Source organism: Embleya sp. NPDC056575 (assembly GCF_042793325.1).
Taxonomy (GTDB): domain Bacteria; phylum Actinomycetota; class Actinomycetes; order Streptomycetales; family Streptomycetaceae; genus Embleya.
This window is the reverse complement of sequence record NZ_JBHTVA010000073.1, coordinates 1-51,978: the sequence shown is the minus strand read 5'-3', so window position 1 is coordinate 51,978 and position 51,978 is coordinate 1. Positions and strand designations below refer to the sequence as shown.

40 protein-coding genes are annotated in these 51,978 nt (G+C 71.6%); 11 read left to right on the top strand and 29 right to left on the bottom strand.

What is annotated here, in order from left to right:
* Positions 1 to 49 precede the first annotated feature (49 nt).
* The 4 genes from infB to rimP all read right to left on the bottom strand — a co-directional run bounded on the left by infB (position 50) and on the right by rimP (position 5,288).
* Complete coding sequence (gene infB / locus ACFRCG_RS39215) at positions 50 to 3,223, bottom strand: translation initiation factor IF-2 (protein ID WP_380040535.1); 3,174 nt, start codon at positions 3,221 to 3,223, stop codon at positions 50 to 52.
* Between the two features lie 98 nt (positions 3,224 to 3,321).
* Positions 3,322 to 3,690, bottom strand: coding sequence for a YlxR family protein (locus ACFRCG_RS39210; protein ID WP_380040539.1), 369 nt, complete (start codon positions 3,688 to 3,690; stop codon positions 3,322 to 3,324).
* Positions 3,691 to 3,698: 8 nt separating this feature from the next.
* Positions 3,699 to 4,721, bottom strand: coding sequence for a transcription termination factor NusA (gene nusA / locus ACFRCG_RS39205; protein ID WP_380040533.1), 1,023 nt, complete (start codon positions 4,719 to 4,721; stop codon positions 3,699 to 3,701).
* 3 nt (positions 4,722 to 4,724) lie between these two features.
* Positions 4,725 to 5,288 (bottom strand): ribosome maturation factor RimP, encoded by a 564-nt coding sequence (rimP, locus tag ACFRCG_RS39200; RefSeq protein WP_380040531.1) that lies wholly within the window; start codon positions 5,286 to 5,288, stop codon positions 4,725 to 4,727.
* Positions 5,289 to 5,520: 232 nt separating this feature from the next.
* On the opposite strand from rimP, the gene ACFRCG_RS39195 reads away from it, so the two are divergent.
* From ACFRCG_RS39195 to ACFRCG_RS39185, 3 genes are read left to right on the top strand one after another with little or no spacing between them, the layout of a single operon-like run.
* On the top strand, positions 5,521 to 5,991 hold the full coding sequence (locus ACFRCG_RS39195; protein WP_380040529.1) for a hypothetical protein: 471 nt from the start codon (positions 5,521 to 5,523) through the stop codon (positions 5,989 to 5,991).
* Entirely contained in the window at positions 5,988 to 6,473 is a 486-nt protein-coding gene (locus ACFRCG_RS39190) for a ferritin-like domain-containing protein (protein WP_380040527.1), read from the top strand. Before ACFRCG_RS39195 ends, ACFRCG_RS39190 begins: the two co-directional genes overlap by 4 nt.
* Positions 6,470 to 7,387 carry an aminoglycoside phosphotransferase family protein gene (locus tag ACFRCG_RS39185; RefSeq protein WP_380040525.1) on the top strand — a complete coding sequence of 306 codons (918 nt, stop codon included), beginning with the start codon at positions 6,470 to 6,472 and terminating at the stop codon, positions 7,385 to 7,387. The genes ACFRCG_RS39190 and ACFRCG_RS39185 overlap by 4 nt, the downstream gene beginning before the upstream one ends.
* A 64-nt stretch (positions 7,388 to 7,451) precedes the next feature.
* Here ACFRCG_RS39185 and ACFRCG_RS39180 read toward each other — a convergent pair whose 3' ends face one another.
* The 11 genes from ACFRCG_RS39180 to ACFRCG_RS39130 form a co-directional block, all read right to left on the bottom strand.
* Entirely contained in the window at positions 7,452 to 7,979 is a 528-nt protein-coding gene (locus tag ACFRCG_RS39180; RefSeq protein WP_380040523.1) for a GNAT family N-acetyltransferase, read from the bottom strand.
* A 64-nt stretch (positions 7,980 to 8,043) separates the two neighbouring features.
* Entirely contained in the window at positions 8,044 to 8,901 is an 858-nt protein-coding gene (locus ACFRCG_RS39175; RefSeq protein WP_380003078.1) for a GNAT family N-acetyltransferase, read from the bottom strand.
* Between the two features lie 102 nt (positions 8,902 to 9,003).
* Entirely contained in the window at positions 9,004 to 10,500 is a 1,497-nt protein-coding gene (locus tag ACFRCG_RS39170) for an alpha/beta hydrolase (protein WP_380040521.1), read from the bottom strand.
* Complete coding sequence (locus ACFRCG_RS39165; RefSeq protein ID WP_380040519.1) at positions 10,497 to 11,945, bottom strand: alpha/beta hydrolase; 1,449 nt, start codon at positions 11,943 to 11,945, stop codon at positions 10,497 to 10,499. Before ACFRCG_RS39165 ends, ACFRCG_RS39170 begins: the two co-directional genes overlap by 4 nt.
* 296 nt (positions 11,946 to 12,241) lie before the next feature.
* Complete coding sequence (gene ispG / locus ACFRCG_RS39160) at positions 12,242 to 13,399, bottom strand: flavodoxin-dependent (E)-4-hydroxy-3-methylbut-2-enyl-diphosphate synthase (RefSeq protein WP_380003075.1); 1,158 nt, start codon at positions 13,397 to 13,399, stop codon at positions 12,242 to 12,244.
* Between the two features lie 164 nt (positions 13,400 to 13,563).
* Positions 13,564 to 14,865 carry a M50 family metallopeptidase gene (locus ACFRCG_RS39155; protein WP_380040517.1) on the bottom strand — a complete coding sequence of 434 codons (1,302 nt, stop codon included), beginning with the start codon at positions 14,863 to 14,865 and terminating at the stop codon, positions 13,564 to 13,566.
* A complete protein-coding gene (gene dxr, locus ACFRCG_RS39150) occupies positions 14,862 to 16,124 on the bottom strand; it encodes a 1-deoxy-D-xylulose-5-phosphate reductoisomerase (RefSeq protein ID WP_380040515.1) in 1,263 nt (420 codons plus the stop codon). The genes ACFRCG_RS39155 and dxr overlap by 4 nt, the downstream gene beginning before the upstream one ends.
* 129 nt (positions 16,125 to 16,253) lie before the next feature.
* On the bottom strand, positions 16,254 to 18,179 hold the full coding sequence (locus tag ACFRCG_RS39145) for an acyl-CoA dehydrogenase family protein (RefSeq protein ID WP_380040513.1): 1,926 nt from the start codon (positions 18,177 to 18,179) through the stop codon (positions 16,254 to 16,256).
* Between the two features lie 249 nt (positions 18,180 to 18,428).
* Positions 18,429 to 19,871, bottom strand: coding sequence for an aldehyde dehydrogenase family protein (locus tag ACFRCG_RS39140; protein ID WP_380040511.1), 1,443 nt, complete (start codon positions 19,869 to 19,871; stop codon positions 18,429 to 18,431).
* Between the two features lie 108 nt (positions 19,872 to 19,979).
* On the bottom strand, positions 19,980 to 21,500 hold the full coding sequence (locus ACFRCG_RS39135; RefSeq protein WP_380040509.1) for a PucR family transcriptional regulator: 1,521 nt from the start codon (positions 21,498 to 21,500) through the stop codon (positions 19,980 to 19,982).
* 43 nt (positions 21,501 to 21,543) lie between these two features.
* Positions 21,544 to 23,796, bottom strand: coding sequence for a hypothetical protein (locus tag ACFRCG_RS39130; protein WP_380040507.1), 2,253 nt, complete (start codon positions 23,794 to 23,796; stop codon positions 21,544 to 21,546).
* A gap of 448 nt (positions 23,797 to 24,244) precedes the next feature.
* Between ACFRCG_RS39130 and gabT the strand changes: the two genes are divergently transcribed.
* Positions 24,245 to 25,600 carry a 4-aminobutyrate--2-oxoglutarate transaminase gene (gene gabT, locus ACFRCG_RS39125; protein ID WP_380040505.1) on the top strand — a complete coding sequence of 452 codons (1,356 nt, stop codon included), beginning with the start codon at positions 24,245 to 24,247 and terminating at the stop codon, positions 25,598 to 25,600.
* Between the two features lie 206 nt (positions 25,601 to 25,806).
* Here gabT and ACFRCG_RS39120 read toward each other — a convergent pair whose 3' ends face one another.
* Positions 25,807 to 26,253, bottom strand: a complete 447-nt coding sequence (locus ACFRCG_RS39120) for an STAS domain-containing protein (protein ID WP_380040503.1) — start codon at positions 26,251 to 26,253, stop codon at positions 25,807 to 25,809.
* Between the two features lie 523 nt (positions 26,254 to 26,776).
* Here ACFRCG_RS39120 and ACFRCG_RS39115 point away from each other — a divergent pair.
* Positions 26,777 to 27,424, top strand: a complete 648-nt coding sequence (locus ACFRCG_RS39115) for a phosphatase PAP2 family protein (RefSeq protein ID WP_380040501.1) — start codon at positions 26,777 to 26,779, stop codon at positions 27,422 to 27,424.
* A gap of 239 nt (positions 27,425 to 27,663) precedes the next feature.
* Positions 27,664 to 29,082, top strand: a complete 1,419-nt coding sequence (locus tag ACFRCG_RS39110; protein WP_380040499.1) for an APC family permease — start codon at positions 27,664 to 27,666, stop codon at positions 29,080 to 29,082.
* A gap of 100 nt (positions 29,083 to 29,182) precedes the next feature.
* Here ACFRCG_RS39110 and ACFRCG_RS39105 read toward each other — a convergent pair whose 3' ends face one another.
* The 8 genes from ACFRCG_RS39105 to ACFRCG_RS39070 form a co-directional block, all read right to left on the bottom strand.
* Entirely contained in the window at positions 29,183 to 29,977 is a 795-nt protein-coding gene (locus ACFRCG_RS39105) for a tyrosine-protein phosphatase (protein WP_380040497.1), read from the bottom strand.
* 105 nt (positions 29,978 to 30,082) lie between these two features.
* On the bottom strand, positions 30,083 to 31,042 hold the full coding sequence (locus tag ACFRCG_RS39100) for a metallophosphoesterase (protein ID WP_380040495.1): 960 nt from the start codon (positions 31,040 to 31,042) through the stop codon (positions 30,083 to 30,085).
* A gap of 164 nt (positions 31,043 to 31,206) precedes the next feature.
* Positions 31,207 to 32,709: a CoA-acylating methylmalonate-semialdehyde dehydrogenase gene (locus ACFRCG_RS39095; RefSeq protein ID WP_380003062.1), complete on the bottom strand. Its 1,503-nt coding sequence runs from the start codon at positions 32,707 to 32,709 to the stop codon at positions 31,207 to 31,209.
* Between the two features lie 237 nt (positions 32,710 to 32,946).
* Positions 32,947 to 34,377 carry an NAD(P)/FAD-dependent oxidoreductase gene (locus ACFRCG_RS39090; RefSeq protein ID WP_380040493.1) on the bottom strand — a complete coding sequence of 477 codons (1,431 nt, stop codon included), beginning with the start codon at positions 34,375 to 34,377 and terminating at the stop codon, positions 32,947 to 32,949.
* A gap of 105 nt (positions 34,378 to 34,482) precedes the next feature.
* Positions 34,483 to 35,283 carry an ABC transporter permease gene (locus tag ACFRCG_RS39085; protein WP_078977419.1) on the bottom strand — a complete coding sequence of 267 codons (801 nt, stop codon included), beginning with the start codon at positions 35,281 to 35,283 and terminating at the stop codon, positions 34,483 to 34,485.
* On the bottom strand, positions 35,283 to 36,224 hold the full coding sequence (locus ACFRCG_RS39080; RefSeq protein ID WP_380040491.1) for an ABC transporter permease: 942 nt from the start codon (positions 36,222 to 36,224) through the stop codon (positions 35,283 to 35,285). The genes ACFRCG_RS39085 and ACFRCG_RS39080 overlap by 1 nt, the downstream gene beginning before the upstream one ends.
* On the bottom strand, positions 36,221 to 37,372 hold the full coding sequence (locus ACFRCG_RS39075) for an ABC transporter ATP-binding protein (protein ID WP_380040489.1): 1,152 nt from the start codon (positions 37,370 to 37,372) through the stop codon (positions 36,221 to 36,223). Before ACFRCG_RS39075 ends, ACFRCG_RS39080 begins: the two co-directional genes overlap by 4 nt.
* Before the next feature lie 102 nt (positions 37,373 to 37,474).
* On the bottom strand, positions 37,475 to 38,971 hold the full coding sequence (locus tag ACFRCG_RS39070) for a gamma-aminobutyraldehyde dehydrogenase (RefSeq protein WP_380040537.1): 1,497 nt from the start codon (positions 38,969 to 38,971) through the stop codon (positions 37,475 to 37,477).
* A gap of 343 nt (positions 38,972 to 39,314) precedes the next feature.
* Between ACFRCG_RS39070 and ACFRCG_RS39065 the strand changes: the two genes are divergently transcribed.
* On the top strand, positions 39,315 to 40,928 hold the full coding sequence (locus ACFRCG_RS39065) for a PucR family transcriptional regulator (protein WP_380040487.1): 1,614 nt from the start codon (positions 39,315 to 39,317) through the stop codon (positions 40,926 to 40,928).
* 7 nt (positions 40,929 to 40,935) lie between these two features.
* On the opposite strand, the gene ACFRCG_RS39060 is transcribed toward ACFRCG_RS39065, so the two are convergent.
* Together ACFRCG_RS39060 and ACFRCG_RS39055 are read right to left on the bottom strand one after the other, a co-directional pair.
* Positions 40,936 to 42,846 (bottom strand): protein kinase, encoded by a 1,911-nt coding sequence (locus tag ACFRCG_RS39060; protein ID WP_380040485.1) that lies wholly within the window; start codon positions 42,844 to 42,846, stop codon positions 40,936 to 40,938.
* 76 nt (positions 42,847 to 42,922) lie between these two features.
* Positions 42,923 to 43,342, bottom strand: coding sequence for a hypothetical protein (locus ACFRCG_RS39055; RefSeq protein WP_380040483.1), 420 nt, complete (start codon positions 43,340 to 43,342; stop codon positions 42,923 to 42,925).
* Positions 43,343 to 43,382: 40 nt separating this feature from the next.
* On the opposite strand from ACFRCG_RS39055, the gene ACFRCG_RS39050 reads away from it, so the two are divergent.
* Positions 43,383 to 44,207, top strand: a complete 825-nt coding sequence (locus ACFRCG_RS39050; RefSeq protein ID WP_380040481.1) for a hypothetical protein — start codon at positions 43,383 to 43,385, stop codon at positions 44,205 to 44,207.
* 142 nt (positions 44,208 to 44,349) lie between these two features.
* Here ACFRCG_RS39050 and ACFRCG_RS39045 read toward each other — a convergent pair whose 3' ends face one another.
* Positions 44,350 to 45,579 carry a geranylgeranyl reductase family protein gene (locus ACFRCG_RS39045; protein ID WP_380040479.1) on the bottom strand — a complete coding sequence of 410 codons (1,230 nt, stop codon included), beginning with the start codon at positions 45,577 to 45,579 and terminating at the stop codon, positions 44,350 to 44,352.
* A gap of 128 nt (positions 45,580 to 45,707) precedes the next feature.
* Here ACFRCG_RS39045 and ACFRCG_RS39040 point away from each other — a divergent pair, with 128 nt between their 5' ends.
* Positions 45,708 to 46,907, top strand: coding sequence for a cation:proton antiporter (locus ACFRCG_RS39040; RefSeq protein WP_380040477.1), 1,200 nt, complete (start codon positions 45,708 to 45,710; stop codon positions 46,905 to 46,907).
* A 73-nt stretch (positions 46,908 to 46,980) separates the two neighbouring features.
* Here ACFRCG_RS39040 and ACFRCG_RS39035 read toward each other — a convergent pair whose 3' ends face one another.
* Both ACFRCG_RS39035 and ACFRCG_RS39030 read right to left on the bottom strand, forming a co-directional pair.
* A complete protein-coding gene (locus tag ACFRCG_RS39035; protein ID WP_380040475.1) occupies positions 46,981 to 48,198 on the bottom strand; it encodes a spermidine/putrescine ABC transporter substrate-binding protein in 1,218 nt (405 codons plus the stop codon).
* Between the two features lie 192 nt (positions 48,199 to 48,390).
* Positions 48,391 to 49,821 carry a gamma-aminobutyraldehyde dehydrogenase gene (locus ACFRCG_RS39030; RefSeq protein WP_380003051.1) on the bottom strand — a complete coding sequence of 477 codons (1,431 nt, stop codon included), beginning with the start codon at positions 49,819 to 49,821 and terminating at the stop codon, positions 48,391 to 48,393.
* A gap of 204 nt (positions 49,822 to 50,025) precedes the next feature.
* Here ACFRCG_RS39030 and ACFRCG_RS39025 point away from each other — a divergent pair, with 204 nt between their 5' ends.
* Together ACFRCG_RS39025 and ACFRCG_RS39020 are read left to right on the top strand one after the other, a co-directional pair.
* Positions 50,026 to 50,499, top strand: coding sequence for an Lrp/AsnC family transcriptional regulator (locus ACFRCG_RS39025; RefSeq protein ID WP_380040473.1), 474 nt, complete (start codon positions 50,026 to 50,028; stop codon positions 50,497 to 50,499).
* On the top strand, positions 50,496 to 51,881 hold the full coding sequence (locus ACFRCG_RS39020; RefSeq protein WP_380040471.1) for an aspartate aminotransferase family protein: 1,386 nt from the start codon (positions 50,496 to 50,498) through the stop codon (positions 51,879 to 51,881). Before ACFRCG_RS39025 ends, ACFRCG_RS39020 begins: the two co-directional genes overlap by 4 nt.
* Positions 51,882 to 51,978: the final 97 nt, after the last annotated feature.

Below are 51,978 nucleotides of genomic sequence, written 5' to 3'. Positions count from 1 at the left end.
CCCGCGACCACCGGATCGGCGGTCGCAGGCGCTCGAACGCCCTACCGGATCAGCCTCGCGGCTTCTCCCGCATCTCGAACGTCTCGATGATGTCCTCGACCTTGATGTCGTTGAACGAACCGAGGTTGATACCGCACTCGAAGCCCTCGCGGACCTCGGTGACGTCGTCCTTCTCGCGGCGCAGGCCCTCGACGTTGAGGTTGTCGGCGACCACGGCCCCCTGCCGGATGATCCGCGCCTTGGTGTTGCGCTTGATCGTCCCGCCGGTGACCATGCAGCCCGCGATGTTGCCGAGCTTGGAGGAGCGGAACACCGCGCGGATCTGCGCCGTGCCCAGCTGGACCTCTTCGAACTCGGGCTTGAGCATGCCCTTGAGCGCGGCCTCGATCTCCTCGATGGCCTGGTAGATCACCGAGTAGAAGCGGATGTCGACGCCCTCGCGGTCGGCCATCGTCCGCGCCCGGCCCTCCGGCCGGACGTTGAAGCCGATGATGATCGCGTCCGAGGCCATCGCCAGGGTGACGTTGGACTCGGTGATGGCACCGACGCCGCGGTCGATGATCCGCAGCTCGACCTCTTCGCCGACGTCCAGGTTGAGCAGCGCGTCCTCCAACGCCTCCACCGAACCGGAGCCGTCGCCCTTGAGGATGAGGTTGAGCTGCTGCATCTCGCCGGCCTTGAGGGCCTTGTCCAGGTCCTCCAGCGAGACCCGCTTCGACCGACGGGCCAGGACCGCGTTGCGCTCCCGGGCCGCCCGCTTCTCGGCGATCTGCCGCGCGGTGCGCTCTTCCTCGACCACGAGGAAGTTGTCACCGGCGCCGGGCACCGAGGTCAGGCCGAGCACCATGACCGGACGCGACGGCGTGGCCTCGGTGAGGTTGTTGCCGTTCTCGTCGATCATCGCGCGGACGCGGCCGTAGGCCTCGCCGACCACGATGGCGTCGCCGATGTGCAGCGTGCCGCGCTGGACCAGGACGGTGGCGACCGGGCCGCGGCCCTTGTCGAGGTGACCCTCGATCGCGATGCCCTGGGCCTCCTGGTGCGGGTTGGCGGTGAGCTCCAGCGCCGCGTCGGCGGTCAGCACGACCGCCTCGAGCAGGTCGTCGATGCCCATGCCCTGCTTCGCCGAGATGTCGACGAACATCGTGTCGCCGCCGTACTCCTCGGCCACGAGCCCGTACTCGGTGAGCTGGCCGCGCACCTTGGTCGGGTCCGCGCCCTCCTTGTCGATCTTGTTGACCGCCACCACGATCGGCACGCCCGCGGCCTGCGCGTGGTTGAGCGCCTCGATCGTCTGCGGCTTCACGCCGTCGTCCGCCGCGACCACGAGGATCGCGATGTCCGTCGACTTGGCGCCGCGGGCACGCATGGCGGTGAACGCCTCGTGACCGGGGGTGTCGATCAGGGTGATCTTGCGGTCGACGTCGTTGACCGTGGTCGCGACCTGGTAGGCACCGATGTGCTGGGTGATGCCACCGGCCTCGCCCGCGATCACGTTCGTCTTGCGGATCGCGTCGAGCAGGCGGGTCTTGCCGTGGTCGACGTGACCCATGACGGTGACGACCGGCGGACGCGCCTCCAGGTCGTCCTCGTCGCCCTCGTCCTCGCCCCATTCGAGGTCGAAGGACTCGAGCAGCTCGCGGTCCTCCTCCTCGGGGGAGACGATCTGGATCACGAAGTCGAGCTCGGCCCCGAGAGTCTGCAGCTCGTCGTCGCTCACCGACTGCGTCGCGGTCAGCATCGAGCCCAGGTTGAACATGATCTGGACCAGTGCCGCCGGGTTCGCGTTGATCTTCTCCGCGAAGTCGGTGAGCGAGGCACCGCGCGACATCCGGACGACGCGCCCGTTGCCGCGAGGAGCCATCACGCCACCGGCGGACGGAGCCTGCATCTGGTCGAACTCTTGACGACGCTGACGCTTCGACTTGCGCGCGCGGCCCGGACGCCCACCGGGACGACCGAACGCGCCCTGCGTGCCGCCGCGACCACCCGGGCCGCCACGACCGCCGCCGCCGGGACGACCGGCGAAGCCGCCGCCGCCACCGGGACGACCCGGAGCGCCGCCGCCGCCACCGCCGGGACGGGGACCGCCGAAGCCGCCACCGCCGCCACCGGGACGACCGCCACCGCCGCCGGCACCCGCCGGACGACCGCCGCCGCCACCGGGACCGGGACGACCGGGCGCACCGCCCGGACGGCCGGGACCACCCGGGCCACGCGCGGGCGCCGGACGGTTGGGCATCATGCCCGGGTTCGGACGCGGGCCACCGGGGCCCGCGCTACCACCCGGACGCGGACCCGCGGGACCACCCGAGCCACCCGGACGCGGGCCGGCGGCCGCAGGACCCTGCGGACGCGGCGGCATGCCGCCCGGGGTGGGGCGACCGCCGCCGGCGGCCTGCGGCCGCGGCATACCGGTGCTGCCCGAGGTGAAGGGGTTGTTGCCCGGACGCGGTCCGGCCGGACGCGCGCCACCCGGACGGGGGGCACCACCCTGACCGGGACCACCGGCACGCGGGCCACCGGCGGACGGTGCGCCGCCGGTACGCGGACCGGAGGAGCGCTCGCCGCGCTCGGGACGGTCACCGCGCTCGGGACGACCACCGGGGCCGCCCTGACCGGGACCACCCGGACGCGGACCCGGACGGCTGCCCGCCGCCGGACCCGAGGAGGCCGCGGCGGGACGGTCCGAACGCGGACCACGCTCGGCGGGACCGCGGTCGCCCTGGCCGCGCTCGGCCGGACCGCGCTCGGCGGGACGTGCGGCCGGACGCGGACCCGGAGCGGGCGCGCCGCCCGGACGCGGACCCGACTGTGCCGCGGGACGCTCCGCCTGACGCGGGGCGGCCGGAGTCGCCTCCGCGGCCGGCGCGGCCGGCACCACGGGCGGGGCGGTGCTGCCCTGGGGGGCCGGGCGCGGCGTCGGGCGCGGGCCCGGCGTCGGCGCACCCGCCGGGCGCGGGCCCGGAGCGGGGGCAGGGCGCGAGGCGCCCTGCGGGGAGGGGGCACCCTGCGACGCACCGGACGAGGCCGGCGGACGCGGGGCGCGGCGGGCGGGCCCGCCTTCCGTCTTGAGTGCTTCCGTCAATTTGCGAACAACCGGCGCCTCGATCGTCGAGGACGCCGAACGAACGAACTCACCGAGTTCTTGGAGCTTGGCCATGACGACCTTGCTCTCGACTCCGAACTCCTTGGCGAGTTCGTATACCCGGACCTTTGCCACGTCGCTCCTTCTGGTCCGGGGTTGGTCGTCCGCCGGACCGTCACTACCGCATGTCTGTACTCATCGCGTACTCATCGAGTGCTCATCGCAATCTCGACCTACTTCCGACTCGCGAGGTACCGCTTCGCTGGACCTGTCCGACCGACCTCTGACAACCCATCACCGCTCAAAAAAGCACGCAGTGGTGCCGAGTCCAGCGGCCCCGGCACGCGCAAAGCCCGAACGAACGCCTTGCGGCGCTCCGCCTGGGCCAGGCACTCCGGATCGGGGTGCAGATGCGCTCCCCGCCCGGGCATTCGGCCGCGGGGATCGGGGACACAAACGCCCTCGACCGCCACGACCCGCAATAGGTCGGCCTTGGCCGCACGCTGCCGACAACCTACGCACGTTCGGCACGGGGAAGCGGTGATTTCCCGCTCCTCCGACCTTGTACGAGGGCATGCTCGGGCACGCCTGCGACCAGACATGTTCAAGTCTACCGCTCCTCACCGCGACCTGGTTCGGTCGACCGGGTCCGGTCCTCCGAATCGGTGGTCTCGGTGTCCGGCCGGATGTCGATGCGCCATCCGGTCAATCGCGCGGCAAGTCGGGCATTCTGCCCTTCCTTGCCGATCGCCAGCGAGAGCTGGTAGTCGGGCACCGTCACCCGGGCGGAGCGCGCGGCGAGGTCCACGATCTCGACCTTGCTCACCCGCGCCGGCGACAGCGCGTTGGCCACCATCCGCGCGGGGTCGTCCGACCAGTCGACGATGTCGATCTTCTCGCCGTTCAACTCGGCCATCACGGCGCGCACGCGCGCGCCCATCGGCCCGATGCACGCGCCCTTGGGGTTGAGCCCGGCACGCGTGGAGTAGACGGCGATCTTGGAGCGGTGGCCGGCCTCGCGGGCGATCGCGGCGATCTCGACGCTGCCGTCGGCGATCTCCGGGACCTCCAGCGCGAACAGCCTCCGCACCAGGTTGGGGTGGGTGCGCGAGAGCGTGATGGACGGCCCCTTGGGCCCACGCCGCACCTGTACGACATAGCAGCGCAGGCGCATGCCGTGCGCGTACCGCTCGCCCGGCACCTGCTCCTGGGGCGGCAGGATCGCCTCGATGCGACCCAGGTCCACCAGGACGTTGCGGTTGTCCTTGCCCTGCTGGACCACACCGGCGACGATCTCGCCCTCACGGCCGGCGAACTCGCCGAACGTGATCTCCTCCTCGGCGTCGCGCAGCCGCTGCAGGATCACCTGCTTGGCGGTGGTCGCCGCGATCCGGCCGAAGTCGTCCGGGGTGTCGTCGAACTCGCGCACGCGCTGACCGGCCTCGTCGGTCTCGGTCGCCCATACGGTGACGTGACCGCTTGCCCGGTCCAGCTCCACGCGCGCCTTGGGCAGGCTGCCCTCGGTGCGGTGGTAGGCGATCAACAGGGCCGACTCGATGGCCTCGACCAGGAGGTCGAACTTGATCTCTTTTTCGCGCTCGAGCCCGCGCAGGGCGCTCATGTCGATGTCCACGTCCTACGCCTCCTCGTCCATGGTGTCGTCCGCGTCGGTGTCGTGCTCGGCACCGGTGTCGTCGTCCTCGTCGTCTTCTTCGGTCTCGGCGGTGCTCGCCGAGTCCTTGCCCTTGCGGTTGAACTCGACCTGTACGACGGCCTTGGCCACCTCGTCCCAGGTCAACCGTCGCGGCGTGCCGTCGACGTCCAGTTCCACACCCTCCGCGTCGCTCGCGCCGATCCGGCCGGTCACCGTGCCGCCGTCGTGCAGTTGCACCAAGACCAGCCGATCGGCCGCGCGGCGCCAGTGCCGCTCCAGCGTCAGCGGGCGGTCCACGCCGGGGGTGGTGACTTCCAGCAGGTAGGGCAGCGAACCGAGCACGTCGCTCGGGTCGAGCACGTCGGAGACCGCGCGGCTGACCTCGGCGACCTTGTCCAGGTCGACGCCGCCGTCCGCGGCCACCATCACGCGCAGCACACGCCGTTTGCCGGCGGGAGTGAGGGAAACTTCCTCGAGATCCACGCCCAGGGTCGATACCACCGGCTCCAGCAACTCCCGCAGCCGGTCCAACGTGGTGGTGCTCATCCGGGTGACTCCTCGGCTGCGTGTGCTGTTGTCTCAGGTGCGTCGACCGCCGGAGGGCGGGTCGGGGGAGGACAACAGTATCCGGTCCGGGAGCCATCTCGCGCACGTCCGCCCGGCGTACACGGGTTGTCCGCCGGATGTCCGGCGGGCTCCACAGGCCCGGCCATGCGGTAGCGTCCGACACGGCCGGAGGCGGCACGGACATCACGGACGAGGTTCAGGAGCGGGACGCATGCGCGACGCGGGGCCGACGCGACGGGCCGTCCTCGGCGCCGTGACCGCAGCGACGATCGCCGCCGCGGTCGCCGGTTGCGACGACGGCGGGGGTTCGGACCAAGGGCGGCGCAAGGCCGACGACGCGGCGCGCGACCGGGCGTACGCGGCGACCGGGGCGCTGTTGGCGCACTACGACGCGGTGGCCGCGCGGCACGCCCCGTTGGCCGAGCGGATCCGGCCGCTGTCGGTCGAGTTGCGGCAACACCTGACCGCCTTCGCCGGTCGCGCGACACACCCCGCGCCGCCCCCCGGGGCCGCGCCCGACGACCTCGCCGCGGCGACCACCACGATCGCCGACCGGGCGCAGCAGGCCTCGGACGAGCGACTGGTCGACCTGGACCGGGTCTCCCCCGATCTCGCCCGCCGACTGGCGGCCACCTCGGCGTGTCTGGCGGGACACGCCCAACTGCTTCGGAGCGCATCGTGAGTACGCCGCGTCCGACCCCGTCGGGGGCCGCCGCCGTCGAGGTGAAGGCGCTGCGCGACGCGCTGGACGCGGAGCACGCGGCGGTCTACGGATACGGCATCGCGGGCGGGCGGCTGACCGGCGCCGCCCGGACCCAGGCGCGGACCGCGCTGGACGCGCATCGGGCCCGGCGGGACACGATCACCCGGCTGATCGCCGACCGGGGCGCGACCGCGCCGCCGGCGGCGCCCGCGTACACGGTGCCCTTCGCGGTGGCCACGCCGGCGGACGCGACCCGGCTCGCGGTGTACCTGGAGGACGGGGTCGCGCTGCACCTCGGCGCGCTGGTGGCCGCGGCCGGGGCGCCGCTGCGGGCGGAGGCGGCGGGCTGGTTGCGCGAGGCCGCGGTGTGGGGGGTGCGCTGGCGGGGGGCGAGTACACCCTTCCCGGGGGTGCCCGAGGAGGGTGGTTCGGGGACGGCGACGGCGGGGGGCCGCACGTGAACGATCGGGTCGAGCTACCGGAACGGCTGACGCGGACCGCGCTGCGCTGGTGCGGCGAGGAGGCCGCGCGCGGGTGGCTCGCGGGGCTGCCGGACGCGGTCGCGGAGTACGCGGCGCGCTGGGGGCTGACCGTGGAGCGGCCGATCATTCCCGGCGGCGCGCTGAGCTTGACCCTCCTGGTCCGCCGGGCGGACGACACGCCGGCCACGCTCAAGCTGGGCTTCGTGGATCGCTACACCGCGCACGAGCCGACCGCGCTCGCGCTGTGGGACGGCGCCGGCGCGGTGCGGTTGCTGGAGGCGGATCCGGCGCGCGGCGCGCTGTTGCTGGAGCGGCTGCGGCCGGACGTCTCGCTGCGCTCGTTGGCGGAGGATCGGGCGATGCTGGAGGCCGCGGAGGTGGTCCGCCGGTTGTGGGTGGCCCCGCCCGCCGACTGCCCGATCGAGCCGGTCGCGGAGCGAGCCGGGCACTGGGGCGAATCGATCCCGCGGCGCTACGCAGACCTGGCCGGGCCGTGCCCGAGGGCGCTGGTCGACGAGGCGGTGGAGCTGTGCGCCGAACTGGCCGCGTCGCAGCCGGAGGTGGTGGTGCTGCACACCGACTGCCACCACGGCAACGTGCTCGCGGGCACCCGGGCGAAGTGGCTGGCCATCGATCCGCGGCCGATGCTCGGCGAGCGGGCCTTCGACCTGGGGCCGCTGGTCCGGGACCGGATGGCCACGGTGGTCGCCGAGCCGCGTCCGCAGGCGCTGGTGCGGCGGCGGGTGACGTGGTTGGCGAACGCGCTGGACCTGGACGCCGAGCGGGTGCGCGGATGGGCGCTGGTGCAGGCGTTGGCGCTGGGCCTGTGGTGCCTGTCGGTGGACGACCCGGCCGGCGAGGACCTGCTGTCGGTCGCGGAGTGGCTGTCCTGAGCCGCGCTTCGGCGACCGGCGCGCGGCGGCGCCGTCGGGCGCCGCGGGATCGGGCGCGGCGACCTCACGCGAAGGGCAGGATCGCGCCCATCACGGTGTAGGGCCGGTTGTTGCCCGGGAACAGCACCGGGCGGGCCAGGTCGACGAAGCCCAGGCCGCGATAGAGCCGGCGCGCCGGGGTCTGCTCGTCGATCGCGGAGAGCAGGATGTGCGAGCGGTCCTGGCCCCGGCACAGCAGGCCGATCAGCGTGCGGCCGATGCCGTGCCCCTGCCAGTGCGGCAACACGTGCAACTCGCCGACCACGAACGACTCGTCCAGCCAGGCCCGATGGCCCTCCCGGGCCAGGTGCGGCTCGATCACCAGGCTCCACCACTGGTCGGTGAGGTTCGGATAGCCGTAGCCGAAGCCGACCAGGCGACCTGCGCCGTCGAACGCGCCGAGCGAGCGCACCCCGGCGAAGGTCGCGTGGCGGCGCATTATCCGCTGCCGGATCGCGATCTCGTCGTCGGCGAGCCCGAACGCGTGGGCCTGTACCTCGACCGCCTCGTCCGCGTACGCGGCGAGGTCGACGACCCGGCACGTCCACTCCATCAGCACACGCACTCCATCGGGACGAGCCGCCGGCGCCGCATCGGAACAACACGCTCGTGCCGCATCAGAACAACACACTCATGAAGGCGCCGGTCTCGGCGAAGCCGACCCGCCGATAGGCCGCGCGGGCGGGTCCGTTGTAGCTGTTCACGTACAGGCTGGCCACCGGCGCGACCTCGGCGAGCGCGTGCCGCAGCACCGCCGCCATGCCGATCTCGGACAGCCCCTCACCGCGCCGCTCCGGGGCCACCCACACACCCTGGATCTGGCACGCGTGCCGGGTGACCGCGCCGATCTCCGCCTTGAACACCACCCTGCCGTCCTCGATCCGGGCGAACGCACGGCCGCCGGCGATGAGTTCGGACACCCGTGCGCGATACAGCGTGCCACCGTCGCCGATCAGGGGCGAGACTCCGACCTCCTCGGTGAACATCGACACGCACGCGGGCATCACCAGATCCAGCTCGTCCGGCCGCACCCGGCGCACCAGCGGATCCGCAGGCACCTCGGTCGAGGGCCGGCCGGCGACCATCAGCGGCTGCACAGGGCGTACGTCGCGGGCGGGTCCCCAGGCGGGTTCGAGCAGCCGCCACAGACCGGCCGCCGCCTCGGCGGGGCCGACGATCGACGAGCAGCGCCGCCCCTGGCGCCGGGCACGTTCGGCGAAGGACCGTATCGCGTCGGGCCCGGCCTCGACCGGGACCAGGTTCGCCCCCGCGTAGCACAGCGAGGTGAGCAGGCCGCCCTCGTAGTAGCCCCACAGCTCGCCGCCCAGGCGCCACGGATCGACACCGGCGAGCCGGACCCGGGACGCGACGAAGACGTTGGTGACCGGGTCGCGGTCGAGCAGCGCCTGGACGGCGGACAGGTCGGTCCCGTCCAGGACCTTGGTGGAAACCGAGCTCAGCACGTGCCTCACCATGCCATCGGGCGGACCTTGGGGAAATGCCGGTTGTTGCGGCACCACCCTATGCAGGTCCAGGCCGTATGTGCCGCCCGGGAGGTACGGGGATCGGCGGGCGCATCAGCGCGGCAGCCTCGGCACCCCCGGTCGGCGCGTCACGGGGCCCTCCGGCGCGGCGGCGTCGCACTCGATGTCGTTCGCGGGCAGGGTCCCGTCGACGAGGTACCCCGTGGCCCGGTCGTCCACGCACGGGCCGTCGACGAGGTAGTGCCCGTGGTTGCCGTTGCCGCGCACGGTCAACAGCCGCGAGGAGGGCAGCGCGTCGTGCATGCGCAGCGCCCCCTCGTAGGGCGTGGCCGGGTCGCCCACGGACTGGATCAGCAGCACACCGGGCAGTCCCGCCCCGTCGATCCGGGTCGGCGGCGCGGTGTTGGTCTGCAGGTACAGGCACGCCCCGGGCGAGGCGATCGCCGCGCCGAGCGCCCCGTCGCGGGCCCGGAGTCGGACCATGTCCGCCTCGAAGACCCGCTCGTCGGCCGGGAAGGGGGCGTCCGCGCAGGAAACGGTCTGGAACACCGACTCGAAGTTGACCTCCTCGCCGGTCGCGGCCCGCCGGGACGCGACCAGCGCCGCCGGGTCGCCGGACGCGTAGTCGGCGAGCGCGCCGGCCAGCCGGGGCCAGTCGCGATCGGTGTAGAGCGAGCCGATGGTGAACTGGTCGAGTTCGACGCCGCCGAAGACGCCGTCGGCGGGCTCTGCCACGAGGCGGGCGCGCAGCACGTCCCAGCCGGCCAGCACCCGGGCCGCGCTCGTGCCCAGGTGGTAGCGGTCGTCGCGGTCGGCGGCCCAGGCCGCCCAGTCGCGCTGACGCGCGGAGAAGGCGCGGGCCTGGAGGAAGCCGGTCCCGTACCAGACCTCGGTCGGGTCCACCACGCTGTCCAGGAGCATCCGGTGCACCCGCCGAGGGAACAGTTGCCCGTACACCGCGCCCAGGTAGGTCCCGTACGAGTAGCCCAGGAAGCTCAGCCGCTCCGCGCCGAACGCGGCCCGGACCAGGTCGAGATCGCGGGCGATGTCGCGGGTGGTCAGGTGCGGCAGCAGGTCGGGCGCGGAGGCCCGGCAACCGTCGGCGAACGCGCGGGTCGCGGCCAGGTGGGCGGCGCGACCGGCGGGCACGGCCGGATCGGGCCTGGGCCCGCGGCCGAAGGTGACCGGGTCGGTGCAGACGACCCGCGTGCTGGTGCCGCGCCCGCGCAGGTCGAAGCCGATCAGGTCGTAGGCCCGGCGCAGCCGCTCGGGCAGGCCGCCGGCCAGCGCGGCCATCGAGCCGACGGAGGAGGCGCCGGGGCCGCCGAAGTTGACCACCAGGACGCCCTGATACTCGGCCCGGCTCCCGGTGGCCGGCACCCGGGAGACGCCGACCCGGATCCGGGCGCCGTCGGGGCGGGTGTGGTCGAGCGGCGCGCCGATGCTGCCGCAGCGCTCGCCCGGCGCGGTGCCCGTCGGGCAGTCGCCCCACGTGATCGGCTCGGTGCCCGCGCGGGCCGGTGCGGGGGCGGCGGTGAGCGCGGCGGCGGTGAGCGCGCCGGCCAGGAGGGCGCGGACGGCGCGGGTCACGATTCCTCACAGGTGGTGTCGCGGCCCGCCGGGAGCGTGCCGTCGGTCAGGTAGGCCGCGGCGGCGGCCATGACGCAGTCGTTGGGCTGGAACGCGAGGATCCCGTGGTCGCCTTCGCCGAGCACGGTGATCAGGCGTGAGGAGGGCAGCGCGTCGTGCAGCGCGTTCGCCCCGGCGGGCGGGGTCGCCGGATCGCGGGTGCCCTGGATGAGCAGCACCGGCGGCAGGTCGTGGCCGTCGATGCGCGTCGGGGTCCGGGCCGGTACCGGCCAGAACGCACAGGGCGCGTTCAGCCAGGTGTTGGACCAGGCGGTGAGCGGGGCGGTGGCGTCCACGGCGCGCGCGTCGCGATCCCACACCGCCCAGTCGCGCGGCCACGGCCCGTCGTGGCACTCGACGGCGGTGTAGATCGCGGTGCCGTTGGCGTCCTGCACGGTGGGCGGCGTGTACAGCGCGCCGAGCGGGGCCGGGTCGCCGCGGTCCCAGGCGCGCAGGGCGTCGGCGAAGCCGGGCCAGTGCTGCGAGTTGTACAGGGTCCGGGTGGCGAGGTCGTAGAGCTCGGCGGGGCCGACCGCGTCGGCGAGGGGGCGGTTACGGGCGGCGGCGAGCACACGCGTGAAGATCGGGTCCAGGTCGGGGCCCGAGGCGTGGAGGAAGTCGCGCCAACGGCCCTGGAAGGCGATGTCCTGACGCAGGTTGGAGCCGTACCAGACCTGGTCGGGGCGCGGGTCGACGATGCTGTCCAGGATCATCCGGTCGACCCGCTCGGGGAACAACTGCCCGTAGACCGCGCCCAGATAGGTCCCGTAGGACCAGCCGATGAAGGAGAGTTTCGGCCGGCCGAGCGCGGCTCGGACCAGGTCCAGGTCGCGGGCGTTCTCCAGGGTGCCCAGGTGTGGGAGGAGGTGGCCGGCGCGCTCGGCGCAGCCGCCGGCATAGGTGCGGGCGCGCTCGACCAGCCGTTCCTCGTCCCGCGCCGTGGCGGGCACCGGGTCGGGCCTGGGCGCCCGGTCGAAGCTCGCGTCGACACACGAGATCGGGTCGCTGTGGTGGTTGCCGCGGGGGTCGACGCCGACGATGTCGTAGCTCTGCCGCACCCGTTCGGGCAGGGCGCGGCGGACCAGCCCGGCCAACCACATCCCGCCGCCGCCCGGTCCGCCGGGGTTGACCACGATCGTGCCGCGCCGGGCCCGCCCGCCGGTCGCCGCCGCGAGCGACAGGCCCAGCGTGGTGGTGGGCCCGTCGGGGCGCGCGTGGTCGACGGGCACGGCCAGCGTGCCGCAGCGCAGCCCCGGTTCGGCGACATCGTCGGGGCAGCCGCCCCATACGACGCCGGGCGTGCTCCCGACGGCCGGGTGCGCCGTGTCGGGACCACTCGCGGGTCCCGCGGCGGTGCCCGCGATCATGGCGGCGACGGCCACTACGGCCACGACGATGCGTCCCACGCGCGACGCCCCTCCCCCGGGGGCGACGCCCCGATCATGTGTCTCGATGATCGGGGTCGATTACCTGGGGTCGGGGCGCATCAACGATATGTCACTCGCGTGGGCGAGCCGATTGATCCGGTCGGGCTCGAACCGGGGTGGACCCCACCGGATCGGGATGGACCGGGGCGGAGCGGCCTGAACCGGGGTGGATCCGCGTGGACCCGCCTCGGTCGAGCCGACCGCGGCCGGCTGGCACACCGGCCGAAATCCGCCCCCGGCGACGCCCCGCCCGGCAACCGGCTCGGGCGACCGGCTCAGGCGATGTCGACGATCGGCTCGCCGCTGATCACACCGTCGGCCTGCATCTGCTCGGCCAGCTTGAGCGCCTCGTCGATCAGCGTCTCGACGATCTTCGACTCGGGCACGGTCTTGATCACCTCGCCCTTGACGAAGATCTGCCCCTTGCCGTTGCCCGACGCCACGCCGAGGTCCGCCTCGCGGGCCTCGCCGGGGCCGTTGACGACGCAGCCCATGACGGCCACCCGCAGCGGCACCTTGAGCCCGTCCAGGCCCGCGGTGACCTCCTCCGCGAGCTTGTACACATCGACCTGGGCCCGGCCGCAGGACGGGCAGGAGACGATCTCCAGGCCGCGTTGGCGCAGTCCGAGCGACTCCAGGATCTGGTTGCCGACCTTGATCTCCTCGACCGGCGGGGCGGAGAGGGAGACCCGGATGGTGTCGCCGATGCCCTGCGACAGCAGCGCGCCGAACGCGACCGCGGACTTGATCGTGCCCTGGAAGGCGGGCCCGGCCTCGGTGACGCCCAGGTGCAGCGGGTATTCGCAGCGCTCGGCGAGCAGCCGGTAGGCCTCGATCATCACGACCGGGTCGTTGTGCTTGACCGAGATCTTGATGTCGCGGAAGTCGTGCTCCTCGAACAACGAGCACTCCCACAGCGCGGACTCCACCAGCGCCTCGGGGGTGGCCCTGCCGTGCTTGGCGAGCAGTCGCTTGTCCAGCGATCCGGCGTTGACGCCGATCCGGATCGGGGTGCCGGCCGCGGAGGCCGCCTTGGCGATCTCGGCGATCTTGTCGTCGAACTGCTTGATGTTGCCCGGGTTCACCCGCACCGCGGCACAACCGGCGTCGATCGCGGCGAAGACGTACTTCGGCTGGAAGTGGATGTCCGCGATCACCGGGATCTGCGACTTGCGCGCGATCGCGGGCAGCGCGTCGGCGTCGTCCTGCGAGGGGACCGCGACCCGGACGATCTGACAGCCGGACGCGGTCAGCTCGGCGATCTGCTGAAGCGTGGCGTTGACGTCGGAGGTCAAGGTGGTGGTCATGGACTGCACCGACACCGGGGCGTCTCCGCCGACGGCCACGTTGCCGACCATGATCTGCCGTGACTTGCGGCGCGGCGTGAGGGGCCGGGCAGGTACGGACGGCATTCCGAGCTGGATCGCGGTCATGTTCGCTTGAGTCCCGTGGGTTCGGCGGGTAGGTCGTCGTCAACGCTACGCCACCGTCCACCGGTACGGACGCGCCCGTACCCCTGTGCCGTCCCACCTGTTGCCTGATCGACACACGGTGGGCCGGCCCGGTCGGGATACGGGCGCGTTCTCGACGCGAGAGCCTAGGTGACCTTCACGGGGTTGATCAGGTCGGCGATCAACACCAGGACGGTGAAGGCGATGAAGATCGAGGCCACGACGTAGGCGACCGGCATCAGCCGGGCCACGTCGAACGGGCCCGGGTCCGGCCGCTTGCGCAGGCTCGCGATCCGGCGCCGGATCGACTCCCACCACGCACCGATCACATGGCCGCCGTCGAGCGGGAGCAGCGGCAGCATGTTGAACAGGAACAGGGACACGTTGAAGCCGGCGATGATGAAGATCATCAGGCCGACCCGCTGGGACGGGGGCACGTCCAGCGCGGCGACCTCGCCGCCGACCCGGGCCGCGCCGACCACGCCGACCGGGGAGTCCTGATCGCGCTTGTCGCCCTGGAAGGCCGCGCCCCACAGGGCGGGGACCTTCTGCGGGATGCGCAGCAGGCCGTGGAAGGCGTTCTTGACGATGTCACCGGTGAATTCGACGGACTCGGCGGCGCTCTGGCGCTGGATCCCGGTCGCGGGACTGATGCCCAGGAAGCCGGTGGTGACGTACTGATTGGGCACGGCCCGCCCGTCGCCGTCGATCTTGATCATCTTGTTCTGTTCGAGCACCGGCTTGAGGGTCAGCTTTTGGCCCTTGCGGTCGACCACGAGGGTGACCTCGCCGGACGACTTGCGGATCAGGCCCTGGAGCTTGTCGTAGTCGCCGATCTTCTGCCCGTTGAACGAGACGATGCGGTCGCCCGGCAGCAGACCAGCCGCCTTGCCCGGTGCCGCCTTGGCGCCCTCGGGGCACTTGTCGGTCTTCGCGTCGGCGCTGACCACACACTCGGAGACGGTGCTCACCGTCGAGGTGGTCTTGTTGATCCCGAAGCCCATCAGGTACACCGCGAGCAGAGCGATGGCCAGGACCAGGTTCATGAACGGGCCCGCGAGCATGATGATCGTGCGCTGCCACGGCTTGCGCTGGTAGAACATCCGGTCCTCGTCGCCGGGACCGACCTCCTCGTAGGACGCCTCCCGGGCGTCCTCGATCATGCTGCGCCACGGCGAGGTGCTGCGGGCCTGGACCTTGCCCGACGCGTCCGGCGGGAACATCCCGATCAGCCGGCAGTAGCCGCCGGCCGGGATCGCCTTGAGGCCGTATTCGGTCTCGCCGATCTTCTTCGACCACAACGTCTTGCCGAAGCCGACCATGTACTGCGGCACCCGGACACCGAACATCTTGCCCGTGACCAGGTGGCCCGCCTCGTGCCAGGCGATGGAGAACAGCAGGCCCACGACAAAGACGACGATGCCGAGGATCGTCATGAACAGGGTCAACGGGGTTCTCCTCCGTGGGCGATGATCTCGCGTGCCCGTCGGCGCGCCCAGTCCTCCGCGTCGAGGACGTCCTCCAGTGTCAACCGGTTGCCGTCCCCACGTACATCATGCTCGCTCACCACGGCGGCGACCGTGTCGGTGATGCCGTTGAACCCCAGGTGTCCCGCGACGAACGCGTCCACACACTCCTCGTTGGCCGCGTTGAACACCGCGGGCGCGGTGCCGCCGGCGCGGCCCGCGGCGCACGCCAGCTCGACCGCCGGGAAGGCCTCGTGGTCGAGCGGGAAGAACTCCCAGGTGGCCGCCTTGGTCCAGTCGCAGCCGGCCGCCGCGTCGGGCACCCGGTCGGGCCAGGACAGGCCGAGCGCGATCGGCAGCCGCATGTCGGGTGGGGACGCCTGGGCCAGCGTCGAGCCGTCGGTGAACTCCACCATCGAGTGCACGATCGACTGCGGGTGGACCACCACCTCGATCCGCTCGAAGGGGATGTCGTAGAGCAGGTGCGCCTCGATCACCTCCAGCCCCTTGTTGACCAGGGTCGCGGAGTTGATCGTGATCACCGGGCCCATGTCCCAGGTGGGGTGTGCCGCGGCCTGCGCGGGGGTGACGTCGACCAGGTCGGCGCGGGTGCGACCGCGGAACGGGCCGCCGCTGGCGGTGACCACGAGCCGCTTGACCTGATCGGCCCGGCCCCCGCGCAGCGCCTGGATCAGCGCGGAGTGCTCGGAGTCGACCGGGACGATCTGGCCGGGCTTGGCGATCGCCTTGACCAGCGGGCCGCCGACGATCAGCGACTCCTTGTTGGCCAGCGCGAGGGTGCGTCCCGCGGTCAGCGCGGCCAGGGTGGGGGCCAGGCCGATCGAGCCGGTGATGCCGTTGAGCACCACGTCGCACGGGTGTTCGGCGAGTTCGGTGGCGGCGGTGGGGCCGGCCAGGATGCGCGGCAGCTTGTACTGCCCCTTGGCGTAGCCGCGGCGCTGCGCCTCGGCGTAGAAGGCCAGTTGCAGGTCCTGCGCGGCGGACGCCTTGGCCACCGCGACCACCTCGACCCCGAGTTCGAGCGCCTGCCGGGCCAGTTCGTCGACCCGGCCGCCGCCGGCGGACAGGCCGACGATGCGGAACAGCTCGGGGTGGGCGCGCACCACGTCGATGGTCTGGGTACCGATCGATCCGGTGGAACCGAGCAGGACGACGTCCCGTCGGCCGGGCGGCTGGTCGGGGGCGGCGAAGGGCGCGTACGGATCGGCCAGGGAGTCCATCCCTCCATTGTGGCCCGCGCCGACGGGGCGCCGAGCACAGGTCGGCCGATTGCCCGCGGTGACCGCCCCGGACGGCGCGAGTCGGCGCGTGGGGCCTGCGGTACCCGCCCGCCGGCCCCCGCGCGTGGCTCAGCCGACGGGTCGGTGCACGTTCTCCGCGCGGGACGGTCCCGGCGTCGCGTCGGCGATCCAGGGGCCCTCGGTGGAGACGTCGAGCACACCCTGCTCCAGCCACAGGTAGCGGCCCGCCAGCACACCCTCGACGACTCGCACGTCCAGCGTGTCGGTGTTGGTCCACAACCGGCCGAACAACTCGTCCACCCGGATCTGCGCCTGCCGGCAGAACAGGTCGGCCAGCTCGTACGCGGCCCGGCCCTGCTCGGCGTCGCGACGGCGCAGCATGTCGGCCCGCACGCACACCGCGCTCATCGCGAACAGCTCGGCGCCGATGTCGACGATCCGGCCCAGGAAGCCCTGCTTGCGCTCCATCGCGCCCTGCCAGCGGGCCATGCCGTAGAAGGTCGAGCGGGCCAGCCGGCGCGAGGTGCGCTCGACGAAGCGCAGGTGCGCGGCCAGGCTCGGCAGCCCGGCGGGGGCGAACTCGCGGTAGGACGTGGGCACCTGCCCCTTGCCGGCGACCAGTTTGGGCAGCCACTTGGCGTAGAAGACGCCCGCGTCGGCGGCGGCTTTGCCCTTGGCCTTGAGGTCCGCGTCGGGGTCGATGATGTCGCCCGCCACGGCCAGGTGGGCGTCCACCGCCTCGCGGGCGATCAGCAGGTGCATGATCTCGGTGGAGCCCTCGAAGATCCGGTTGATCCGCATGTCGCGCAACATCTGCTCGGCCGGCACTCCGCGTTCGCCGCGGGCGCGCAGCGAGGCGGCGGTCTCGTAGCCGCGTCCGCCGCGGATCTGCACCAGTTCGTCGCTGACCAGCCAGCCCACCTCGGAGGAGTACAGCTTGGCCAGCGCCGCCTCGATCCGGATGTCGCGCCGGTCCTCGTCGGCCATTCGGGCGGTCAGCTCCAGGACCGCCTCCAGCGCGAAGGCGTTGGCCGCGATGTAGGCGATCTTGCCCGCGACCGCCTCGTGCGCGGCGATCGGGCGGCCCCACTGCTCGCGCTCGCCCGCCCATTCGCGCGCGACCTTCAGCGACCACTTGGCGGCGCCGGCGCACATCGCGGGCAGCGAGAGCCGGCCGGTGTTGAGCGTGGTCAGCGCGATCTTCAGGCCCGCGCCCTCGGCGCCGATCCGGTTCGCCGCGGGCACCCGGACCCGGTGGAAGCGGGTCACGCCGTTCTCGATGCCGCGCAGGCCCATGAAGGCGTTGCGGTTCTCCACGGTGATCCCGGGGCTGTCGGCGTCCACGACGAAGGCGGTGATCCCGCCGCGCCGGCCCTCGGCCTTGGGCACCCGGGCCATCACCACCAGGAGTTTGGCGACCACGCCGTTCGTGGTCCACAACTTCACCCCGTCGAGGATGTACGCGTCGCCGTCCTCGGTGGGCACCGCGGAGGTGGCCAGGCGGGCCGGGTCGGAGCCGACGTCGGGCTCGGTGAGCAGGAACGCGCTGACCTCGCGCACGCAGCGCGGCAGGAACTCGCGCTTTTGGTCGTCGGTGCCGAACAGCTTGACCGGCTGCGGCACCCCGATCGACTGGTGCGCGGACAGCAGCGCGCCGAGCGCGGCGTTGACCGAACCGACCAGGACCAGCGCCTTGTTGTAGTACAGCTGGCTCAGGCCGAGGCCGCCGTACTCGGTGTCGACCTTCATCCCGAGGGCGCCGATCTCGGCGAGGCCCTTGATCACGTCGTCGGGAATTCGCGCGTCGCGCTCGATCACGGTCGCGTCCACCCGGGTGGTCAGGAACTCGCGCAGCACCGCGAGGAAGTCCTCCCCCCGACGGATCTCCTCCGCGTCCGCCTCGGGATGCGGGTGGACCAGGTCGAGCCGAAATCGGCCGAGGAACAACTCCTTGGCGAAACTGGGCTTGTCCCAGTCCTGCTGTCGCGCTTCCTCGGCGACCTCGCGCGCTTCGCGTTCGCTGACAGGGGGCATGGCGGACTCCTCGCGGACTCGCAGCGGAACCGACGTTGTTACCGACCGGTGTTACCTGCCCGTGCACGTCCACTGAATGCCGGGTAACGGGGTTTTGTCCAGAGCTATGCCACCGCCGACGTCAAGACATGCGCGCGTTGATCCGAGGCGTGCGCCGCGTCGATCCCGGACATCCGCCGCGTTGATCCCGGGCATACGAAAGGGCCCGGCGGCACCACCCCAGGTGGCCGGGCCCTTCGTCGGTGGGGCCTACAGGTCGAGGCCGGTGAGGACCATCACGCGCTCGTACGTGAAGTCGGTCATCGCGTAGGTGACGCCCTCGCGGCCGACGCCGGAGTTCTTGGCGCCGCCGTACGGCATCTGGTCGGCGCGGTAGGACGGGGCGTCGCCGATGATCACGCCGCCCACCTCCAGTTCGCGCTGGGCCCGGAACGCGGTCTGGATGTCGTGCGTGAACACGCCGGCCTGGAGGCCGAACTCGGAGTCGTTGACCGCGGCGAAGGCGGCGTCGGTGCCGTCCACCCGGGTCAGCGTGAGCACCGGGCCGAAGACCTCCTCGCAGGCGATGGTGACGCCCGCCGGGACCTCGCTGAGCACGGTCGGCGCGTAGTTCGCGCCGTCGCGGGTGCCGCCGGTGAGCACCTTGGCGCCGGCCCGCACGGCCTCGTCCACCCACGCCTGCACCCGCTCGGCGGCGGCGACGCTGACCAGCGGGCCGACGTCGACCGCGTCGTCCTCGGGGTCGCCGGTGACCTGCGCGGCGACCTTGGCCACGACCTTCTCGACCAGGCGGTCGTACACGCTCGTGTCGGCGATCACCCGCTGCACCGAGATGCAGGACTGGCCGCCCTGGTAGTTGGAGAACGTCGCGATCCGCTGCGCGGCCCACTCCAGGTCGGCCTCGGAGGACCAGTCGGCAAGCACGACGGCGGCGGCGTTGCCGCCCAGCTCCAGGGTCACGTGCTTGCGCGGGACCGCGTCCATGATGCTCCAGCCCACCGGGCCCGAGCCGGTGAACGAGATGACCGGCAGCCGCTCGTCCGCGACCAGGGCCGGCATCCGGTCGTTGGGCACCGGCAGCACGCTCCAGGTGCCCGCCGGCAGGTCCGTCTCGGCCAGGATCTCGCCCAGGACCAGCGCGGACAGCGGGGTGGCCGGCGCCGGCTTGAGGATGATCGGCGCGCCGACCGCGATCGCGGGGGCGACCTTGTGCGCGACCAGGTTGAGCGGGAAGTTGAACGGCGCGATGCCGAGCACGACACCCTTGGGGATCCGCCGGACCAGCGCGTAGCGGCCGGTGCCGCCCGCGTCGGTGTCGAGGCGCATGCCCTCGCCGTTGAACCGGCGGGCCTCCTCGGCGGCCCAGCGGAACACCGACACCGCGCGGCCGACCTCGCCACGCGCCCACTTGATCGGCTTGCCGTTCTCGGCGGTGATCAGCCGGGCGATCTCCTCGGTGCGCTCACCCAGGCGCCGGGCGACGTGGTCCAGGGCCGCGGCGCGGCGGTACGCGGGCAGCGCGGCGAACTCGTGCGCGCTCGCGTGGGCGGCGGCGACGGCCTCCTCGATCTGCGCTTCGGTGGGTTCGGAAACCCGTCCGACCAGCCGGCCGTCGTACGAGTTGGTGACGTCGAAGGTCGACTCGCCGGTGGCCTGGCGGCCCGCCAGCCAGAACGCGTGGGTGGTGGTCACTGCTGCTCCTTCTCCGTCAACGGGCGCCGATGATCCCGGTGTCGTCCACGGTACGTCGATCGCACGTGCGGGTTTTTGTCCATGCCGGCCAATCCCGACCCGCCGGTGCTACGACTTGTCCTCGGTGGTGCCGGTCGTGTCGCGCAGCGCGAACCACAGTTCCGCGCGGGTGTCCGGATCGTCCAGCGTGCGGCCGAGGATCTCCTCGACCCGGCGGATGCGATAGCGCAGCGTGTGGCGGTGTACACCCAGATCGCCCGCCGCCGCGTCCCACTGCCCGTGCCGGGCCAGCCACGCGCGCAGCGAGACGATCAGGTCGCCCCGGCCGCCCGCGTCGTGCGCGCGCAGTGGCGCGAGCACCTGATCGGCCCACGCGTGCACCGCGTCGCCGTCCAGGAGTGGCAGCAGGCCGCCCACGTCCCGGCCGTGCACGGTCAGCGCCTTCTCCGAGCGCAGGCCCACCGCGTGCGCGCCCAGCGCCTGCCGATAGCCGTCGCCCGCCCGGTCCGGCTCGACCGGGCCGGACACGCCCGCGACCAGCCCCGGCAGGTCGACCGGCTCGACCGGGTCCACCGACTCCGGCAGCACCAGCACCGTCGCGCCGGCCAGTTCGCCGGTCAGCGCCGGGGTGCCCGCCCGGACCGCCCGCGCGCACAGCCGCTCCGCGAACGCGGCCACCACCGCGTCCGGTCCGGTGGCCACCACCATCCGCCACGGCCCCGGCGGCAGATCGGCCGCGATGTCGTGGGCCAGTTCGGCGGGCGTCGCCCGCTCCCCCGTGAGCAGCAGCCGCAGCAGCGCGGTCCGCATCCGGGCCCCGGCGTCGGCGCCCGCCCGGGACTGCTCCAGGGCCAGGGTGAGCAGCGACGCGGCGGTGCCCAGGGTCTGCCGGTCGGCGGTACGCGCGGGCCGGTCGGTGCCCACCGCCAGGAAGCCGCTGATCCGTCGCTCGGCGCCCAGCGACTGCACCACCACGCGTCCGCCGTCCTCGTCCTCCTGGAGCGATGCCGAGGACGGGGCCGGCATCCGGCGCAGCTTGTCGATGTCGGCGCGCAGCGCCTCGGTACGCGGGCGGGCGGCCGCAGGCGCCACCTGGCGCAGCGTCCCGTCCGCGTCGTAGAGCGCGGCCCAGCCGTCGAGCCGGCCCGCGAGTCGGCGGATCAGCGTCGCGGCGCCCTCGCGCCCGGCGGCGGCCCGGGTCAGCTCCTGCTGCACCGCGAATCCCGTGGTGACCGTCTCGTACTGCTCGGCCGCGAGCGCCGAGGAGACGACCTTGCTGATCGCGATGAACGGGGTCGGCCGGGGCACCTCGAACACCGGGAAGCCGTGGCTCTCGGCGGTCTCGACGATCACCGCGGGCACCCGGTCCAGGGTCAGGCCCACGCCGATGCCCAGGCCCGCCACCTCGGCGGCGGCCAGCCGCTCGACGTAGGCGCGCCGCTCGGCGTTGTTGCGGCCGAGCTTCATCCCGGTGGTGAGCAGCAGTTCGCCGCCCTCCAGGTAGGGCGTGGGGTCGGCCAGTTCGCTGGTGTGCACCCACCGCACCTCGCGCTCCAGGCCGCCCTTGCCCGCGAGCACGCGCAGGTCGAGGGCGGGCGCGCGGACCAGGGAGGCGAGGGTGGGCGGCATGTCGGTTTGTCCAAACTGGAGTGGGAGAGGTCTCCAGTGTGACTCAGCGGCCGAGATCGATCAGCACGGGAGGCGTGCGCTCGCCTTTTCGGGTGGTCAGGCTGAGCACGGCGTGCCCGGTGGGCAGGTCGCTGGTGAGTTCGGCCGGCGACCAGCGATAACGCTCGACGGTGCGGGTGGTCACCCGCTCGGAGCGTCCGCTCGCCTTCTCGCCGAACAGCGCGCCCAGTACCGAGTAGCGCAGCCGTTTGACCAGGCCACCCTCCGGCGAGCCCATGGTGATCGAGCGCTCCTGCTCCTTGGTCATGCCCCAGTGTTCGGCGAACAGTTCGGCGTCGGCGCGGGAGGCGCCCGGGACGATCGCCTTGCAGCCGGCCGCGGCGAACACGCCGTGCCGCAGCGCCGGGGCCAGGTCGTCGAGCGAGCGCACCGACAGGACCAGGCCGGCCCGGCGGTTGCGGGCCCACTGCAGGCCCTTGGCCGCGTACTCGTCGATCAGCCGACCCGCGTCGTCGGCGACCAAGCACGCGAACACCCGGCGCGGCCCGCGTTCGCGCCGCGGGGTGGCCATCGCCTGGACGAACTGGGCCAGCACGAGCCGGCCGATCAGCCGGGCCGCCTCGGGGTGCGCCGCCTCGTTCAGCGCGATCCGCACCCGCAGCGGCCGGTCGATCTCGCCCGCGCCGAACCGCTCGCGGTCGGCGTGGAACAGCTCGGCGACGCCGGGTCGTTCCAGTACCGCGAGCCGCTGCACCAGCATCCGCGCGTCGTCGTCGCCGCGCGCCATCGCCCGCAGCGCCCGCTCGTGTTCGGGGTAGCGGCCCGCCGCGCGCAGCGCCTGCTCCAGCGCGGCCAGCGCCGCCTCGGTGCCGTCGAGCAGGTCGAGCAGCGTGCCCACGTCGGGATAGCGGTCGTGCCCGGCCACATACGCGCCCAGCACCTGGCGCAGCGCGTTGCTCGCGCCCTCGCCCAGGCCCAGCGCGCTCGGCGGCAGCGCGGCGGCGGCGAGCCGATCGGCCGCGTCCTCGGGGGTGCCGGCGCCGCCGTACAGGTCCAGGCCCCACGGCGAGTCGCGGTCGCCGACGATCACTTCGCGGTCGTAGCCGCCGGGGCGCTCGAACTCGTCGCCCTTGGCGTCGATCACCAGCAGCGAGGCGGTGCCGGTGAGCGCGCGCAGGCTCATCGCCTCCACGACCGGTTCGAGCAGCCGCCCCGGCTCGCCGGCCCGGGACGCGCCGACCACCAGCATCGAGGCGCCGAGCACGTCCGGGTCCAGGGCGAAGTCGGCGGCGCGGTACAGCGCCGGATTGCGCGCGTGGTCGGTGCCCGCCCCGATCCGTACCTGCCCGGTCAGCAGGTCGTGCTCGGCCCGCCGCGGCCGCACGTCGCGCTGCCCGGAGCCGTGCCGACAGGCCGCGGCGCCGTGATCGACGATCTCCTCGGCCACGTCGGCCAGATACTCGGGGTCCTGGCCGCCCGCCTCGATCACCCGGCGCAGCCGCAGGTAGTCCACGTCCCGCAAGCGCCCCGCCGCCACCTCGTCGTCGAGCACGTCGGCGGCCTCGTGCTGCCCCGCGTCGCGCAACTCGGGCCACAGGTCGGTGTCGGCGGGCGTCTCCTCGTCCTCGGGCGTCGCGTGCTCGCGCGGGGTGCGGGTGTACGGCTCGACCACCACGCGCCACCGACCGAGCACCGCGGCGGCGTAGACGAAGCCGCCGTTGTAGACGAGACGCACCAGCCACTGCACGTCGTGCAGCGCCCCGCGCGGGAAGATCAGCAGGAGCAGCGCGACGAACGGCCGCATCAGCACGATCCAGGCGACGAAACCGAGCACCAGGAACAGCGCGGCCCGGCGCCACTGTTCGGGGCGCGGACGCCCGTTCAGCTCGGCGCGCCGGTCCAGTCGTTGCCACCACGGGCGCAGGAACGGCCACGCGATCTCGTACCAGCGGCCGAGGTAGCAAAAGAGCGCGAACACCAGGACGTAGAGCAGGTTGTTGAACAGCAGCGGCCACAGGAACTCGGGCAGGATCTTCCGGACCAGCCAGACGTAGGCGAGGATCACCCAGTTCAGGCTCGCGATCGCGATCACCAGCCACAGCACGGCCCTGCGCACCAGTGCGGCCTCGGGCCGGGTGCGGGCGTCGCGCTCGGCCGCGCGCAGCCGGATCTCCCGCTCGTCGCGCCCGAACCCGTAGATGCCGGGCGCCTCGCGGTGTCGCGGCCCGCGCAGCCAGCCGCGCAGGTCGAAGCCGTCGGGGTCGAGGCCGCGTCCGGGCGAGGCCGGCGCCGGCACCCGGGCCCGGCCGGCCGGCGGGCGAGGGCCCGGCGGCTCGTCGGCGCGGGTGCGATCGCTTCGCCCGCGATCATCTCCGCCGCGATCACCGCGGCTGCGATCACCGCGGCTGCGATCACCGCGAAGGGCCTCGGCCTCGACGGCCCGCGACGCAGGGGAATCCGACCGTTCCACGTTCACGCCTCGCCCTTCCGGAACCACACCTTCGGCCGGGACTCAATCTAGGCGCGGAACCCGCGCTCGTGACGATCATTCCGAGGCGAGTCCGCAATCCGTTCCGCAATCCGTTCGGAGTTGTTCTGCCCGATCGGCATTTGTCCATCCCGGACACAAGCAACCGGGCGACTCACCGATGCGGCGCATGCGGCGAACGCCACCCGGCGCCTAGCCTGCGGAGAGGACCACGGTGCCACCGCGCCGACCCACCTCGACCCCACAGGAGACCAGCATGGGCGCTTCGCAGCCCGGCGGGCCCTCGCTCCCGCAGGAGCGCCGGCTCGTCACCGCCATCCCCGGCCCGAAGTCGACCGAGCTGATGAACCGCCGCAACGCGGCGGTCCCGCGCGGCGTCAGCACCACCCTGCCGGTCTTCGTGACCCAGGCGGGTGGCGGCGTGGTCGTCGACGTGGACGGCAACTCGCTGATCGACTTCGGCTCCGGCATCGCGGTGACCAGCGTCGGCAACTCGGCCGAGGGCGTGGTGCGTCGCGCCTCCGAGCAGTTGCAGCGCTTCACCCACACGTGCTTCATGGTGACCCCGTACGAGTCGTACGTGGCCGTCGCCGAGCAGCTGAACGAGCTGACCCCCGGCGACCACGACAAGCGCACCGCGCTGTTCAACTCGGGCGCCGAGGCGGTGGAGAACGCGATCAAGATCGCGCGTGCGCACACCAAGCGCCCCGCCGTCGTGGTGTTCGACCACGGCTACCACGGTCGCACCAACCTGACCATGGCGCTGACCGCGAAGAACATGCCGTACAAGGAGTCGTTCGGCCCGTTCGCGCCCGAGGTGTACCGGGTCCCGGTCGCCTACCCCTACCGTTGGCTCACCGGCGCGGAGAACTGCGCCGAGGAGGCCGCCGCGCAGGCGATCGACGCGATCACCAAGCAGATCGGCGCGCACAACGTCGCCGCCGTGGTAATCGAGCCGATCCTGGGCGAGGGCGGCTTCATCGAGCCGGCCAAGGGCTTCCTGCCCAAGATCGTGGAGTTCTGCCGGGACAACGGCATCGTCTTCGTCGCGGACGAGATCCAGACCGGGTTCTGCCGCACCGGCCAGTGGTTCGCGTGCGAGGACGAGGGCATCGTGCCCGACCTGATCACCACCGCCAAGGGCATCGCGGGCGGCCTGCCGCTGGCCGCGGTGACGGGGCGCGCCGAGATCATGGATTCCGCCCACGCGGGTGGTCTGGGCGGCACGTACGGCGGCAACCCGGTCGCGTGCGCCGCGGCGCTCGGCGCGATCGAGACCATGCGCGCGCTCGACCTGAACGGCGCGGCCCGCCGGATCGGCGAGATCATGCTGGGCCGACTGGGCGCGATGAGCGAGAAGTTCGCCGAGATCGGCGACGTCCGCGGGCGCGGCGCGATGATCGCGATCGAGCTGGTCAAGCCCGGCTCGAAGGAGCCGAACCCGGAGCTGGCCGGCGCGCTCGCCAAGGCGTGCCACGCGCAGGGCCTGGTGGTGCTGACCGCCGGCACCTACGGCAACGTGCTGCGCTTCCTGCCGCCGCTGGTGATCCCGGAGGACCTGCTCGTCGAGGGTCTGGACCTGCTGGAGCAGGCCTTCGCCGCCACGGTCTGAGTCGGGCGAGACCACGAACGGTCCGAACACCGCGAACCCCCGGTCACCGGAATGCTCCGGCGGCCGGGGGTTCGGCGTCGTGTCGGGAAATCGGGTCGAAGGATCGGACCCGCGCTCGGCGGGCGATCACATCCGGGTGCTCCGGATCCGAATGACCAAAAATTCGGGGATTCGGGGACCGGGATCGAACGATCGGGTTCGGGCGATCAGATCCGTGGTCGGCGCGGCGCCGGAGCGATCCGCTCGACCATGGTCAGGCCCGGAACGGCGTCCCACCCGCACAGGGCGAGCACGCGCACCATCTGTCGGCTCGCGCCGACCAGAACCATGTGCCCACCACGCCGCGCCAACGCGCCGGCCTGGTCGACGAACACGCGCAGACCCGCGACGTCGATGAACACGAGCTTGCTCACGTCCACCCGGACGTCGCCGCCGTCGCGCGCGGCGGCGCCGAGGACGCGGCGCACCACGTCCACGTTCGCCAGGTCGATCTCGCCTTCGAGCCGGAGGCCGCGCGGTCGGGTGGTGCGCACGACGCGAAGCTGGCGGTCGCTGGTCAGGACCACACCCATCGCGCCCGCGCCGCGACCCGGCCGGGGTTCCACCGAGGAATCGAACACGGCACCGCCCGCCTTGACGCCCTTGGAAACCACCGGAGCCTCGATCCGGCGGACGCGCCCGCTCCCCGCAGGGGCCGGGATGCACGGCACGCGGTATGTCGAGTAATCGGACTCTTCAACCACCTGGCCAACCCTACCTTTGCGTGCTGACAGCAGAGGGGCGATCGACGACATTGCGTCAATGCCACGTCACTCGAGCCACCGTCTATTTGTCCTATTTACGGATGTTCTCCGTGTGCTTGGACCCTCCGGGGTGTCCGGAGTCACGCCACACACGCTGTGACCCCGCTCACAACCTTCGATGCTCCAACGTACAGCGTGTATGTCCCACCTTCCAGACCGTGGAGAACGTGTGCAGGGTTTGTGAGGAGGCCGCGCGTCGGGAACTCGACAACCCCTTCTCCGCGTATCTTCGAGTGAGATGCACAGACCTTCCTCCGACACCGGCCCTGAGCAAGCCGGTGGCCGCCCCGGGACAACGCCCCCCGTTCCGGGGCGGTGGTCTGTTCACTCACAGTACACGCGCCGCCTCGCAGCGCCGCTGCTTCTCGCCGTCGTGCTCCTGGTGCTCACCGTGCAGGTGATGGCCGAAAGCGGACCCTCGATCACGCTGGACCGGATCGTCCGCGACGGCACGCGAAACCTCGCCGACGCCACGGGCGCGGCCTGGCTCGACGGACCCATGCACACCCTCGCCGACCTCGGCGGACCGCTCCCCGCCGGCTTCACGCTCGCCGCGGCGGCGCTGTTCGCCGCGTGGCGGCTGCGCCGGGCGTACCCGATCACGATCGCGGCGGGCGCGGTGCTCGTGGTGACGGTCGCGGTGATCGCCGGCAAGGACCTGATCGGCCGGACCGGGCCGAGCCAGTCGCCGCTGCCCGCCGACCAGTGGGGCTTCTTCCCGTCGGGCCACACCGCCACCTCGACGATCTGCTACGGCACGGCCGCGCTGCTGCTCGGGCGTGTCGGCTCCGCGCGCGCGGCCCGGTGGTGGCGTCACGGCGCGGTGGTGTCGTGCGCGGCGATCGGCCTCTCCCTGTTGTGGTGCGACTACCACTGGTTGGCGGATGTGCTGGCCGCGTGGGCCCTGTGCGGGATCGTGTTGTGGGCGGCGGCGCACCTGACGGCCCGGATGGCGACCCGTCCGACGCACGGCCCGGCGGACCGGACGAGGACCGGATCCGGCGACCGTCTCGCCAGGTGAACGGTCAAAGAACTTTTCCCGCAGGGCGATCTGCGGATTACGCACCATCACCTGCCAGCTTGGAGCGTTATTCGACGAAATCCGGGGGCAGAACCTACGGAATCAGTTGGTATCGGAACCTTGACGCGTGATCAAACGGGCGTTTGTATTACGCCGCACCGTTCGGAACGTGCGAACGGCTCACATCCGTCCCGGAGGCGATAAACCGCACCCCGCTCTGTCCCGCAGAGGTAGCGCTCATGGCTGTAGAAACCACCCCACCGCCGTCCGGGACCCTGACTCCAGTCACGCTCGAAGACGTCGGTGGCGCACCCGCCCCGCTCAAACGATCCATCGGTGTCGTCGGCGGCACACTGCTCACCCTGTCCTGTCTGACCCCCGCGTCGTCCCTGTTCGTGATCGTGCCGGGCATGTTCGCGGATCTGGGGTCCGGCACCTCGCTGGCCCTGGTCGTGGCCGCCGTGCTGTGTATCGGGGTGGCGTTCTGCTACTCCGAGCTGGGCACGCTCATCCCCAGCGCCGGCGGCGAGTACGCCATGGTCGGCACCCTGATGGGGCGCTTCATGGGCTGGCTGGTCTTCATCATCGCCACCATCGTGGTGATGATCGTGCCGCCGATCATCGCGCTCGGCACCGCCGACTACCTGACCTCCATCGCCACGGTCGACACCATGTGGGCCGGCGCCGCGGTGATGATCCTGGCGACGATCATGGGCCTGCTCGACCTGCGCGCCAACGCGTGGGTGACCGGTGTCTTCCTGGCCCTGGAGGTGGTCGCCGCGGCGATCGTGGCCTTCCTCGGGTTCGGCAACGTGCACCAGTCCGCCTCGACGCTGGTCAAGCCCGAGGTGGTCGCGGACGCCGCGGCCGGCACCACCGACCCGTTGAAGATGGGCCTGCTGATCGCGGGCATGGCCGGCGCGCTGTTCGCGTTGCAGGGCTTCTCCACCGCGGTCTACCTGGCCGAGGAGATGGAGAACCCGCGGCGCACCGTCTCGCGCACGGTGTTGTGGACCCTGGGTCTGGGCGGCGTGATCCTGATCGTGCCGACCATCGCCATCTCGCTGGGCGCGCCGTCCCAGGCGGCACTGGCCGAGGGCGACATCCTCGGCCTGGTCGAGGGCTGGTCCAACCACGGCATGGCGACCTTCATCGGGCTGTGCATCGCACTGGCGATCATCAACGCCGGCGTGGTCATGGTGATCCAGAACTCGCGTGTGGTCTACGCCTCGGCGCGGGACAGGGCCTGGCCCGAGCCGATCAACCGGGCCTTCGGCAAGGTGAACCGGTTCGGTTCGCCGTGGGTGTCCACGCTGGTGGTCGGCGTGCCGGGCGCGCTGCTGTGCTTCGTCAACCTCGACATCCTCGGCGAGGTCACCGGCGTCGCGGTCGCCGCGCTCTACCTGACCGTGGCGCTGGCCGTACTGGTCGCCCGCCGGGGCGTGCACAAGAGCGGCCAGGCGTGGCGCATGCCGCTGTGGCCGGTGATCCCCGTGCTGCTGATCGCGGCGATGATCTACGTGCTTACCGAACAGCCGACGCGCGCGCTGGAGATCACCGGCGCAATCATCGTGGTGGCCGCGCTGTACTGGGTGCTCTACCTGCGCCCGCGCCAGGAGACCCGCTGGAACATCAAGCTGATGGCCGACGACTCCTGAATCCCTCCCCGGTAGCCGTAACCACCCGCCCGAGGGCGGTGCCTCCTCCTGTGGGCACCGCCCTCGGGCGTGTTCCGGGCCGGTACGGCTCCGCCCTCGATCAGTCGGCCAGCAGCGCCGCGCGCAGCCGCTCCAGCCGGTCCGCGTCCAGACCCAGGCCACGTTCCAGGTAGGTGTCGAAGCTCCCCCAGTGGGTGTCCATCACCTCCAGCGCGCCGCGCAGGTACTCCTCACGCACCTCCAGGAACGGCCGGAACAGCTCCAGCAGGCCCGGGCGCATCGCGAGCCGGTCGCTGTTGGGCGTGTAGCGGTGCGCCGGGTCGTTGCTGATCAGGTAGTTCGCCACCACGTCGTCGACGCCGACGCCGAGCAGGCGCTGGACCAGGGCCGCCGCGATGCCCGCGCGGTCCTTGCCGGCCGAGCAGTGCACCACCACCGGCAGGCCGTCGGCCTCGATCAGCGCGTGCACCAGCGCCGCGTGTTTGTCGACCCGGCTCACCACCTGGTCGCGGTAGTCCGCGGCGATCGACTTCTCCGCCCGCCCGTCGCCCAGCCGCTCGCGCAGCACGTCGAGGTCCGCCGAGCGCATGTCGCGCCAGAACTCCGCGCCCCGGGCCGGGTCGGACATCGACAGGTTGAGCCATCGCGCGCCCTCGGGCAGCACGTCCGCGCCGTCCAGCTCGATGTCGGCCGGGCTGCGCAGGTCGACCACGAGCCGGATGCCCAGTCGGGCCAGGCTCGCCCGGTCGGCGTCGGTGGGCGTGGCCAGGTGGCCGCTGCGGAAGTAGCGACCGGTCCGGACGTGTCGGCCGTCGGCGGTGGGCAGACCGCCGATGTCGCGGAAGTTGCGGACGCCTTCGAGAGCGACTCCGGCGTGCGCCTGATGTTGTGTCACGTGTCTCCTCGTGCTGGTCGGGCCGGGATGGGAACAACCGCGATATCCGGGGCCGGGGTCGATCGGTCGGGGTCGATCGGGCCGCCGCGCGGGCCGTGCGTCGGTTCAGGCGCCCCGTACCGGCCGGGGTTCGCCGAACCGCTCCTCGAACTGCTCGTCGCTCAGCGCGCGCATCTCCTCGACCGTGACCACGCCCAGCATCAGCTCGGTGAGGAAGCGCGGCGCGGGCCTGGCCCGCATCGTGTCGGTGATCGGCCCGGGCACGGTGTGCGCGGCGGATTCCACCCGGCCGTCCGGATGCAGGGTGAAGGTCCGGTAGCCGGGGCCGTCGAAGCGCCGGCCCTCGTAGTCGATGCTGTACGTGGTCGAGGGCGCCACGAACACCGGTACACCCGCGAACTCGCCCTCCAGGGAGCCGTGCAGGTGTCCGCCGGAGATCGCCCGGATCCTCGGGAAGTCGCGCAGCAGCGCGCCGAGTCGGCCGGAGGGGTCCAGGTTCGGACAGATCTCCGCGAGCGGCGGCTGGTGCAGGAACAGCAGCGCGTGCTCGGCGTCCGAGCCGGCCAGGATCTCCCGGATCCGGGCCGCCTCCGGCGCGCTCAGCTCCGGCCCGTCGGCACGTGTCATACGGTCGTCGAGGTCGCGGTACACCCCGTCCCCGACGTGTTCGCGGCCGAGCGCGTTGGTGTCCACCATCAGCAGCAGCCAGGACCCGATCCGTACCGCGGGTTCCAGGTGCACGCCGGTGCGGGGCAGGCCGGCGGTGTAGGCGTCGTGGCTGTCGTGGTTGCCCGGGAGGCAGTACACCGGCACCGACAGCCCCTGGAGCACGTCCCCGAGCCGCCGGTAGGCGCCCGGCTCGCCGGTGTCGGCCAGGTCGCCGGAGGCGACCAGTACGTCCGCCGCGGCGAGCGCGTCGGCGGCGCCCTCCAAGGTGGCCGCCAATCCGGCGTCCGGGTCGTGCTGTACGAATCCGTGGGTGCCCGGGGCGTCCCGGTAGTGCACGTCGGAGATCTGGATCAACCGGACGGCGGTGTCGCCGGCCGGACTGTCTTGGATGGGCATGCGCCGTTCCCCTGTCACGTCCGTAACGGCCGTCGACTGATCATCTGACGACCCGTCACGCATGCTGCCAGGGAAGGCGTGTGGAGGAAATGGCGAAGCCCGCCGGACCACATCGTCGGGGTCCGGCGGGCTCGCCGTGAGGTCTCGCCGAGGCGAGGAGGTGATCAGTCGTTGGTGGGGAAGCCCAGGTTGATCCCGCCGTGGCTCGGGTCGAGCCAGCGCTGGGTGACGACCTTGCCCCGGGTGAAGAACTGCACGCCGTCGGCGCCGTACGCGTGCAGGTCGCCGAACAGCGAGTTCTTCCAGCCACCGAACGAGTAGTAGGCGACCGGGACCGGGATCGGCACGTTGATCCCGATCATGCCGACCTCGACCTCGTTCTGGAACTTGCGGGCCGCGCCACCGTCGTTGGTGAAGATCGCGGTGCCGTTGCCGTACGGGTTGGCGTTGATCAGGGCCAGGCCCTGGTCGTACGAGTCGACCCGGAGCACGGAGAGCACGGGGCCGAAGATCTCGTCGGTGTAGATCGACATCTCGGGAGTGACGTTGTCGAACAGGGTCGGGCCGACCCAGTAGCCGTCGGCCGTGTCGTCCCCGTTGATCGGGTGGGTGCGGCCGTCGACCACGAGCGTCGCGCCCTGGTCCACGCCGGCCTGTACGTAGGACAGCACCTTGTCGGCGTGCTGCCGGGTGACCAGCGGGCCCATCTCGGACGCGGCGTCGTTGCCCGCGCCGACCTGGAGCTTGGTCATGCGCTCCCTGATCTTGCCGATCAGCTCGTCGGCGATCGGCTCGACCGCGACCAGGGCGGAGATCGCCATGCAGCGCTCGCCGGCCGCGCCGAAGCCGGCGTTGACCGCGGCGTCGGCGACCAGGTCGAGGTCGGCGTCCGGGAGCACCAGCATGTGGTTCTTGGCGCCGCCCAGGGCCTGCACACGCTTGCCGTAGCGGGTGCCGTTCTCGTAGACGTACTTGGCGATCGGGGTCGAGCCGACGAAGGAGACCGACTTGATGTCGGGGTGCTCCAGGATGCGGTCCACCGCGACCTTGTCGCCGTGCACGACGTTGAACACGCCCTCGGGCAGGCCGGCCTGCTTCCACAGCTCGGCGAGGAAGTTCGCGGTCGAGGGGTCCTTCTCGCTCGGCTTGAGGATCACCGTGTTGCCGGTGGCGATCGCGATCGGGAAGAACCACATCGGGACCATCGCCGGGAAGTTGAACGGCGAGATGATCGCGACCGGGCCGAGCGGCTGGCGGATCGAGTAGACGTCGATGCCGGTCGACGCCTGCTCGGAGTGGCCGCCCTTCTGCAGGTGCGGGATGCCGCAGGCGAGTTCCACGACCTCCTGGCCGCGGGCGATCTCGCCGAGCGCGTCCGAGTGCACCTTGCCGTGCTCGGCCACGATGATCGCGGCCAGCTCGTCCTTCTTGGCGTTGAGCAGCTCGCGGAAGTTGAAGAGCACCTGGGAGCGCTTGGCCAGCGAGGCGTTGCGCCACGTCGCGAAGGCCCGGACGGCGACGGAGACGGCCTCGTCGACCTCGGCCACGGACGCGAAGTCGACCGTGCCGGTGACCTTGCCGGTGGCGGGGTTGTGGATGTCGCCACGACGCTCGGACGTCCCCGTCCACTCCGCGTTGGCAATCCAGTGGGTTACGTGGTTCGTCACGGGTCCGACCTTCCGAGGGGATGTGGTTTCGCCAGTCTGCGTGGTCCGGTGCGGGCGGCTCAACCTTCAGGTTGTCGGCGGTTGCGGCTTTTGGCTTACAGACCGTCTCGGTCGGGTTTTTTTGGTGCCCACCCGCACCGCCGGTTGCGTTTCGGGCCAAGGCTGCGGATCTACCGCGAAGGGGTGGACGGATCGGGCCCTCGGCCCTGGTCCGTCCACCCCTTCGGGGACTACTGCTCAGCTATCGAAGCCCATGCCCAGTTTGTCGAGGGTCTTGAGCCACAGGTTGCGCTTGCCGGCGTTCTTGTCGGCTCGGTCCATCGACCACTTGGTCATCGTGACGCCGGCCCACTTGATCGGTTCCGGGGGGAACGGGAGGGGCTTGGTGCGCACCATCTCCAATTGGGTGCGCTCGGTCGGGCGGCCGTCGAGCTTGTCGAGCATGACCTCGGCGCCGAACCGGGTGGCGCCCACGCCGAGGCCCGTGTAGCCCATCGCGTAGGCCACCTTGCCCTTGTACGCCGTGCCGAAGAACGCCGAGAACCGGCTGCACGTGTCGATCGCGCCACCCCACGTGTGGGTGAAGCGCAGACCTTCGAGCTGCGGGAACGTCTCGAAGAAGTGCCCCGCGAGCTTCGCGAAGGTCTCCGGACGCTGGTCCAGCTCCGGGGACAGCCGCGAGCCGTAGTGGTAGACGGCGTCGTAACCGCCCCACAGGATCCGGTTGTCCGCGCTCAGCCGGTAGTAGTGGAACTGGTTGTTCGTGTCGCCGATGCCCTGGCGGTTGTTCCAGCCGATCGCCGCCAACCGACCGGCGCTCAGCGGCTCGGTCATCATCGCGTAGTCGTACACCGGGACCACGAACGGCCGCAGCCGCTTGACCAGCGACGGGAAGACGTTGGTACCCAGCGCCACATGGCCCGCGAAGACCCGCCCATAGGGCGTCTTCAGCATCATCCCCGAGCCGTGCTCGGCCAGTCCGGTCACCTTGGTGCGCTCGAAGACGCGTACGCCGAGCGACTCGCACGCGGCCTTCAGGCCCCAGGCCAGCCGGGCCGGGTCGACGATCGCACAGCCCGTCTTGTCCCAGACGCCCGCGAGGTAGGTGGGCGAGTCCACCTCGGCCCGCACCTCGTCGCGGTCCAGGAAGGTCAGTTCGGTGCCGTACTTCGCCGCGAGGTCGATCTCCTCGCGCAGTTCCTCCACCTGGTGCGGCTGGGTGGCCACGTTGAGTTCACCGGTGCGGCGGAAGTCGCACTCGATGCCGTAGCGCTCGATCGCCGCCTCGATCTCGTCGAGGTTCTCCTCGCCGAGCCGTTCCAGTCGGGCGAGTTCGCCCTCCCAGCGGTCGAGACCGTTGTAGAAGCCGTGGGTCAGGCTCGCGGCGCAGAACCCGCCGTTGCGGCCCGAGGCCGCCCAGCCGATCTCGTGCGCCTCGATCAGGACCACGTCCCGCGAGGGGTTGCGCTCCTTGGCGATCAGCGCGGTCCACAGGCCCGAGTACCCGCCGCCGACCACCGCGAGATCGCAGTGGTCGTCGCCGATCAGGGCCGCGTGCGGCGCGGGGCGGTCCGGCTGGTCCAGCCAGAAGGGAACCGGCGCGGCGTCCGCGAGCGAGCGGACGGCCTCGACGGAGGGGGCAGGATCCGACGTGTTCCGGGGACCCATGGGGTTTCACCACTTTCGCGATGCCCGCCGGAGTCCCTGGTCGGACCCCGGCGGTTTCACCGCATAGCTACGGATCTGGGAGTGTTCATCATCCAACAGGCGTGGCTAGGCGCGTTGCCTGGCCCGCCGCGACGCGCGGATCTGCCCGATCATCACGATCAGTACGGCGATCACGAACATCGCCGAGCCGATCACGTTGATCTGCGGCGGGGTGCCGCGCTGGGCCGCGCCGTACACGAACATCGGGAACGTGACCGTGTTGCCCGACGTGAAGTTGGTGATCACGAAGTCGTCGAAGCTGAGCGCGAAAGCGAGCATCGCGCCGGCTCCGATGCCGGGTGCCGCGAGCGGCAGGGTCACCCGCAGGAATACCTGGGTGGGTGACGCGTACAGGTCCTGCGCGGCCTCTTCGAGCTTGGGATCCATGCCGAGCACCCGGGCCTTGACCGCGACCACCACGAAGCTCAGGCAGAACATGATGTGCGCGATCAGGATGGTCACGAAGCCGGTGTTGATCCGCATGTTCAGGAACAACGTGCCCAGCGAGGCGCCCATCACCACCTCGGGCATCGACATCGGCAGGAACAGCAGCGTGTTGATCGCGCCCCGGGCCCGGAACCGGTAGCGGCCGAGCGCGAAGGCGATCGCGGTACCGAGGGCGGTGGCGATCAGCGTGGACAACACCGCGATCTTCATGCTGACCTCGACCGAGTCGCAGATGCCCGCGACCCCGCACGGCTTTTCCCACGCGTCGGTGGTGAAGCCGTTCCAGGTGTAGTTGAAGCGCCCGTTCGGGTCGTTGAACGAGAACATCAGCACGACGATGTTGGGCAGCGTCATGTAGCCGAGCGCGAGCAGGCCGACCAGGACGATGACGTTGCGACGCAACCAGTTGACGACGGCCATCAGACCAGGTCCTCCGTCCCCGCCTTGCGGATGTACGCGGTCACCATCAGCACGATCAGCAACATCAGGATGAACGACAGGGCGGCGGCGGTCGGGTAGTCCAGGACCCGCAGGAACTGGGTCTGGATCACGTTGCCCGCCATGCCGGTGTCCGGCGAGCCGAGCCACTGCGCGTTGACGTAGTCGCCGGAGGCCGGGATGAAGGTGAGCAGCGTGCCGGAGACCACGCCCGGCAGCGACAGCGGGAAGGTGACCTTGGCGAACGTGGTGCGCGGAGAGGCGTACAGGTCGCCGGCCGCCTCGTGCAGCCTCGGGTCGATCCGCTCCAGGCAGGCGTACAGCGGCAGCACCATGAACGGCAGGAAGTTGTAGGTCAATCCGCAGATCACCGCGAGCGGCGTGGCCAACACCCGGTCGTCCTGGGTGAGTCCGAGGAACGCCGTCACGTCGGTGAAGCGCAGCGTGTTGAGCACGTCCACGACGATCCCGTTGTCCGCGAGGATCGTCTTCCAGGCCAGGGTGCGCACCAGGAAGCTGGTGAAGAACGGCGCGATCACCAGCACCAGCCACATGCCGCGCCACCGGCCCGCCTTGAACGCGATCGCGTAGGCGAGCGGGTAGCCGATCACCAGGCACATCACGGTCGCCGCGGCGGCGTAGCCGAACGAGCGCAGGAACTGCGGGTAGTACTGCTCGATCGCGTCCCAGTAGGTGGCCCAGTGCCAGGTGAGGTCGTAGCCCTTGGTCAGGTTGCCGCTCTGGAGCGAGGTGGAGCCCTGGACCACCATCGGAATGGCGAAGAAGACCACGAGCCACAACAGGCCGGGGGCGAGCAGTGCGTACGGCACCCATCTGCCGCGCCGCGCCGGCTCGTCGCCCGCCTTGTCGGTGGTGTCCGCACCTCCCGTCGTGCCCGTGCCGAGGGTGCCGAGCGCGCTCACGCGGCGTCCTCGCTCGCGTCGGCGATGCCCGCGGTGAGGTCGCCCGATTCGAGCCCGAAGCCGTGCTCCGGGTTCCAGTGCAGCAGCACGCCGGCGCCGGGTATCAGGCGCCGGTCGCGCTCCATGTTCTGCTCGAAGACGGTGAATTCCTGGCCCCACGGCATCCGCACCACGTACTGGGTGGAGACGCCGATGAACGCGGCGTCCACGATCACCCCGCCGTCGAGCCGGTTGCGGCCCTCCGCGACCTTCGCGCCGGCCGCGTGCACGATGGTGATCTTCTCCGGGCGGATGCCCATCACCAGCCGGTCGCCGTCGGCGGCGGAGCGCGCGGCGGGCAGCACGAGGCGGTTGCCCTGCGCGTCGAGCAGCAGATCGCCGTCGGCGCGCCCGGTCACCTTGGCCTCGACGAGGTTGGACTGGCCGAGGAAGTTGGCCACGAAGGTGGTGCGCGGCGACTCGTACAACTCGACCGGGGAGCCGAGCTGTTCGATGCGGCCGCCGTTCATCACGGCGATGGTGTCGGCCATCGTCATGGCCTCTTCCTGGTCGTGCGTGACGTGCACGAAGGTGATGCCCACGTCGGTCTGGATGCGCCCCAGTTCGAGCTGCATCTGTCGGCGCAGCTTGAGGTCGAGCGCGCCCAGCGGCTCGTCCAGGAGCAACACCTGCGGCGTGTTGATCAGCGCCCGGGCCACCGCGACCCGCTGCTGCTGGCCGCCGGAGAGTTGGGTCGGCTTGCGCTTGGCCAGGTGCCCGAGCTCGACCAGGTCGAGCATGTCCTTCACCTGCCCCGCGGTGTCCTTGACGCCGCGGCGGCGCAGCCCGAAGCCGACGTTGTCGGCCACGCTCAGGTGCGGGAACAGCGCGTAGTTCTGGAACACCGTGTTGACGGGGCGCTTGTACGGCGGCAGCGCCGTGACGTCGCGATCGCCGATGTGGACGGTGCCCGTGGAGGGCTGCTCCAGTCCGGCGATCATCCGCAACGTCGTGGTCTTGCCGCAGCCCGAGGCGCCGAGGAGGGCGAAGAACGATCCCGCGGGGATGGTCAGGTCCATGGGGCGGACGGCCGTGAAGTCACCGTAGTGCTTGCTCAGACCCGCCAAGGAGACATCGCCGGAGGCGCCGGCCCGCTGCTGCTCAGTCATGTTTCCTCTCGCCGCCCGGGACGGGTGAAGGCCCGTCCGCCGGCCACACGAGACGGCCGGGAGCTCTCGCTCTCGGCCGCCGATCCGGAAGGTGGGGGGTGTCTACCGAGCTCCGAAGATGGTCCGGTGCCAGTCCTTGCGGGCGATGCCCGTGCCGTCGTACATGACGTGCTTGACCTGGGTGTACTCGTCGAAGGAGTACTGCGACATGTCCTTGCCGAAGCCGGATGCCTTGTAGCCGCCGTGCGGCATGTCGCTGATGATCGGGATGTGGTCGTTGACCCACACGCAGCCGGCCTGGATCTCCCGGGTCGCGCGCAGCGAGCGGAAGATGTCGCGGGTCCACGCGGAGGCGGCGAGGCCGTACGGGGTGTCGTTGGCGAGCCGGATACCCTCGTCGTCGCTGTCGAACGGCAGCACCACCAGGACCGGGCCGAAGATCTCGTCCTGCACGATCTCGCTGTCCTGGGCGACCCCGGTGACCAGCGTCGGCCGGTAGAAGGCGCCCTTGGCCAGGTCGCCGCCGGGGATCTCGCCGCCGGTGACGATGGTGGCGCCATAGCCGCGGGCCCGCTCGACGAAGCCGGCCACCGACTCCTGCTGGCGGCGCGAGACGAGCGGGCCGAGGTCGGTCGCGGGGTCCGTCGTGTCGCCCAGGCGCACCCCCTCGTACAGCTCCGCGACCCCGGCGACGAACGCGTCGAAGAGCGGGCGCTGGACGTAGGCGCGGGTGGCGGCGGTGCAGTCCTGGCCGGAGTTGATCAGGGACGCGGCGACCGCGCCGTTGATCGCGGCGTCGAGGTCGGCGTCGTCGAAGACCACGAACGGGGCCTTGCCGCCCAGTTCGAGGTGCAGCCGCTTGACCGTGCGCAGGGCCACCTCACCGACCCGCTTGCCCACCCCGGTGGAGCCGGTGAAGGAGACCATCGACACGTCGGCGTGGCCCATCAGGTATTCGCCGACGGTCCGTCCCTTGCCGGTGACCACGTTGACCACGCCGTCGGGGATGCCCGCGTCGGTGCACGCCCGGGCGAACATCAGCGAGGTGAGCGGGGTGATCTCGGCCGGCTTGAGCACGATGGTGTTGCCCGCGGCGATCGCCGGGAGGATCTTCCAGGCGGCCATCTGCAGCGGGTAGTTCCACGGCGCGATCGAGCCGACCACGCCGATCGCCTCGCGGCGCACCATGGAGGTGGAGCCGGCCGCGTACTCCCCGGCCGCCTTGCCCTCCAGGTTGCGCGCGGCTCCGGCGAAGAACGCGGTGTTGTCGATCGTGCCCGGCACGTCGAACTCGGTGGTCAGCCGGATCGGCTTGCCCGCCTGCGCGCTCTCCACCCGGGCGAAGTCCTCGGCCCGCTCCTCCAGGAGCGCGGCCAGTTTGTTCAGCGCGCCGGCCCGCTCTCCCGGGGTGGCGCCCGACCACTGCGGGAAGGCGCCCTTGGCGGCGGCGACGGCCGCGTCCACGTCCGAGGGGTCCGCGAGGGTCAGCGTCTCGACCGTGTCGCCGGTGGCGGGGTTGACGACGTCGAACGTCTCCCCGGACGAGCCCTGCCGCAGTTGTCCCCCGACGTACTGATGACCGTTGCCGAAGTCCTGCATAGGCATGGGAGCCCTCCAAGGGAATTTCGATGAGCCGACGGGGCGTCGCGGGTGGTGGTTATGCGCGTGAGCCGCGTCAGCGTAGGACGATGCCGTTTCGACACGGGGTGCCGCAACAGGCACATCGACAGGTAGGGGGCCATGGCCTTTACAGGTCGTGAATCGTCCCGACGAACCCCGGGGCGGGAGATCGAACCCGCCGCCGACCTGTCACCATGGAAGCACCGCCCGCCGAGCCGTTTACAGCTTGCTCACGGTTTGCTCGCGGGTTTCCTTCCCCCAGGATCCCTCGGGAACCAACCGCCTCGCGGTCGGGTCGTAGTCAGCACGCGGAGGTTGTCGAATGTTCCCCACCGTTTCCGACGTACTGGCCCTCGATATCGTCCGGCGTGGCCGTCCGCAGGTGGTGGCGGGCGAGCGTGGCCTGGCCCGTCCGGTGCGCTGGGTGCACATCAGCGAATTGCCCGACGTGACCCGCCTGCTCAAGGGCGGCGAGTTGGTGATGGCCACGGGCATCGCGCTCCCGGAGGAGCGTGAGGGGTTGCAGCGCTACATCCGCGATCTGGCCGAGGTGGACGCCGCCGGGCTCGTGCTCGAACTGGGCCGGCGCTACACCGAACAACTGCCGCGCGCGCTGGTCGCCGCGGCCGAGCAGGCCGGCCTGCCGGTGATCACGCTGCGCAACGAGACCCGGTTCATCGGCATCACCGAGGCCGTGCACGCGCTGATCATCGACGCCCAGTTGGCCGAGTTGCAGGCGTCCGAGGCGGTGCACCAGGCGTTCAACGAGCTGGCCGTGGAGGGCGCCGAGCCCGCCGAGGTGGTCCGCCAGGCGTCCCGGATGGCCGGGCGGCCGGTGATCCTGGAGAACCTGGCGCACCAGGTGCTCGCCTACGACGCGGCGGGGATGGCGGCCGAGACGCTGCTGGAGAACTGGGAGGACCGCTCCCGGCAGCTGCGGCTGTCCGCCCGCACCGCCTTCGACGAGCGCACCGGGTGGCTGGTGACCACGGTGGGCGCCCGGGGGCACGACTGGGGCCGGCTGGTCCTGGTCGGCGACGGCACCCCGCCGCCGGCGCAGCAGACCATGCTCCTGGAGCGGGCCGCCTCCACGCTGGCGCTGAACCGGCTGGTGGTGCGCGACCGGGAGAGCCTGGAGCGGCAGACCCACCGCACGCTGCTGTCCGGGATCCTGACCCACTCGTACACGGTGGCCGAGGTGACCCTGCGCGCCCGTGCCCTGGGCATCCCGCTGGAGGGCCGGCGTCTGGTGGGGGTGGTGCTGCGACTGCGGCGCAACAGCACCCCCGCCGCGCTGGAATCCCAGGCGCGGCTGCGCGACTTCACCGAGATCGCCGCCGCCGCGGTGCGCGAGCGCCGGTTGGCCGCGCTGGTCGGCGGGCTCGACGACGACAACGTCGGGCTGCTCGTCGCGCTCGCCTCGCAGGACACCGAGGACGGCGCGCTGGAGGGCTTCTCCGCCGCGATCCGCCGGCTCGCGCCGGATCTCGCGGACGACATCGTGGTCGCGGTGGGCTCCTCGGTGGGCGCGGCGCGCGACGCGCGGCGCTCGCTCCTGGAGGCGACCCAGGTCGCCGACGCGGCGCTGCACCAGGGCGGCAAGGCCGCGTTCTACCGGCTGCCCGACGTGCGCCTTCGCGGTCTGCTGCACCTGCTGCGCGACGACGCGCGGCTGCAGACCTACGTCGAGCGCGAACTCGGGCCGCTGCTGGCCTACGACGCGCAGCAGGGCACCCAGTTGGTCCCGATGCTCCGGATCTATCTGGAGCACGGACGCAACAAGTCCGCCGCCGCCGATGCCGCGCACCTGTCCCGGCCGTCGTTCTACGAGCGGCTGCACCGGATCGAGCGGGTGCTCGGTGTGGACCTGGACCAGGTGGAGAGTTGCCTGTCGTTGCACGTGGCGCTGCTCGGTCTGGAGGCGCTCCGGCGCTGACCGCCGCTCAGGCGGCCGATCGGGTGCCGGCGAGGGTGAAGTCGTTCATCGCGAGCGCGTGCAGGATCGAGTCGCGCGGCCACAGCTGCTCGGTGCCGAACACGTCGACCTCGACGTAGATCCCGTCGATGATCACCGACGCCAACATCGCGTGCCGGGCAATACCGGACTCGATCCAGGTGTATTCCCAGACCACGCCTTTCCGGCCGTGAATGGCACGCGACTCGAAGGTCACTTTCCGATAGTCGCGAAATACCCGGGCCGCGTTCTGTTCGTCGTCGCGCCACTGTTCCAGCAGGTCGCTGGTCTGCTGGAAGGCGGTCCGCCCGGTCAACACGGTCGGGCCGGCCGGGTCGGTGTAGATCACGCTCTGGTTCTGCTCCTTGCGGGTCCAGCCCTGCGGGACCTGCCAGGCGAAGGTGCTCTCGTCGACGCGGCGCACCGGGATCGGCGCGCCTCCCGGCGGCGCGGTGGGGTACGCGGCCAGGCCGGCGAGCGGATCGGCGGCCGGTCGCGAGCCGGACCCGGTGACCGTCGGCGGGTTCGGCCGGGGCGACGCACCGCCCGCGTCGCTGCCCCGGCCGCCGGCGCGGGCGAGCAGCACCGCCGCCACGATCGCGCCGGCGACGAGGAAGGTGACGATCGGGAGCAGGACCGCCAACAACCGACGGCGCGAGCGGGCCGGCCGCCGGCCGCGGGAGGGCAGCGGGAAGGTCGGCGGATCCCCGCCCCCCGGCGGGCCGCCGGGTCGGCGTCCGGGCGGCGGCGCGGCGGGCACCCGGGGCAGCGGGTCGAACGATCCGGCGTCGTCGTCGGGGGCGGGCCGGGCGGTGGGCAGCAGGTCGCGCAGCGGCGGTTGCCGGTGCGAGGAGGGCACCAGCGTCGCGTCCGGGTCGGTCGTGTCGGGGTCGCCGCCGTACGGGTCCGTGCGGTGCGGGTCCGTGCGGTGCGGGTCCGTCGCGGGTGGGTCGATCGGGTGCGGGACGGTCACGGCCGGCTCCTCCGCCTCCACCGGCCCGGGCACCGACGTCCACCCGATCAGGGTGGGCCGGATGGGCCGGGTCGGATCGCCCGCGCGCCGGCGGCCCTCGGCGGCGACCACCGCGCTCAGCCGCGCCTCCACCTCGGCGCTGTTCGGGCGCAGCGTCGGATCGCGCCGGAACAGGTCGCGGACCAGTGGCTCCAGCGGCCCGATCTCCTCCGGCACCTCGGGCTCGGCGATCACGATCGCGTGCATCGTGGCCACCGGGGTGGCCCGTCGGAACGGCGAGGCGCCGGTGACCGCCGCGCACAGCGTGACGCCCAGCGACCACATGTCCGAGGCCGGTCCCGGGTGTTCGCTCTCGATCCGCTCCGGCGCCATGAACTCGGGCGAACCCAGGATCGCGCCGGTCCCGGTCAGTCCGCTCACGCCCTCCAGGGCGGCGATGCCGAAGTCGGTGAGCACCGCGTGCCCGTCCCGCTCGATCAGGACGTTGCCCGGCTTGACGTCGCGGTGGATCACCCCGTGTGCGTGTACGACGCCGAGCGCGCGGGCGATCTGTACCGCCATCGCCGCGGCGGCGTGCGGGGTGAGCGGCCCGTCCTCTGCGAGGATCGTGTCCAGCGAGCGGGCGTCGAGCAGTTCCATGACGATCCACAGCCGGTCGTCGTCCTCGACGTAGTCGTAGACCCGCACCACGTTGGGGTGGTTGATCCGGGCGGTCGCCTGGGCCTCGCGCAGACTTCGCTCCCGGAAGGACTGCGACGCGTTGCGCCCCCAGCCCGTGCTGATCACCTTCGCCGCCACGGGTCGGTCGAGCAGGCGGTCGCGAGCCCGCCACACGGTGCCCATTCCGCCGCTGCCGAGCACGCTCACCAGCTCGTAGCGGGCTCCGACCACGAAGCCCGTCCAACCGTCACCAGGCGCGCCCGACATCGGCTTTCCCCCAGGTTCGCCGCTTTTCAAGATCAGACTATTTCAGCTTTACCAGGGTTATCCCCCAAAAGCCGTCCTAAAGCTTAGGACGGACATGGTAGAACGAATCGTCACGCATAGCGGGAGGGGGATACCGCATGTTCCTACGGAGAAAACTTCGATCAGAAAATGTCAGGCGAGCCGCGTTGATCATTTCTGTTCCGATCGGAATAGGAATGATTTTGAACGCCGGCTTGGCCGTGGCGGACACCGACGCGAGCGGGTCGGTACCGCGAGGCGGCGAGGGACACACGCATACCCGACCCCCGACCGGCGAGAGCACCAGGCCGCCGGTCACCACCAAACCGCCGGTGAGCACGAAGCCGGCCACGACGTCGCCGCCGGGCACCCACCGGCCGACCACCGAGCCGCCCACCACCCGGCCGCCGAGCAGCACCAGGCCGCCGACCACGACACCACCGACCACCGGGCGGCCCAGCACCACCTCGTCGTCCACCCGGCCGTCCACCACGCCACCGCCGGCCACGCGGTTCGGGGTGGCGACCGCCCTCCAGATCACCTTCGACGCCCGGGGTCGCGGCACGATCTGGTTCACCGTCACCAACGACACCGACAAGGCCCAGCCCGCCCGGGACGTGTACGCCTACAGCACGGGGCAGTTGCGGATCACCTCGGTGGGCGGCTGCTCCGCCGCACCCGCGCTGCGGGATCCGGGCCCGACCTGGGTGACCACGTTCAAGTGCTCACCCGGTTCGCTCCGGCCGCACGAGACCAAACGCTGGACGGCGTCGGTGGAATACCCGCCCGCCGTGGCCGGGTCGCCGCGCGCGGCCCGCGCGGAGGTACGGCTCCCGCTCGCCCCGGAGACCGACTTCTCCACGTTCTGTGCCCTGGTGGTACCCGAGGGCGCCACGGACACCTCGGTGATCCTGGGTCAGGCCGGACCGCTGACCCTGGTCGGCCGGGCCGACAACAACGACCCGTCGTTCATCGGCTACACCGTCGACACACCCCTGCCGAGCTTCCCGGGCGGGACCTCGGGCGGAGGCACGTCGGGCGGCGGCACGTCGGGCGGCGGGACATCCGGCGGCGGCACGAGCGGCGGCGGTTCCACCGGTGGCGGGAGCACCGGCGCCGGCGGCACGGGTGGTGCGAGCACCGGCGGAGCCACAGGAGGCACCTCCACCGGCGGCGCCGATCAGACGCCGCCGAGCACCCTGCCCAAGACCGGACCCGACGACGACACCCTGTCGCTCGCGGGCGGCGCGGTCGGCCTGCTGCTCGTCGGCAACGCGCTGTTCCAGGGCGCGCGACTGCGCCGGATCCACTCCGCCGAGGACGAGGAGCCGGAGCGGGACTGACCCGAAGCCCGACCCGGCCCACCGCGACACGCACCACCCGGGCCGGCCGCTCACCCCACGAACACGGCCCCGGGCCCGCGCACCGCGGACCCGGGGCCGTGCCCGGTACCACCCCGCCGATCGACGACCGGCGGACGCGCGATCAGTGACCGGTCAGCGCCAACACCCGCCGGGCGGCGGGCCGTTCGAGCAGATCGGCGAACGTGGTGCGCCCCTGGACCACCTTGCGGAACACCCGCCAGCCCTGCGGCAGCGTGGTCACCGCGTGGTGCAACATCGCCGGGTGCCGCTCGAAGACGTCGAGCAGGATGCGCCCGGCGCGCATCTCGCGCCCGAGCACCGCGTCCACGTCCGCGTGGTAGTCCGCGCCGATCTTGTCCACCTCGGCGACGGTGTCGACCCCGGCCACCTGCGCGGCCCGCTCCCCCGCCAACCGACCCGAGCGCAGCGCGTACGAGATGCCCTCGCGCGTCCACGGTTCGAGCAGCCCGGCCGCGTCCCCGGCGACCAGCACCCGGCCGCGCGACAGCGGCGCGCTCTCCTTGCGGCACCGGGTCAGATGGCCCGACTCCACCGCCGGCCGGAACCCGGCCAGACCCAGTCGGCCGATGAAGTCGCGCAGGTAGGCGCGGGTGGCCTCACCCTCGCCGCGCGCGCAGATCACCCCCACGGTCAACGTGTCGCCCTTGGGGAACACCCACCCGTACGAGCCCGGCAGCGGGCCCCAGTCGAGCAGGATCCGCCCCCGCCAGTGCGCGGCGACCTCCGGCGGCACCGGGATCTCCGCCTCCAGGCCCAGATCGACCTGCTCGAAGGTGACCCCGACATAGGCCGAGCTGCGCCCCGCGCTGCCGTCCGCGCCGACCACCGCGTTCGCGCGCACCGTCTCGCCGCCCGCGAGGGTCAACTCCACCAGGCCGTCGCGCTCGACGATCCGGGAGACCGCCGTGCCCTCGCGCAGCACCGCGCCCGCGGCCACCGCCGCCCGGGTCAGCGCCTCGTCGAAGCGGGCCCGGTCGACCAGTCCGATCAGCGTGGTCCGGGCCGAGCGGACCCGGCGACGGCGTCCGCGCAGGGTGAACTCGACCTCGCGCACCAGGTCTTCCACCGGCGGCTCGAAGCCCGGCGGGAGGGCGTTCTTGGACGGGCCGATGATGCCGCCGCCACACGTCTTGTAGCGCGGGAGTTCGGCCCGGTCGAGGACCAGCACGCGGCGTCCGGCGCGCGCCGCGGCCAGCGCCGCCGACGCGCCGGCGGGGCCCGCGCCGATCACCACGACGTCCCAACCCGAGGGCTCGCCGGGATCGTCGGCGGGGTCGGCGGGCGTTGCGACGGCGGGCACGGCGGTGGCCTCTGAGGAGCTGCTAGTCATGGAGATCGACCCTAGCGCGTGTCTTCGACCCCACGCCGTGCCTCCGTCCGGGCGGCTCCCACCCGCACGCGCGACCCCCTCCCGCGCGTCTGCCCGAATCGCCGGCCGATGCGCCTTATGCTCCGCCGGTGCCCCACGACAGCGCGCCGTTCCTGATCGTCCTGGCCCTGGCCTTCGTCGCGCCGCTGGTGGCCGATCTGCTCGGACGACGGATCCCGGTACCCACCGTCGTACTCGAACTCCTGCTCGGCGTACTGGCCGGACCGTCCGTCCTGGACTGGGTGCACGAAACGACCGTGCTCTCCTTCACCGCCAACTTCGGGCTGGCCTTCCTGATGTTCCTGGCCGGCTTCGAGATCGACCCGTCCCGGCTCAACGGGCGGCCGTTGCGCCTGGCCACGCTGGGCTGGGTGGTGTCCCTGGTGGTCGGCCTGGTGGTCGGGCTGCTCCTGGTGTGGTCCGGTTCGACCATGTCGCGCCTGGTGGTCGGCCTGGCCCTGACCACCACCGCGCTCGGCACGCTGTTGCCGATCCTGCGCGACGCGGGGGCGCTGCCCACCCGGTTCGGCGCGCAGGTGATGGCGATCGGCACCCTCGGCGAGTTCGGTCCGATCGTCGCCGTCTCGCTGCTGCTGAGCGGGCGCAACGCGGACGCCTCGGCGGTCGCGCTGGCCTGCTTCGCCGCGCTGACGCTGGTGGTGCTGGCGTTCGCGCGCCGGCCACTGCCCTCGGCGCTGGACCGGGTGGTCCGGGCCACCCTGCACTCCAGCGGCCAACTCGCCATCCGACTGGCCGTGTTGGTCCTGGCCGCACTGGTCTGGGCGGCGGACGAACTCGGCCTCGACGCGCTGCTCGGCGCGTTCGCGGCCGGCCTGATCATCCGGCTGCTGCTGTCCGACATGCCGGCGCAGTCGCGCGAGACGGTGGCGGCCAAGCTGGACGCGATCGGCTTCGGGATGTTCATCCCGGTGTTCTTCGTGGTCAGCGGCGTGCGCTTCGACGGGCGGGCGCTGTTCGCGGACCTGGGCACGGTGGCCCTGCTCCCGCTGTTCCTGGCGCTGCTCCTGCTGGTCCGTGGCGTGCCGACCTACCTGGTGGAGCGCGGTTCCCCGGTCGCGGTACGCCTGGGCCTGGCCCTGTTCGCCTCGGCCGGCCTGCCGCTGATCGTGGTGATCACCGGGATCGGCGTGGAGGAGGGCGAGTTGCGCGCGGGCACCGCGGCCGCGATGGTCGGCGCCGGCATGGTCTCGGTGCTGGTGTTCCCGCTGCTCGGTCTGCGCGCCTACCGCAGGGCCCGGGCCGTCGACCCGGCCATGGCGGAGCGCTGACCGCGCCACCGCGAACCGAGGCCCGCGAACCGCGCGACGGGCACCGGCCGCCCGCGGGGCACCGGCCGCCGGCTCACAGGCCGATGATCTTCCCCCACGCCTTCTCCCAGCGCCGTTCCTCGTCCTCGGTGGTCTCCCGCATCCCGTGCAGCTTCGCGGTCATCTCCGCGTCCGGGAAGATCAGCGGGTTGGTCGCCGACGCGCGCATCTCCTGGTCCGACGACTCGGCCAGCACCTGCTGCGCGGCCGGCACCGGACACACGTACGCCACATAGTGCGCCAGCTCCGCGGCGATCTCGGGGTCGTAGTAGAAGTCCATCAACTTCTCGGCGTTGGTCTTGTGCGCCGCCTTGTTCGGCACCATCAGGTTCTCCGACCACAGCTCGGCACCCTCCTCGGGCACCACGAACTCGATGTCGGGGTTGTCCAACTTGAGCTGACCCACGTCGCCGGAATACGCCTGGCAGGCCAGGATGTCGCCACTGGCCAGGCCCGAGGTGTAGTCGTTGCCGGTGAAGCTGCGGATGTGGTCCTTGTCCACCAGCTTCTGCATCCGCTCCATCACCTTGTCCACGTCCGCGTCGGCGAAGGTACGGATGTCCGAGCCCTCGCCGAGCATCAGCAGCGCGACCGCCTCCATGAAGCCGGCGAACACGGTGACCCGGCCCTTGAGTTCGGGCCGCCACAGGTCGTTCACCGACCGGATCTCGCGGTCCACCAGCTTCTTGTTGTACGCGATGCCGGTCATCCCGCTCTGCCACGGCACGGTGTACTCGCGCCTCGGGTCGTAGCCGGGGCTGCGCAACGATTCGGCGAGGTTGGCGCCCACTCGCGGCAGGTTGGCCTTGTTCAGCTTCTGCACCCAGCCGAGCCGGACGAAACGGGTGCACATCCAGTCGGAGATGACGATGGCGTCGCGCCCCGGCTCCTTGCCCGCCTGGATGGCCGGGTGGATCTTGCCGAAGAACTCGTCGTTGTCGTTGATCTCCTCCGAGTACCGGACCTTGATCCCGGTCCTGTCGGTGAACGCGTCCAGCGTGGGGTGGCGCTGCTCGTCCTCGTCGTCGACGTCGATGTACAGCGCCCAGTTGGAGAACCGGACCACCTTCTCGCGCTCCGACCGGTCCGTTCCGCCGCGCTTGGACTCCTCGACATACGCCGAGGGCACACCGCACGCGGCCAGCGCGCCGACGGCCGCCGCCGCGCCGGTGCCGCGCAGGAACATCCGCCGGTCCACCCGGTGCCCGGCGATCCGCGGCGGGAACTGGGCGCGAGTGCGGGCGCGGATCATCGGCGACTCCTTGGCGGTACGGAACGGGGCCTGCTCCCTGGGCGCGGGGACGCGCCGGGCGTACGGACGGCCCACCGCATCGTGGCCGGGTCCCGCCCCGGACGGCAACACGCACCCTGTCAACCCTCGCGAAGCGGAGTTGACAGGGTGCGTGCGGGTGTCGCCGGGTTGCCGCTCGCGCGGCGGGGCGGATCAGGCGTCGTAGTTGGTCATCACGTGCTTGATCCGGGTGTAGTCCTCGAAGCCGTAGCCGGAGAGGTCCTTGCCGTAGCCGGAGTGCTTGAAGCCGCCGTGCGGCATCTCCGCGACCAGCGGGATGTGCGTGTTGATCCACACGCAGCCGAAGTCGAGCCGCTTGGCCATCCGCATCGCCCGGCCGTGGTCCTTGGTCCACACCGAGGAGGCGAGCGCGTACTGCACGCCGTTGGCGTTGGCCAGCGCCTCGGCCTCGTCCTCGAACGCCTGGACGGTGATCACCGGGCCGAAGACCTCGTTCTGGATGATCTCGTCGTCCTGCTTCAGTCCGGAGACCACGGTCGGCGCGTAGAAGAAGCCCTTGTCGCCGACCCGGTGCCCGCCGGCCTCGACCTTGGCGTGTCCGGGCAGGCGGTCGATGAAGCCGGAGACCTGGGCGAGCTGGTTGACGTTGTTGACCGGGCCGTAGTCGGCGTCGTCCTGCGGACCGGTGGAGGTGGCCTTCGCGGCGGCGGCCAGCGCGGCGACGAACTCCTCGCGGATCGAGGAGTGCACGAGCACCCGGGTGGCGGCGGTGCAGTCCTGGCCCGCGTTGAAGAAGCCGGCCCCCGCGATGCCCTCGGCGGCGGCGGCGATGTCGGCGTCCTCGAAGACCACGACGGGCGCCTTGCCGCCGAGTTCGAGGTGCACCCGCTTGAGGTCCTTGGACGCGCTCTCCGCGACCGACATGCCGGCCCGTACCGAACCGGTGATCGAGGCCATCGCCGGGGTCTTGTGCTCGACCATCAGCCGACCGGTGTCGCGGTCGCCGCAGATCACGTTGAACACGCCGGCCGGCAGGATCTCGCCGATGATCTCGGCGAGCAGCACGGTGGACGCCGGGGTGGTGTCGGACGGCTTGAGCACCACGGTGTTGCCCGCGGCGAGGGCCGGCGCGAACTTCCACACCGCCATCATCATCGGGTAGTTCCACGGCGCCACCTGGGCGCAGACACCGACCGGCTCCCGCCGCACCATGGAGGTGTGCCCCGCCATGTACTCGCCGGCCGACTTGCCCTCGAGCATGCGCGCCGCGCCCGCGAAGAAGCGGATCTGGTCCACCATCGGCGGGATCTCCTCGGACGCGGTCAGCGCCCGGGGCTTGCCGGTGTTGCGACACTCGGCGTCGATCAACTCGTCGGCGCGCTTCTCGACCGCGTCGGCGATCTTGAGCAGCGCGAGCTGGCGCTCCGCGGGCGTGGTCTCGCTCCAGCTCTCGAACGCCGTGGCCGCCGCGCGCATCGCCGCATCGACGTCCCGCTCGCGAGAAAGCGGGGACGTCGCGTAGACCTCGCCGGTGGCGGGATCGACGATGTCGAGCGTGCCGCCGTCCGCGGCGTCGGTGAACGTGCCGTCGATGTAGTTGCGCAGAGTACGCAGGTCGCTCATGTCCCAAGTCTCCTTCGAAAACGGGGCGGCGCCGGCAGGACGGCGAGGGGGTCGATTCCCGACCTGGGCCGCGATCCCAGCCTAACCGGATTGCTGTCGGTATCCGCATCCCCATCACGTACCAACAACTGAATCAGTTGCCTGACTGAGCAATGTCAACTGATTCCCTTGCGAAAGGCCCATCTGATGAGGCAGAGTGACCACATGGCCGGTCGAGACAGAAACCCGAGCGCGTCGGCCGACGCCGTGTCGAAGGCGATCATCGAGCAGCTCCAGGAGGACGGACGCCGCTCGTACGCCGCGATCGGCAAGGCCGTCGGTCTCTCGGAGGCCGCCGTACGCCAACGCGTACAGCGCCTGCTCGACCAGGGCGTGATGCAGATCGTCGCGGTGACCGATCCGCTGACCGTCGGCTTCCATCGCCAGGCCATGGTCGGGGTTCGGGTCGAAGGCGACATCGAACCCGTTGCGGACATACTGGCCACGATGAAGGAAGTGGACTACGTCGTCATCACGGCGGGTTCCTTCGACCTCATCGTGGAACTCGTATGCGAGAACGACGACCACCTGCTCGACATCATCAACAAGAGGATCCGAGCGATTCCGGGCGTACGGAGCACCGAGAGCTTCGTCTACCTGAAGCTCCGGAAGCAGACCTACCAGTGGGGTACTCGATGACACAGCAGTACGACAACGCGGCCCTCTCCAAGAGCGCCTACGACCACCTGTGGATGCACTTCACCCGCATGTCGTCGTACGAGAAAGCTCCCGTGCCGACCATCGTGCGCGGTGAAGGCAGCTACATCTGGGACACCAACGGTCGCAAGTACATCGACGGCCTCGCCGGCCTGTTCGTGGTACAGGCCGGACACGGCCGCACCGAGCTGGCCGAGGTCGCCCGCAAGCAGGCCGAGCAGCTGGCCTTCTTCCCGGTGTGGAGCTACGCCCACCCCAAGGCCATCGAGTTGGCCGAGCGCCTGGCGAACTACGCCCCGGGCGACCTGAACAAGGTCTTCTTCACCACCGGTGGCGGCGAGGCCGTCGAGTCCGCCTGGAAGCTGGCCAAGCACTACTTCAAGCTGACCGGCAAGCCGACCAAGCACAAGGTCATCTCGCGGGCGATCGCCTACCACGGCACCCCGCAGGGCGCGCTGTCGATCACCGGCCTGCCGGACTACAAGGCGCCGTACGAGCCGCTGGTGCCGAGCACCTTCCGGGTGCCCAACACCAACCAGTACCGCAAGCCGGAGTTCCTCGCCGACAACTCCCCCGAGGCGTTCGGCCGCTGGGCCGCCGACCAGATCGAGGTGGCGATCCTCAACGAGGGCCCCGACACCGTCGCCGCGGTCTTCCTGGAGCCGGTGCAAAACGCCGGTGGCTGCTTCCCGCCGCCGCCCGGCTACTTCCAGCGTGTGCGCGAGATCTGCGACCAGTACGACGTGCTGCTCGTCTCGGACGAGGTCATCTGCGCGTTCGGCCGGCTCGGCACCATGTTCGCGTGCGACAAGTTCGACTACGTGCCGGACATCATCACCTGCGCCAAGGGCATGACCTCGGGCTACTCCCCGATCGGCGCGATGATCGTCTCGGACCGCATCGCCGAGCCGTTCTACAACGGCAGCGACAACGTCTTCATGCACGGATACACCTTCGGCGGGCACCCGGTGTCCTCCGCCGTGGCGCTGGCCAACCTCGACATCTTCGAGCGCGAGGGCCTGAACCAGCACGTGCTGGACAACGAGTCCAAGTTCCTGGCCACCCTGCAAAAGCTCCAGGACCTGCCGATCGTCGGCGACGTGCGCGGCAACGGGTACTTCTACGGCATCGAGATGGTCAAGGACAAGGGCACCAAGGAGACGTTCAACGAGGACGAGGCCGAGCGCCTGCTCCGCGGCTTCCTGTCCACCGCGCTCTACGACAACGGCCTGTACTGCCGCGCCGACGACCGCGGCGACCCGGTCATCCAGCTCTCCCCGCCGCTGGTCGCGGACCAGGGTGTGTTCGACGAGATCGAGCAGATCCTGCGCGGAGTGCTGACCGAGGCCTGGACCAAGCTGTAGAACACGCCGTCGACTCGACGCCCGACTCGACGGTGGGCACCGGCATTTCGACGAACCCTCAGTGAGGCTGCCGCCGTCGCGCACACACCCGTGCGCC

Bases quoted from the DNA above. Each gene is read 5' to 3' on its own strand.
- rimP (WP_380040531.1), bottom strand. From the start codon at position 5,288: ATGAGCACCACCACGTTGGACCGGCTGCGGGAGTTGCTGGAGCCGGTG.
- dxr (WP_380040515.1), bottom strand. From the start codon at position 16,124: ATGGACTCCCTGGCCGATCCGTACGCGCCCTTCGCCGCCCCCGACCAG.
- gabT (WP_380040505.1), top strand. From the start codon at position 24,245: ATGGGCGCTTCGCAGCCCGGCGGGCCCTCGCTCCCGCAGGAGCGCCGG.
- ACFRCG_RS39145 (WP_380040513.1), bottom strand. From the start codon at position 18,179: ATGCCCCCTGTCAGCGAACGCGAAGCGCGCGAGGTCGCCGAGGAAGCG.
- ispG (WP_380003075.1), bottom strand. From the start codon at position 13,399: ATGACCGCGATCCAGCTCGGAATGCCGTCCGTACCTGCCCGGCCCCTC.
- ACFRCG_RS39195 (WP_380040529.1), top strand. From the start codon at position 5,521: ATGCGCGACGCGGGGCCGACGCGACGGGCCGTCCTCGGCGCCGTGACC.
- ACFRCG_RS39110 (WP_380040499.1), top strand. From the start codon at position 27,664: ATGGCTGTAGAAACCACCCCACCGCCGTCCGGGACCCTGACTCCAGTC.
- ACFRCG_RS39135 (WP_380040509.1), bottom strand. From the start codon at position 21,500: ATGCCGCCCACCCTCGCCTCCCTGGTCCGCGCGCCCGCCCTCGACCTG.
- ACFRCG_RS39075 (WP_380040489.1), bottom strand. From the start codon at position 37,372: ATGACTGAGCAGCAGCGGGCCGGCGCCTCCGGCGATGTCTCCTTGGCG.
- ACFRCG_RS39035 (WP_380040475.1), bottom strand. From the start codon at position 48,198: ATGATCCGCGCCCGCACTCGCGCCCAGTTCCCGCCGCGGATCGCCGGG.
- ACFRCG_RS39085 (WP_078977419.1), bottom strand. From the start codon at position 35,283: ATGGCCGTCGTCAACTGGTTGCGTCGCAACGTCATCGTCCTGGTCGGC.
- ACFRCG_RS39210 (WP_380040539.1), bottom strand. From the start codon at position 3,690: ATGTCTGGTCGCAGGCGTGCCCGAGCATGCCCTCGTACAAGGTCGGAG.
- ACFRCG_RS39090 (WP_380040493.1), bottom strand. From the start codon at position 34,377: ATGGGTCCCCGGAACACGTCGGATCCTGCCCCCTCCGTCGAGGCCGTC.
- ACFRCG_RS39180 (WP_380040523.1), bottom strand. From the start codon at position 7,979: ATGGAGTGGACGTGCCGGGTCGTCGACCTCGCCGCGTACGCGGACGAG.
- ACFRCG_RS39030 (WP_380003051.1), bottom strand. From the start codon at position 49,821: ATGAGCGACCTGCGTACTCTGCGCAACTACATCGACGGCACGTTCACC.
- ACFRCG_RS39100 (WP_380040495.1), bottom strand. From the start codon at position 31,042: ATGCCCATCCAAGACAGTCCGGCCGGCGACACCGCCGTCCGGTTGATC.
- ACFRCG_RS39070 (WP_380040537.1), bottom strand. From the start codon at position 38,971: ATGCAGGACTTCGGCAACGGTCATCAGTACGTCGGGGGACAACTGCGG.
- ACFRCG_RS39045 (WP_380040479.1), bottom strand. From the start codon at position 45,579: ATGACTAGCAGCTCCTCAGAGGCCACCGCCGTGCCCGCCGTCGCAACG.
- ACFRCG_RS39025 (WP_380040473.1), top strand. From the start codon at position 50,026: ATGGCCGGTCGAGACAGAAACCCGAGCGCGTCGGCCGACGCCGTGTCG.
- ACFRCG_RS39175 (WP_380003078.1), bottom strand. From the start codon at position 8,901: ATGGTGAGGCACGTGCTGAGCTCGGTTTCCACCAAGGTCCTGGACGGG.
- ACFRCG_RS39065 (WP_380040487.1), top strand. From the start codon at position 39,315: ATGTTCCCCACCGTTTCCGACGTACTGGCCCTCGATATCGTCCGGCGT.
- ACFRCG_RS39020 (WP_380040471.1), top strand. From the start codon at position 50,496: ATGACACAGCAGTACGACAACGCGGCCCTCTCCAAGAGCGCCTACGAC.
- ACFRCG_RS39060 (WP_380040485.1), bottom strand. From the start codon at position 42,846: ATGTCGGGCGCGCCTGGTGACGGTTGGACGGGCTTCGTGGTCGGAGCC.